The following is a 57,671-nucleotide window of genomic DNA, read 5'->3' as shown; positions in this document are numbered from 1 at the left end:
TGAGGCTGTTCAGCGGTGGCGTATCAAGACGCTCGACAAACACCCAGCCGGCACCGCCAAACCCGTGGCTGAAATCCAGAAACCTTCGGCGTTCGGTGTTTTCCACCAGGGTAGTGCTCATATCCGCACTGCCGTTTTCCAGGATTGCCAGGGTCTGCGCGGTGGAAAACACTTCCTCCATGACGAACTGCAAACCGGTCATGCGCGACAGGCGATTGAGCAGGTCGACATTCAGCCCGACCCAGCGCCCGTCCTTGTCTTTGAACACATAGGGCGAGTATTGCTGGGACGCCACCACCACATGGGGATGCTGCAGCACCCAGGCCTGCTCGGCGGCCGACAGGGGAATACGCTCACCGACGACGTCCACCCCCAGCCCGGTGGTCCAACGGGCCAGGATCTCACGGCGCACCGAGTCATCAATGCTCTGCAACGCCCGGTCCATCATCTTGCCCAGCAAGGGATCGGCCTGGCGCGTGGCGAAGGCAAAACCAATCGGCGCCAGGCGGCTTTGCTCCTTGATCTGCATGCTCAGGTAAGGACGCAGGGACTTGTAGGCGCGCACGATCACTTCATTGCCGATAAACGCATCCACATCACCCTGCTCCAGGGCTTCGAGGCCGCTATAGAGATTGGGCGCCAGCATGATGTGGCTTTGCGGGTAGGCGGCATGCACGTTCTTGACGTTGGCGTAGCCATCGAGCAACACCACCTTCTTGTCCTGGAGTGCGTCGTTTGGCGTGGCATCGGCACCGCGGGTCACCACCACCGAACGGTCGGGCATATAGTCCGCCGTAAAGGCCAGGCCGGGCACGTCACGTTCATAGCCGTTGGCGCTGGTGAGGATATCAATCGTCCCGGCGCGCAGGGCCTCCACGGCCTGGGCCCGCTCGGCGAAGCCCATCACCTGCATCGACACGCCGAGTCGCGCCCCCACCAGGCTCAAGTAGTCGGCACTGATGCCCTGGTAGCGATTGCGATCGCGGGTGATATCGATGGGTTGGTAGTCATCAATGGAAATCCCCACCCTCAGGGTTCGGTGTTGCGCCAGCCACTGGCGCTCGGCGGGTGCCAGGGGGATGGGCGCCAGGGTGATAAACGCCGGCACCAGATTGAACGGCAGGCTGACGGCGGCCAGGCTTGCAGGCAGGTGGCCGAGCAGCAGCGCGCTCAGTAGGCACAGGTGCCATCGGGTCGTGAACCGCACCGTGGGGGTTTCCTTTTTGGTTATTTTTTGTTCGGTGGACATATCCGTTGCAGGGGTAACGGGGCGCCCTGGATCAAAAACAGGGCGCGATACCCGCCAAGAAAAACGGCGCTTCCCCATCTCTGGACAAGCGCCGTTTGCCTTATTCGTGCAGCCTTTCAGAACTCAGAGCGGCTTACCACGATTGCCATGCTGGCTGACGAACGCCTGAATAGCCTTCAGGTCATTAGGCAATACCGTGCAACGCTCTTCCCGCTCAAACAGGTCAGCCAGGTGCGGCGGCAGTTCCAGAGCCTTGCCGACACCGGCCTTCTGCACCGCCTCAGGGAATTTCACCGGGTGGGCCGTGCCGAGGATCACCATCGGGATGTCCAGGCTGCGCCGGCATTCGCGCGCGGCCTTGACGCCAATGGCGGTGTGCGGGTCCAGCAGCTCGCCGGTCTGGGCATAGACTTCAGCGATGGTCTCGCAGGTCTGGGCATCGTCCACGGCCAGGGAGTCGAACAGCTTGCGGGTCTCGGTCCAGCGCTCCTGATCGACGCTGAAACCACCACCCTGCTTGAAGCTGTCCATCAGGCCGGCCAGGGCCGCGCCGTTACGACCGTGCATGTCGAACAGCAGGCGTTCGAAGTTCGACGAGACCATGATGTCCATCGACGGCGACAGGGTCGCGTGCAGGGTTTCCTTGACGTACTGGTTGCCGCTCATGAAGCGGTGCAGGATGTCGTTGCGGTTGGTGGCGACGATCAACTGGTTGATCGGCAGGCCCATGTTGCGTGCCAGGTAACCGGCGAAGATATCGCCAAAGTTGCCGGTCGGCACCGAGAACGACACCGAACGTGCCGGCCCGCCCAGCTGCAGCGAGGCGTGGAAGTAGTAGACGATCTGGGCCATGATCCGCGCCCAGTTGATCGAGTTCACCGCAACCAGACGCGTGCCTTTGAGGAAGCTCTGGTCAGCAAAGCTGGCCTTGACCATTTCCTGGCAGTCGTCGAAGTTGCCTTCGACCGCGATATTGTGGATGTTCTCGCCGAAGATGGTGGTCATCTGCCGGCGCTGCACATCCGATACGCGGTTGTGCGGGTGCAGGATGAAGATGTCGACGTTTTCGCAGTGCTTGCAGCCTTCGATGGCCGCCGAGCCGGTGTCACCGGAGGTGGCACCGATGATCACCACGCGCTCGCCGCGTTTCTCCAGCACGTAATCCAGCAGGCGACCGAGCAGTTGCAGGGCGAAATCCTTGAACGCCAGGGTCGGGCCGTGGAACAGCTCCAGCACCCATTCGTTGCCGTTCAACTGACGCAGCGGGGCGATGGCGTTGTGCGAGAACACGCCGTAGGTTTCTTCGAGGATCTTCTTGAAATCGGCATCGGGGATGCTGCCGGTAACGAACGGGCGCATGACCCGGAACGCCAGCTCGTGGTACGGCAGGCCAGCCCAGGAGGCGATTTCTTCCTGGGTGAAGCGTGGCAGGTTTTCCGGCACGTACAGGCCGCCGTCAGTGGCGAGGCCTGCGAGCAGGACGTCTTCGAAATTCAGGGCCGGTGCCTGGCCGCGGGTGCTGATGTAACGCATGACTGGCTCCTCTACAACATTCTTGAACAGAGGCCGCCGAACCTGCGGGGCCTCTGCAACCTATCGTTAGTTCAGGTGTTCGACGCGGATCCGCACCACCGGCCCGACCACGCCCTGCAGGGCTTCCAGCGCGGCAATGGCATCGTTCATATGCTGTTCCAGCACACGGTGGGTCAGCAGGATCATGGGCACCAGGCCGTCGTGTTCTTCGACTTCCTTCTGCATGATCGACTCAATGTTGATGCCGCGCTCCGAGAGGATGCTGGCCACCTGGGCCAACACGCCCGGGTGATCCTTGGCCTGGATCCGCAGGTAGTAGGAGCTTTCGCAGGCTTCGATCGGCAGGATCGGGTGGGCCGACAGCGAGTCCGGCTGGAAGGCCAGGTGCGGCACGCGGTTTTCCGGGTCGCTGGTCATGGCACGGACCACGTCCACCAGGTCGGCGATCACCGACGAAGCGGTCGGTTCCATGCCGGCACCGGCGCCGTAGAACAGAGTCGAACCGGCCGCATCACCATTGACCATCACCGCGTTCATCACGCCATTGACGTTGGCGATCAGGCGGTCGGCCGGAATCAGGGTTGGGTGCACGCGCAATTCGATACCGGCAGCGGTGCTGCGCGCCACGCCCAGGTGCTTGATGCGGTAGCCCAGGGCTTCGGCGTAGTTCACGTCGGCGGTGGTCAGCTTGGTGATGCCTTCGGTGTAGGCCTTGTCGAACTGCAGCGGGATACCAAAGGCGATGGACGCCAGGATGGTCAGCTTGTGCGCAGCGTCGATACCTTCTACGTCAAACGTCGGGTCGGCTTCGGCGTAACCCAGGGCCTGGGCTTCGGCCAGCACGTCTTCGAAGGTACGGCCCTTCTCGCGCATTTCGGTAAGGATGAAGTTACCGGTGCCGTTGATGATGCCCGCAACCCAGTTGATACGGTTGGCCGACAGGCCTTCGCGGATCGCCTTGATCACCGGGATACCGCCAGCGACTGCGGCTTCGAACGCCACGATCACGCCCTTCTCGCGGGCCTTGGCGAAGATTTCGTTGCCGTGCACGGCAATCAGCGCCTTGTTGGCGGTAACCACGTGCTTGCCGTTTTCGATGGCCTTGAGCACCAACTCACGGGCGACGGTGTAGCCGCCGACCAACTCGATGACGATGTCGATTTCAGGGTTCGTGGCCACATCGAAGACATCGTTGGTAATCGCAATACCGGTCGTTTGGTACTGAGGCTTTGGCGTACGCATGGCAATTTGTGCCACTTCAATCCCGCGCCCTGCACGGCGGGAAATCTCCTCAGCGTTACGCTGAAGTACGTTCAAGGTGCCGCCACCGACGGTCCCTAACCCACAGATGCCTACTTTGACCGGTTTCACTGAAGAACTCCCCATGAAACGGCCGACTCAAGGTCGGCCGTGAAAAACAGCCGCACAACTGCGGCTCTCTGTTAATGACCCGTCGACGTGTCGGCGGGCCCGATCGTCAAAGGCTCGACAATACTGTTTATTTGGCACCCAGTGCCAGTTTGGCGACTTGTGGCGCAGGCTGGTAGCCCGGAATCACCTGGCCGTCGGCCAAGACGATGGCCGGCGTACCGTTCACCCCGATGGACTGACCCAGAGCGTACTGCTTGGAAACCGGATTGGCACACTTGGCGGACTTGATTTCTTTGCCATCGACCATCTTGTCCATGGCTGCTTTCTTGTCGGTTGCGCACCATACCGCTTGCAGTTGCTCGTCGCCCGGCGAACCGAGGCCCTGGCGCGGGAACGCTACGTAACGCACTTCGACACCCATCTTGTTCAGCGCAGGTATCTCGGCGTGCAGCTTGTGGCAGTACGGGCAAGTGGTGTCGGTGAACACAGTGATGTGGGTCTTGGTTTCGCCAATCGCGGGGTAGACCACGGTCTCGGCCACCGGGATACCGTTGATCAGCTTGGAGATCCCAACGCGCTCGGCCTTCTCGGTGAGGTTGACCGGCTTGCCGTCTTTCAACTGGAACAGGTAGCCCTGAACGATGTACTGACCGTCGGCGCTGGCATACAGCACGCGGCTGCCCTTGAGCTTGACTTCATACAGGCCGGCCATCGGGCTGGCGCTGATGCTTTCGACCGGAGTTTCGAGCTGGAGGCTTTCCAGACTCTTACGGATTGTCTTCTCGGCGGCGTCATCGGCGACGGCAAAGGTTGAAACCAACGCAATGGCTGCGGCGGCAAAAATCTGGGTCAAGCGCATGGGAACTCCTGAAGGCAGATGCAGGGACGAAGGCCAGGACGCCGATCTGGAAACACGGCTCGGGACCGTCCCCTTTGCAAACCGGCAAAGCCTACCACAATTGGGCGCCAGGGCAGACGCTGGCGGCCAAATTGGGGCCTGTCAGCCCCTTGGGTGATGTTTGGCATGCAGGTCCTGCAACCTTGCCCGCGCCACATGGGTATAAATCTGCGTGGTGGACAGGTCGCTATGGCCCAGCAGCATCTGCACCACGCGCAAATCCGCGCCATGGTTGAGCAGATGGGTGGCAAATGCATGGCGCAGGGTGTGGGGGGACAGCGACTTACCGATCCCGGCGACCTTGGCCTGGTGCTTGATGCGATGCCAGAAGGTCTGGCGGGTCATCTGCTCGCCGCGCAGGCTGGGGAACAGCACGTCACTGGGGCGCCCGCCGAGCAGCTCGCTGCGGGCATCGCGCATATAGCGCTCGACCCACACGATTGCCTCTTCGCCCATGGGCACCAGGCGCTCCTTGCTGCCCTTGCCCATCACCCGCAACACACCCTGGCGCAGATTGACCTGCTCCAGGGTCAGGCTGATCAGCTCGGTGACGCGCAGGCCGCAGGCATACAAGACTTCCAGCATCGCGCGGTCGCGCTGACCGATGGCTTCGCTCAGGTTGGGCGCAGCCAGCAGGGCTTCGACGTCGGCTTCTGACAGGGACTTGGGCAAGGGCCTGCCGAGTTGCGGCATATCGACTTGCAGGGTCGGGTCAACAGCAATCAGCTTTTCCCGCAGCAAATAGCGATAAAACCCACGCACTCCCGAGAGGAATCGCGCAGTGGAGCGCGGCTTGTAGTTCTGCTCAAGGCGCCAGGCCAGGTGATCGAGGATCAACTCACGCCCGGCGTGGCTCAGCTCAAGGTTTCTCTCCAGCAACCAGCCATTGAACAGGGCCAGGTCGCTGCGGTAGGACTGGCGCGTGTTGTCCGACAGGCCTTTTTCCAGCCAGAGGGCGTCGAGGAAGCGGTCGATCAGGGGATGGTCAATGGCGGGCATGGGGGCTCAGGCTGAGTACTTTAGTGTCTGGTAGATCCTATCGCAGGCAAGCCCGCGCCCCCAGGGAAATGCATGGCTAATGTGGGAGATGGCTGGCCTGCGATAGCGGCGACGCGGTCTCGGATCAGTCTACAAACCCAGGCAGCACTGGCACCGGGCGCTTATCATCATCAATTGCGACAAAGCTGAACACACCCTGGATCGCCTTCTCGCGGCCATCGGCACTCATGCTTTCGACAAACACCTCCACTTCCACCTTGAGGCTGGTGTTACCGACTTTGATCACGCGGCCAATCAGCTCGACGATGGAACCGGCCGGGATCGCGTGATTGAAGTCGATACGGTCGGTAGACACCGTCACCAGCGGCAAACGGCAAAACCGTGTGGCGGTGATGAACGACACTTCATCCATCCAGGCCAATGCAGTACCGCCAAACAGCGTGTTGTGGTGGTTGGTGGTCGGCGGAAATACGGCTTTGGTTACATGGGTCACGGACAGGTCGGTGCGGCGCTGGATTTCTTCGAGGCGGGTGGTCATGAACGGGTTCCGGGCAAGGGGCAAATTTCAGGCACAAAAAAGCAGCCCGTAGGCTGCTTTTTTCTGCATCGGGAAGCTGGACTTAAGCCAGTTTTTCCTTGATGCGAGCTGCTTTACCGGACAGGTCACGCAGGTAGTACAGCTTGGCTTTACGTACGTCACCGCGACGCTTAACGGCCATGCTGTCGATTTGCGGGCTGTAGGTCTGGAAAGTACGCTCTACGCCAACACCGTTGGAGATTTTACGAACAGTGAAAGCACTGTTCACACCACGGTTACGCTTGGCGATTACGACGCCTTCGAACGCTTGCAGACGCGAACGGTCGCCTTCCTTCACTTTCACCTGAACGACAATAGTGTCGCCCGGGGCAAAGGTAGGGATCTCTTTGGTCATCTGCTCTGCTTCGAGTGCAAGGATGATTTTGTTAGTCATGCTGTGCTCCTAAGGTAGATCGTCGGATCTACCATCGATACGTTGTTAACTATCGTCCCGCGCGAGGATGTATTCCTCGAGCAGCTTCTTCTCTTCTCCAGAAAGCGAGCGGCTTTCCAGAAGATCGGCGCGTCGTTCATAGGTCCGACCAAGGGACTGCTGTAAACGCCAACGCCGGATGTGTGCGTGATTGCCACTTAGCAACACGTCGGGAACACGCTGATCCGCATACACCTCCGGTCGGGTGTAGTGCGGGCAATCCAGCAAACCATCCGTGAAGGAATCTTCCTCCGCGGAGTCCGCATGCCCTAAAGCTCCAGGCAGCAGTCGTGTAACCGCATCTATCAGGACCATCGCCGGCAGCTCACCGCCAGACAGGACATAGTCCCCAATCGACCACTCTTCATCGACATGAGCTTCAATAAAACGCTCGTCAATGCCTTCATAGCGACCGGCAATCAGGATCAGTGCTTCCTCATTCGCCAGTTCGCGTACCGCCGCCTGTTTCAGCTGACGGCCTTGAGGGGACAGGTAAATTACCTTCACCTTCTCCCCTGCTGCTGCCTTGGCCTGAACCAGGGCGTCTTCCAGGGGCTTGATCTTCATCACCATGCCCGGGCCACCGCCAAATGGGCGATCGTCCACAGTGTGATGTCGATCCGTCGTGTAGTCTCGCGGGTTCCAACAAGTGAGCTGCAAGAGCCCTTGTTTCACCGCCCGACTGGTGATGCCGTACTCGCTGATGGCAGAAAACATCTCGGGAAACAAACTGATCACTTCAATGCGCAAATTAGCCACGCTTAGAAGTCCGCGTCCCATTCCACCTTCATCTCGCCCGCTGCCAGGTCGACGGCCAACACGCATTGCTCGGTATAGGGCAACAGGCGTTCGCGATCATCCAGGCTGCCAGCGCAAGGCTTGACCACCATTACATCATTGGCGCCGGTTTCCAGAAGATGGTCGATTTTCCCGAGCAATTGCCCGAGTTGATCAATAACCTTCAGACCTTCCAGCTGGTACCAGTAGTACTCGCCGTCGGTCAATTCAGGGAACAGGTTGCGCGGCACGCAGATCTCATAACCGGCCAGAAGACGCGCTTCTTCACGATCATCGAGACCCTTGAGCTTTGCGACCAGGAACTTATCGTTCCCACGTCCACTGACCAACTCGACCTGTTTCACACTACCTTCGCGCTTGAGCGTCCAGGTCTTGTACTGCAACAGGTTTTCAGTCGGATCAGTAAAGGAATACACCTTCACTTCGCCGCGAACGCCATGAACAGAGTAAATCTTGCCGATAACGATCAAATCATCAGCAACAGCTGGCGTCGCGTTCATATTGCTCAGGCTGCGGCCTTAGCCGAGTCCTTCAACAACTTGGCAACACGCTCGGAAGGCTGTGCACCAACGCTCAGCCAGTAGGCTACGCGCTCTTGGTTCACGGACAGACGAACTTCTTGACCACGAGCAACAGGGTTGAAGAAACCAACCTGTTCCTTGTGCGAACCGTCGCGCGGGTTGCGGCTGTCGGTTACGGTCAAGTGGTAAAACGGGCGCTTTTTGGAGCCGCCAAGGGCAAGACGGATTGTTAGCATGTGAACATCGTTCCTGTAGTCGGTGCTGCAAATCTAAATGCACAGCGGGCATGGGTGCCCGAAAGGCCGCATATTCTAAGGAATATCCGGACTTTTGCAAATGTCTTTTTCCGGCGCCTGACCGCGGGCCATTCAGATCTGCTATAGAGCCGTCGGTTAAAACGGCGAGTCAGCTCCCGCCAACGGCGGGTTTGCTGGAGATCCCACATCCTTGTGGGTCTGCGCAAGAGCAAGCCCTTGCGCGAATTCTTTACATCTTCGGCATGCCACGGCCGGGCATCATACCGCCCATGCCGCGCATCATTTTGGCCATGCCGCCTTTGGCGGAGAACTTCTTCATCATCTTTTGCATCTGCTTGTGCTGCTTGATCAAGCGACCGATGTCCTGCACCTGGGTGCCGGAACCCATGGCGATCCGACGTTTGCGCGAACCGCTGATCAGCTCAGGGTCGCGGCGCTCGGCCGGGGTCATGGAGTTGATGATGGCTTCCATCTGCTTGAACTGCTTCTCTGCCGCACCCTGGGCATTGCCCATTTGCGCCAGGTTCACACCGCCGATGTTCGGCAGCTTGTCCATCAGGCCGCCGAGGCCGCCCATGTTCTTCATCTGTTGCAGCTGATCGCGGAAGTCTTCGAGGTCGAAGCCCTTGCCCTTTTTCAGCTTCTTGGCCAGCTTGTCGGCCTTGTCCTTGTCGAGGGTCTGCTCGGCCTGCTCGATCAGGCTGAGCACGTCGCCCATGCCGAGGATCCGCGAGGCGATCCGCTCAGGGTGGAACGGCTCGAGCGCTTCGGTCTTCTCGCCCATACCGATGAACTTGATCGGCTTGCCGGTGATTGCGCGCACCGACAGTGCGGCACCGCCACGGGCATCACCGTCGACCTTGGTCAGGATCACGCCGGTCAGCGGCAGGGCATCACCAAAGGCCTTGGCGGTGTTCGCCGCGTCCTGGCCGGTCATGGCATCGACCACGAACAGGGTTTCTACCGGGTTGATCGCGGCATGCAGCGCCTTGATCTCGCCCATCATCTCTTCGTCGATGTGCAGGCGACCGGCGGTATCGACGATCACCACGTCGATGAACTTGAGCTTGGCTTCTTTAATGGCAGCGTTGGCGATGTCGACCGGCTTCTGGCTCAGGTCGGACGGGAAAAAGGTCACGCCGATTTCACCGGCGAGCATTTCCAGCTGCTTGATCGCGGCCGGACGGTACACGTCCGCCGACACCACCATCACGGATTTTTTCCTGCGCTCTTTAAGGAAGCGCGCCAGCTTGGCAGCGGTGGTGGTCTTGCCCGCCCCCTGCAAACCGGCCATCAACACCACGGCCGGCGGCACGGCGCTGAGGTTCAGGTCTTCGTTGGCCGCACCCATCAGGCTTTCGAGCTCGGCCTGGACGACCTTCACAAAGGCCTGGCCCGGCGTCAGGCTGCGGGACACTTCAGTGCCGACCGCACGCTCCTTGACCGAGTTGACGAAATCCTTGACCACAGGCAAGGCAACGTCGGCTTCGAGCAACGCCATGCGCACTTCGCGCAGGGTGTCTTTAATATTGTCCTCGGTCAGCTTGGCCTTGCCGGTGACATGGCGCAGCGTCTGCGAGAGACGGTCAGTCAAGTTTTCAAACATGCGCGATCCTTTCAGGCCCTATTCATCGAAGTGCATCGGTAGACCGAGGTAATGGCGGCCCAGGCTGTGTAAATCGCTATTAAAAACAGCGCTTGGCGAGCCTGCGGCGTGGGCAGGTCGCGGATTATAGCGAAGACTGCCGTCATGCACACCCGCTGTCTGGCCCGCTGGTCTTTCGTGGAACGCAGGTGTGTGCCAAACTCATCGGCTTTCGGGCTTGCCTAACAGGATTTATGCTCCCTTTGTCACCCAGTTTGCTACCCAGTCTCGCCGCCGCACTCTTGTATGCCGCTGCGACCCTCTACCAGGGCACCCGTCTGGCCCAACGCGCCAGGGCGGACAAACGCCTGCTGGCCGGCCTCGGCGTGTTCGCCTTGCTGGCCCACGCTGCCAGCCTGTTCACCCACCTGATGACACCAGTGGGCCTGGGCCTGGATTTTTTCAGCGCCGCCAGCCTGATTGCCGCTGCGGTCATTGCCTTGACGCTGCTGGCCTGCGCGCGGATCCCGGTGGAGAACCTGCTGTTGCTGCTCTTCCCCCTGGGGATGCTGACAGTGCTGCTGGCGCAATTCGCCCCCACCGGCACGGTGCAGGTGATCGACGAGGAGCCGGGCATCCTCGCGCATATCCTGCTGTCGATCCTGGCCTACGGTATGTTCACCATCGCCGTGTTCCAGGCGTTGCTGCTGCTCTTGCAGGACCACCAGCTCAAGCACAAGCACCCTTCCGGGCTGATCAAGAACTTCCCGCCGCTGCAGACCATGGAAAGCCTGCTGTTCGGTTTCCTCTGGGCCGGCTGGACGCTGCTGTCGCTGTCGCTGATTTCCGGCTGGCTGTTCGTCGAGAACCTGTTCGCCCAGCACCTGGTGCACAAAACCCTGCTGGCGTGCCTGGCCTGGGTGGTGTTCAGCGTGCTGCTGTGGGGCCGCAATCGCCTGGGCTGGCGCGGGCACAAGGCGATCCGCTGGACCCTGGCCGGTTTCTGCCTGCTGATGCTGGCGTATTTCGGCAGCAAGCTGGTTCGCGAATTCATCCTGCATATCTGACGGGCGGCAATCATGCACAACTTGCCCCTTGAGCCGATGCTCGCGGTAGTCGCGCTGCTGGTCTTGTGGTCGGCGCTGTTTACCGCCATCGAGGCGGCCCAGCTCCATTTGCTGGCCCTGCGCCCCGGTACGCGCCAGGGCGACAAGGCCGCCGCCCGCCTCAACTTCCCGCGCAACAGCCTGATCCTGTGCAACACCCTGTGCCGCGCGGTGGTGGTGATTCTGTGCACCCTGCTGGCGATCTATGCCTGGGCCGAAAACGGTCCCTGGCTGGGTTGGCTGGTCTCCAGCGGGCTGTTGCTGGTGCTGGCCGACTACCTGCCGCGCACCCTCGCCACCCGCTATCCGCACGCGGTGCTGGGGTTTGGCAATACGCTGCTGGGTGTGCCGCTGAAAATCCTCTATCCCCTGGCCTGGCTGCTCAATGGCCTCAGCCTGCTGTTGCTGCGCCCTTTCGAACGCAAGTCGGGGATCGTCAAGAAAAGCGACGAGCCACAGAGCGACCCGTCCGACGAGCAAGCCTCTGACGCGAACGACGACCCTCGGCCGGGCATGCCGGGCATCCACGCCCTGGACAACATTACCGTCAATGACATCCTGGTGCCGCGCAGCGAAGTCGATGGCATCAACCTCGACGACCCTATCGAGGAGATCATCGAACAACTGCGCAGCTCCAAGCGCACGCGGCTGCCGGTGTTCCACAGCGATATCAACCAGGTCGAGGCGGTGCTCAACACCCGGCAGATCCAGCACCTGCTGCCCGATGCCAGCCTGACCAAGGAAGCCCTGCTCGCAGCCTGCCACGAGCCGTACTTCGTCCCGGAAAGCACGCCGCTGCAGCTGCAATTGCTCAACTTCCACAAGCAGCAACGCCGCCTGGGCATGGTGGTGGACGAATACGGCGAAGTGCTGGGCATCGTCACCCTGGAAGACATTCTGGAAGAGATCGTCGGCGAATTCGAAAGCGAGCAGAGCCTGGATAACCCGCTGATCCAGCCCCAGCCTGACGGCCGCTATGTGATCGACGGTGCCGTGTCGATCCGCGAGCTGAACAAGTGCATGGGCTGGCACCTGCCTAGCGACGGTCCCAAGACCCTCAACGGCCTGGTGACCGAAGCGCTGGAGACCATTCCCGATTGCTCGGTGTGCGTGAAGATCGGCCGTTATCGCCTGGAAATCCTCGAAACTGAAGACAATCGGGTGAGCAAGGTGTTGATCTGGCATATCGGCTCAGCGCCGATTGCCACCTGACTCACGGTGGACAAGCCCGTGTGGAAGCGGGCTTGCCCGCGATAGCCTCACCTCAGTGTCACTGATACACCGAGGCGCCCGCTTCTCCCACATTTGATCTTTTCAGCCGCTAAGACCGCGCTCCAGCCCTTGTTTGCAGCGCAACCCCCTTCCTATAATCAATCGCGCTTACCCAAGCCCCGCCCGACCGCGTGCTATCCGCACTGAGCGTGTCCAGGCACCGCAACCCCGTGTCTGACCGGTACCCGCTCCCATCCCGAGCCAACGCCGCGCACTGCCCTGATCCATGGGTGCAAGACCAATAATAATCCGCGCCAAGCGCGCAATGACCATCAGGGATACCTCAATGAGCACCACCTATAACGAGGCCGCTCCCGCCGCCCCGACCAACTCGACCAGCCGGGTCGCCACCGCGAGCATCATCGGCACCGCCATCGAGTTCTACGACTTCTATATCTACGCCACGGCCGCCGCGCTGGTGATCGGCCCGGTGTTCTTCCCGCAGAGTTCCGGCACCGCGCAGATGCTGGCGGCGTTCCTGACCTTCGGTATCGCCTTTATCGCGCGGCCACTAGGTTCGGCGCTGTTCGGCCACTTCGGTGACCGCATCGGGCGCAAGTCGACGCTGGTGGCCTCCTTGCTGTTGATGGGCGTGTGTACCACCCTGATCGGCCTGTTGCCGGGTTACGACACCATTGGTGCCTGGGCCCCGATCCTGTTGTGCGTGCTGCGTTTCGGCCAGGGCCTGGGGCTGGGTGGGGAATGGGGCGGCGCCGCGCTGCTGGCCACCGAAAACGCGCCCAAGGGCAAGCGTGCCTGGTTCGGCATGTTCCCGCAGTTGGGGCCTTCCATTGGCTTTTTGGCGGCCAATGGGCTGTTCCTGATCCTGGCGATGAACCTGGACGATGAACAATTCCGTAGTTGGGGCTGGCGCATTCCGTTCCTGCTCAGCGCCGCGCTGGTGATGGTGGGCCTGTATGCGCGCCTCAAACTGCATGAAACCCCGGTGTTCGCCAACGCCGTGGCCAAGGAAAAACCAGTAAAAGTGCCGCTGGTGGAGCTGTTCAGCCAGCATTGGTTGCAGGTGCTGCTGGGCGCGGCCGCGATGGTGGTGTGCTATGCGCTGTTCTATATCACCACGGCGTTTTCCCTGAGCTATGGCGTGAGCACCCTGGGCTACAGCCGCGAAACCTTCCTCGCCCTGCTGTGCTTTGCCGTGTTGTTCATGGGCGCGGCCACACCGCTGGCAGCCCTGGCCAGTGACCGCTATGGGCGCAAGCCGGTGTTGATCGTCGGTGCGGTGCTGGCGATTCTGTCGGGCTTCACCATGGAACCATTGCTGACCCACGGCTCGACCTGGGCAGTGGCGCTGTTCCTATGCCTGGAACTGTTCCTGATGGGCGTGACCTTTGCGCCGATGGGGGCGTTGTTGCCGGAACTGTTTCCGACACGCGTGCGTTATACCGGGGCGTCGGCGGCGTATAACCTGGGCGGGATTGTCGGGGCTTCGGCCGCACCGTTTTTCGCGACCAAACTGGTGGCGATGGGTGGGCTGAGTTATGTCGGCGGGTATGTGTCGGCGGCAGCGTTGCTCAGTTTGATTGCGGTGCTGTGCCTGAAAGAGACGCGGGATAACGATTTGAACAAGGTCGCCTGATAGAGCGCTATCGCGGGCAAGCCCGCTCCCACACTGGAACGCCTTCCACATGTGGGAGCGGGCTTGCCCGCGATGCTTTTACAGCTCTACAACCACCGCTTGAGAGGCACGGGTCGCCTTGGCCCGGGCAGCCTCGATCGACTCATCCCGCGCCAACGCCACGCCCATGCGACGCTGGCCATTCACTTCCGGTTTGCCGAACAGACGCAGTGCGGTATCCGGCTCGCTCAGGGCCGCGCCGAGGTTGGCGAACGCCGTCTGGGTCGATTGCCCTTCCACCAGAATCACCGCCGAAGCCGAAGGCCCGAACTGGCGGATCAATGGGATCGGCAGGCCAAGAATCGCCCGCGCGTGCAGGGCAAACTGCGACAAGTCCTGGGAAATCAGGGTCACCAGCCCGGTGTCGTGAGGGCGCGGCGAGACTTCGCTGAACCACACCTGGTCGCCCTTGATAAACAGCTCGACCCCAAACAGACCACGACCACCCAGGGCCTCGGTCACGGCTTTGGCGACGCGCTCGGATTCGGCCAGGGCCGCCGGGCTCATGGCCTGGGGCTGCCAGGATTCCTGGTAGTCGCCCTTCTCCTGACGATGACCCACAGGCGCGCAGAAGGTGGTGCCACCGACGTGACGCACGGTCAGCAGGGTGATTTCGTAGTCGAAGTCGATAAACCCTTCGATGATCACCCGACCTTTACCTGCACGCCCACCTTCCTGGGCGTAGTCCCAGGCTTTCTGCACGTCATCGGCGCTACGCAACAGGCTCTGGCCCTTGCCCGACGAACTCATCACCGGCTTGACCACGCAGGGGAAGCCGAGGTCTTCGACGGCCTTGCGGTAGTCTTCCACGGTGTCGGCAAAATGGTACGGCGAGGTCGGCAGGTCCAGCTCTTCAGCGGCCAGGCGGCGGATGCCTTCACGGTTCATGGTCAACAGCGCCGCACGGGCGGTGGGGATCACGGTAAAACCTTCAGCCTCCAGTTCCACCAGGGTGCCGGTGGCAATGGCTTCGATTTCCGGGACGATGAAGTGCGGCTTTTCCGCCTCGATCACCGCACGCAGGGCTGCGCCGTCGAGCATGTTGATCACGTGGCTGCGATGCGCCACCTGCATGGCCGGCGCGTTGGCGTAGCGATCCACGGCAATCACTTCAACGCCCAGGCGCTGCAGCTCAATTACCACTTCCTTGCCCAGCTCACCGCAGCCACACATCAATACGCGGGTCGCGGTTGGCGACAATGGAGTTCCGATTCGGGTCATCTCAGGTCCTCAGGGGAGCGGATCAGGGGGAGAAAGGCCGGCATTTTACATGAACGGCGGGCATTGGCCTCAGTTGGCGACACGCTGGCGCCGCAAACGCCAGGCCATGGCCAGCCACACCACGGTGACCCCGGCAAATTTCGAGGCCAGGGCGGTACCGACCACCGCCGGCGTCAACGCGCCGATCAGGCCAAAAAAGATAAAGGTATCCAGGGGAATGCTCAGCGCCGAGCTGATCCACAGCCGGTCATGCAACGGGCGCTTGGTGATGCTGAAGACCAGCCAGTCGATGCACTCGGAGACCGCGAACGCCGTGGCGCTGGCCAGGGCGATGGATGGATCGGAGGTGATGTAGGACAGCACCAGCGCCGCGAGCATGGCGATAATCGCCCCGTGGCCGAAGCGCGTTTGCACCATGTCCCGCAGGATAAACACCAGGCCACCCCAGGCGGACCAGATGACATCCAGGTGCGGGGCGGTGGAAAAGGCGAAGTTGATCAGCACGACGCTGCTGATATAGGCGATCAGGAAGAGCATGGGGCGAGGGACCTGTGGGTAATGCGCACAGGGTACACAATTAAAGGGATGTCGTCTGGAGGGGCCTCATCGCAGACAAGCCAGCCCCCACATTGGAATGCATTTCAAAAATGAGGGAGCTGGCTTGCCTGCGATAGCGCCCTGTCAGGCGCCAGATTTCCCAGGAATCATCCACAACACCCCACTGGCCTTCGCCCGCTCATGACATAACCCCAGCACCACCCGGCGCTCGGCGTTGTCCATGCGGCTCCAACGGGTGATTTCGTCGACATTGCGCTGGCAACCGGTGCAGATATCGTCGTCATCCAGCGCACAAATGCTCACGCAGGGCGAGGCGACGGGGCGTTCAACCGGGTTCATTCCGGCTGCTCGACCAGGTCACGGGCGTAGCGCTGAGAGTTATGCACATAGTGCGCAGCACTGGCCTCCAGCATGTTCTTCTGTTGCTCGGTCAATTCCCGCACCACCTTGCCGGGGGAGCCCATTACCAGCGAGCCATCAGGGATTTCCTTGCCTTCGCCGATCAACGAATTGGCGCCGATGATGCAGTGCCGGCCAATCTTGGCGCCGTTGAGGATCACCGCATTGATGCCAATCAGGCTGTAGTCGCCGACGGTACAGCCATGCAGCATGGCGTTATGCCCCACCGTCACACCGGTGCCCAGGGTCAGCGGGTAGCCCATGTCGGTGTGCATCACGCTACCGTCCTGCACGTTGCTGTTCTTGCCGATCAGGATCAGTTCGTTGTCGCCGCGCAACACCGCGTTGAACCAGACGTTGGCGCCCTCCTCCAGCTTGACCTTGCCCACCAGCGTGGCATTGGGGGCTACCCAGCTATCTGGATGTGTCTCGACGCGGGCATCGCCCAGGCGGTATTTCATGGTCTTCCCTCACGGCTTGCCATTCAAACGATGGCTTAAGTATTGATAAAGCTTTTCGGCGGACGGTGCAGGCTGATGTCGGCATCGTCATAGAGCAGGTTGATCAACTCGACGATCATGATCGCCGTCAGGCCCCAGATCTTGTATTCACCAAAGCGATAGCTGGGCACGTACCAACTGCGGCCCTGGTAGTCGATACGGTGGGTGTGCTCACGCGGGTCCTGGCGGAAAAACTCCAGGGGCACGCTGAATACGGCGGCAATCTCGGCATCGTTGGCCAGGTATTCGACATAGTCGGGGATCACGCCCACATACGGGGTCACGCGGATGCCGTGCAGGGAGATCAGCGGGCTCAAGGGCCCGATCACTTCCACCAGGCCCGGTGGCAGGCCGATTTCCTCTTCGGCCTCGCGCAGCGCGGTGAACACCAGGTCCGGGTCTTCGGGGTCGCGGCGCCCACCCGGAAACGCCACTTCGCCGCCATGGGTCGACAGGCCGCTGGCACGCAGGGTCAGGATCAGCTCGGGTTCGTCACTGCGGGTAATCGGCACCAGCACGGCGGCCTCGGGGAAACGGCTGTCAGTTTCCAGCGTGCGTGGCGTGTGATTGGTTACCCGGCGAAGTAGCTCGTCCAGCATGAGTCATCTCGATCTGTTGGCTACCTTGCATCATGCACCAAAGCGTACGGGTGCCCAACCCCAAAACCCCGGCGGTGTCGCTAAACGACAACTTGCAGGCCACTGCCCTGCAAGCCAAGATAGGCGCAGTCCCCAGGAACCCAAGCATGAATTTCTGCAGCCAGTGCGGTAAACCGGTCATCCAGCGCATTCCCGAAGGCGACGCGCGCCTGCGTTATGTATGTGACCACTGTCAGACCATTCACTATCAGAATCCCAATATCGTCGCCGGCACCCTGCCCGTCTGGGGCAACCAAGTGCTGCTGTGCCGGCGCGCCATCGAGCCGCGCCTGGGCTACTGGACCCTGCCGGCAGGTTTTATGGAAAACGGCGAGACCGTGGAACAGGGCGCAATGCGCGAAACCCTCGAAGAAGCCTGCGCCAGGGTGCGCAACCTGACGATCTACACGCTGATCGACGTACCGCACATCAGCCAGGTGCATATCTTCTACCGCGCCGAACTGATCGACCTGGACTTTGCCGCCGGCCCCGAGAGCCTGGAAGTCAAACTGTTCGATGAAGCGGACATCCCTTGGTCCGACCTGGCTTTCCGCACGGTACGGCGTACCCTAGAATGCTTTTTCGCCGACCGTCGGCAACAGGTGTTTCCCGTGCGCAGCGAATCGGTGCCACCCTTGACTCACCCTGCACAATAACAATCGAAGGTCACCGTCAAAGGGATACCGCTGCAATGCGTTGGTTGCTTGCTCTGCTCTGCCTGTCGTTCGTCACCCTGTCGTCAGCCACCACCCTGCAAACCCTGGGCGGTAAAACCGTCGATAAGATCCTGGTGCTCAAGTCCGCCCATCAGTTGCAACTGATCCACGACGGCAAACCGCTGAAGACCTACCGCATCTCCCTGGGCAAGAACCCCAAGGGCCACAAGCTGATCGAAGGCGACCGCCGCACCCCGGAAGGCTTCTACTGGATCGACTGGCGCAAGACCAGCGACCGTTTCAACCTGTCCATGCATATCTCCTACCCCAATATCAGCGATGCCGCCCGCGCCCGCCGCGAAGGGGTCAAGCCCGGCAGCATGATCATGATCCACGGCACGCCAGACAGTGAGGAGTATCCGGAACAGTGGTTCCACACCCTGGACTGGACCGACGGCTGCATCGGCATGCGCAATGTCGACATGCGCGAAGTGTGGAACCTGGTCAAGGACGGCACGATGATCGAGATCCGTCCGTAACTTCGACCGTTGGTAAAATAATTCAAAAAAAACCTGCCTCTGCCACAGCCCCTGCCGGTGAATACCATTTCATCGGCGGGGGCTGTGCGTTTCTGCGCGCGACAAAGACCTCTCTAATACCACTTGATACCACCCCCTGAAAAAGTGCCCTGCAAGCCGGTTTCGCACGCTTTGGGCGGCATTGACATGGTATTTAAGTGGTATTAATTTCCGGCCATTACCGGGCGACAACACTCCAATAACGCATCGGAAACCCTACAGATGAATCCCATCCAGACCCTGCGTCCAGACGACCGACAATCCACTCCGTTGTACCTGCAACTGGCCCGCAACCTCGAAGCGGCGATCCATGCTGGCCAGTGGAAATCCGAGCAGGCCTTGCCCTCGGAGCGTGTGCTCAGCGAGCAGTTGGGTATTTCCCGGGTCACCGCCCGTAAAGCGCTGGAAGTGTTGTTTGTCCAAGGCCTGATCCGCCGCAGCCAGGGCTCTGGCACGTTTATTACGCCACGCCTGGAACAGCCGCTGTCGCGCCTCTCGGGGTTCAGCGAAATGCTGCGGCTCAAGGGGTTTGCCCCCAGCTCCCAGTGGCTGGTGCGCGAGATCACCCCGCCGACCCACGAAGAGCTGATCCGCCTGTGCCTGTCGCCCACCGACAAAGTGGCGCGGCTCAAGCGCCTGCGCAAGGCGGATGACACCGTGATGGCCATTGAAATGAGCGCCCTGCCCGCCTCGATCGTGCCCACCCCCCAGGCCATCGGCAGCTCGCTCTACGAATACCTGGAAGGCATCGGCAAACCGGTGGTGCGGGCCCTGCAACACATCCAGGCCATCAACGCCTCGGATGAGTTCGCCGCCCTGGTGGGCATCGCCCCCGGCACCGCCATGCTGCTGATGACCCGAGTCGGCTACACCGCCGACAACACGCCGATCGAAATCACCGACACCTACTGCCGCAACGACTACTACGACTTTGTCGCTGAGCTGCGTAGGTACGACTTTTCCGCCGAACTGCGGCCTTAGAGAACTGCCATGTCCGAAGACAATATCCTCACGCCCCACGGCTGGATGCGCGGCCGCCTGGTGCACCACGAAGGCCGGGTCAGCGCCGTCGAAGGTGTGCCTTGCGACCCGGCCGACAACGACCTGCCCTACCTGCTGCCGGGTTTTATCGACCTGCATGTACACGGCGGCGGCGGCAAGGACATCATGGAAGGCCGCAGTGCCTTCGAGACCATCACCCGCACCCATGTGCGCTTCGGCACCACTTCGCTGCTGGCCACCACCATGACTGCGCCGGTCGAGGAAATCTCCCGCGTGCTCGGCGAACTCGGCCAGTTCTGCGAAAACCGTCCAAGCGGCAGCGCCCGGGTGCTGGGGGTGCATCTCGAAGGCCCCTACATCAACCCAGGAAAGCTCGGCGCACAGCCCAACTTTGCCCACACGGCATTGATGGCCGAGGTCGAGGAGTACCTGCGCCTGGCACCGATCCGGGTCATCACCATTGCCCCGGAAATCGCCGGGCATGACGGCCTGATCCGCACCCTCAGCCAACGCGGCGTGCGCATGCAGATCGGCCATACCCTGGGCAGCTATGAAGAAGGCGTCGCAGCGCTGGCCGCCGGCGCCACCAGCTTCACCCACCTGTACAACGCCATGAGCCCGCTGCATCACCGCGAGCCGGGCATCGTCGGTGCCGCACTGGCCCACGCGCAATACGCCGAGCTGATCCCGGACCTGTTGCACGTACACCCCGGGGCCATGCGCGTGGCCCTGCGTTCGATTCCCTGCCTGTACTGCGTCACCGACTCCACCGCCGCCGCCGGCATGCCCGACGGCGAATACAAGCTGGGCAGCCACACCGTGACCAAATGCCTGGGCGGCGTACGCCTGGCCGACGGCACCCTGGCCGGCAGCACCCTGACCATGGATCAGGCGCTGCGCAACCTGGTGAAGATCGGCCTGCCCATCAGCGAAGCCTCACAGCGCCTGTCGCAATTTCCTGCGGATTACCTGGGCCTGGAACAACGCGGCCGCCTGCAACCCGGCAGCTTTGCCGACTGCGTGCGCCTGGACCGCTCCCTGCACCTCACCGACGTAATGGTCGAAGGAGAAACCATTGACTTCAAAAATGCTTGAAGAGGCCCTGTCCTCCTGTGAGGCCGTCGCGGCCCAACTGCAATGCCTCGACCCGCTGCTGGCCGAGGTCGCCGGCCGCCTGCGCCGCCAGCCGCCACAAGTGGCGATGACCGTCGCCCGTGGCAGTTCGGACCACGCCGCCAGTTACTTCGCCTACCTGACCATGCAGCATGTGGGCGTTCCCGTGGCGTCGCTACCAATGTCGGTGGTGACCCTGGCGCAGGCGCCGCTGAAAGTCAGCGGCCAGGCGGCCTTCGGCTTCTCCCAGTCGGGGCAGAGCCCGGACCTGGTCAACAGCCTGCGCCTGCTGCGCAAGCGCGGGGCCTTGAGTGTGTCGATGGTCAATGCCGAAGACTCGCCCCTGGAAGCCGCCTGCGAATTCCATGTGCCGCTGTGCGCCGGCCCCGAGCGTAGCGTGGCCGCGACCAAGAGTTTTATCGCCACCTTGAGCGCCAGCGCCCAGCTGGTCGGGCACTGGAACCAGGAAGACGGCCTGCTCGAAGCCTGCCACGCCCTGCCTGCCGGCCTGCGCGAAGCGGCGACCCAGGATTGGAGCCTGGCCATCGACGCCCTGCGCGACTGCCAGCGCCTGATGGTCATCGGCCGTGGCGCCGGGTTTGCCATCGCCCAGGAAGCCGCGCTCAAGCTCAAGGAAACCTCGGCGATCCAGGCCGAAGCCTTCAGCAGCGCCGAAGTGCGCCACGGGCCGATGGCCTTGATCGACGATAACTACCCGTTGCTGGTGTTCGCCCCACGCGGCGCCGAACAGCCGGGCCTGCTGAGCCTGGCCACGGAAATGCGCCAGCGCGGGGCTCGGGTGCTGCTGGCCGCGCCCGACGATATCGCCGAACGCGACCTGACCCTCAGCCGCGCCGAACACCCGGCCCTGGACCCGATCCTGGCAATCCAGAGCTTCTACGTGATGGCCGCGGGCCTGGCGCAGGCCCGGGGCATGGACCCGGACCAGCCCCGCCACCTGAGCAAAGTCACTCGCACCCACTGAGTTGATTTCTGTCGTTTCCTGATGAGTACCGTGCCCATGCCCGACAATAATAATGACCTCACCCTCAGCGCCCCCCTCAGCGGGCCAGTGCTGACCCTGGGCAACGTGCCTGACGACGTGTTCGCCAGTGGCGCCATGGGCGACGGGATTGCCATCGACCCCCTCAACGATTGCCTGCATGCGCCGTGCGCCGGGGTCGTGATCCACGTTGCCCGTACCGGCCACGCCCTGACCATCCGCGCCGACAATGGCGCCGAGGTGCTGCTGCATGTGGGCATCGACACCGTCGAACTGCAAGGCGAAGGCTTTGCCTTGCTGGTCCAGCAAGGCGCACGGGTCAGCAATGGGCAGCCCCTGGTGCGCTTTGACCTGGATCGCATTGCGCGCCAATGCAAAAGCCTGGTCAGCCTGATCATCCTCACTAACGGTGAGCAGTTCGAACTGCGCCCGGTGGCCGTGAACGCCGTCAAGGTCGGCGAAGCCCTGCTGCGCATCGTTGCGCGTCAGGCTGGCGTCGTGCAGCCCGTGATGGCCGACACCGCCGAGGCGCACGCCTGTGCCAGCGTACGCATCACCCATCGCGGCGGCCTGCATGCGCGGCCCGCCGCGCTGATCCGCAAGACCGCCCAGGGTTTCAGCAGCCTGTCGCAGCTGCATTTCGCCGGCAAATCGGCGTCGTGCGCCAGCCTGATCGGCTTGATGGGGCTGGGCATTGGTGAACAGGATGAAGTGCAGGTCACGTGCCGTGGCCAGGATTGCGACGCGGCGCTGCAGGCACTGGTCGCCGCCCTTTCGCTCACCACTGCCGAAGCCGTACAGGCCCCGGTGATAGCCGCTGCGCGTCCAGTCAATCGTGAAGCAGGCGTACTGCAAGGGGTGTGCGCCGCGCCGGGCCTGGTCTGCGGGCCGTTGTTCCGGCTCAACAGCATCGAGTTGCCAGAAGACCCACGTAACCATGCGCGCCATGAGCAGTTGCAGCACCTGGACAGCGCCCTGGAACAGGTGCGCGGCGAAATCCGCAATACCCTGGAGCACGCCCGCCAGCGCCAGGCCGTCGAGGAAGAAGAGATCTTCGCCGCCCACCTGGCGCTGCTGGAAGACCCGACCCTGCTGGAGGCCGCCACCGCTGCCATCGAGCACGGCAGCGCCGCCACCCATGCCTGGCGCGATGCGATCCAGGCCCAATGCGCCGTGTTGCTGGGCTTGGGCAAGCCGTTGTTTGCCGAACGTGCCAACGACCTGCGGGACTTGCAGCAACGGGTGCTGCGCGCACTGCTGGGCGAAGCCTGGCAGTTCGAATTGCCCGCCGGCGCGATTGTTGTCGCCCATGAGCTGACGCCTTCGGACCTGCTGCAACTGAGCGCGCAAAACGCGGCCGGTATCTGCATGGCCGAAGGCGGCGCCACGTCCCATGTGGCGATCCTGGCCAGGGGCAAAGACTTGCCCTGCGTGGTGGCGCTGGGCAGTGAAGTATTGACAATAACCCAAGGGCAACGGGTGGTGCTGGACGCCGTCAATGGGCGCTTGGAACTCAACCCGGACGATGCCCGCCACGCCCAGGTCCACCAGATCCGCGATGCGCAGAAACAGCGGCGCCAGTTGCAACAGGCCCAGGCCCATGCTGCCGCCAGCACCCTGGATGGCGTGGGCATTGAAGTGGCCGCCAATGTCGCCTCCAGCAGCGAGGCGCAGATTGCCTATGACAACGGTGCCGATGGCGTGGGTCTGTTGCGCACCGAGTTTCTGTTTGTCGACCGCCGCACCGCGCCCGATGAACAGGAACAGCGCCAGGCCTATCAAGCGGTAATGGACGCCATGGGCGACAAATCGGTGATCATCCGCACCATTGATGTCGGCGGCGACAAGCAACTCGACTACCTGCCCTTGCCCGCCGAAGCCAATCCGGTACTGGGCCTGCGCGGTATTCGCATGGCCCAGGTACGCCCGGAACTGCTCGATCAGCAACTGCGTGCCCTGCTGCAGGTCAGCCCATTGCAACGTTGCCGGATCCTGTTGCCGATGGTCAGTGAAGTCGACGAGTTGCTGCACATTCGCCAGCGCCTCGATGAACTGTGCGCCGAACTGCAACTGACCCAGCGCCCGGAACTGGGGGTGATGATCGAAGTCCCGGCCGCCGCGCTGATGGCTGAGCAACTGGCCGAGCACGCGGACTTTTTGTCGATCGGCACCAATGACCTGTCCCAGTACACCCTGGCCATGGACCGCGACCATGCCGGCCTGGCCGCACGGGTCGACGCCCTGCACCCGGCGCTGCTGCGCCTGATCGCCCAGACCTGCAGCGGCGCCGCCAAACACGGGCGCTGGGTCGGCGTGTGCGGAGCCCTCGCTTCCGACCCGCTGGCTACGCCGGTGCTGGTCGGTCTGGGCGTCAGCGAGCTGTCCGTCAGCCCGCCGCAGATTGCCGCCATCAAAGACCGCGTGCGTCACCTCGACGCCGCGCAATGCCGGCAACTGAGCCAGGCCCTGCTCAACCTGAGCAGCGCCGGCGCCGTGCGCCAAGCCTGCCAACACCACTGGCCGTTGAGCTGACAACAACAAGAAAAAGGAGACTCGCCATGTACCAATTGTTTATCGAAGGCCTGCAACGCCTGGGCCGTGCGCTGATGCTACCCATCGCCATCCTGCCGATTGCCGGCCTGCTGCTGCGCCTGGGTGACACCGACCTGTTGAACATCGCGGTGATGCACGACGCCGGGCAAGCGATCTTTGCCAACCTGGCGCTGATCTTCGCCATCGGCATCGCCGTGGGCTTTGCCCGCGACAACAACGGCACCGCCGGACTGGCCGGGGCCATTGGCTACCTGGTGATGGTCTCCACCCTCAAGGTCATGGACAGCACCATCAACATGGGCATGCTCGCCGGGATCGTCAGCGGGCTGATGGCCGGGGCCCTGTACAACCGCTTCAAGGACATCAAGCTGCCGGAGTACCTGGCGTTCTTTGGCGGGCGACGCTTTGTGCCGATTGTCACCGGGTTTTCGGCGGTGGGCCTGGGGGTGATCTTCGGCCTGATCTGGCCGCCGGTGCAGCACGGCATCAACAGTTTTGGCGTGCTGCTGATGGAAAGCGGCAGCCTCGGCGCCTTTGTGTTCGGCGTGTTCAACCGCTTGCTGATCGTCACCGGGCTGCACCATATCCTCAACAACATGGCCTGGTTTGTGTTTGGCAGCTTCACTGATCCGGCCACCGGCGCAGTGGTCACCGGCGACCTGACCCGCTACTTTGCCGGCGACCCCAAAGGCGGCCAGTTCATGACCGGCATGTTCCCGGTGATGCTCTTCGGCCTGCCCGCCGCGTGCCTGGCGATGTACCGCAACGCCCTGCCGGAGCGGCGCAAGATCATGGGCGGGATCTTCCTGTCGATGGCCCTGACCTCATTCCTCACCGGGGTCACCGAGCCGATCGAATTCGCCTTTATGTTCCTCGCGCCGTTCCTGTACCTGCTGCATGCGCTGCTCACCGGCCTGTCGATGGCGGTCACCAACCTGCTGGATATTCACCTGGGCTTTACCTTCTCCGGTGGGTTCATCGACATGGTTTTGGGCTGGGGCAAGTCCACCAATGGCTGGCTGGTGATCCCGGTGGGCCTGGCCTACGCGGTGATCTACTACAGCGTGTTCAACTACTGCATCCGTCGCTTCAACCTGAAGACCCCTGGCCGTGAAGATATCCAGGTGGCACAGGCCGAAGCGATGAGTGATAACCAGCGGGCCAGTGCCTATATCCGCGCCCTGGGCGGTGCCGACAACCTGCTCAGCGTCGGCGCCTGCACCACCCGTCTGCGTCTGGACATGGTCGACCGTAACAAGGCCGTGGACGCCGAACTCAAGGCCCTGGGGGCGATGGCCGTGGTGCGCCCTGGCAATGGCGGCAGCTTGCAGGTGGTGGTGGGGCCGATGGCCGACAGCATTGCCGATGAGATTCGCTTGGCCATGCCGACAGCCGGCCAGCCCTCGCCCTCATCTCCCAGCCCTCAGCCCGCGGTGGCCAACGTTGCCCCGCCCCAGGCCGAACAATGGCTGAACGCACTGGGCGGCGGCGACAATGTGCTGCAACTCGATTGCGTGGCCATGACCCGTCTGCGCCTGCGCCTGGCCGATGATCGGGCGCTGTCGGAATCCCAGCTCAAAACCCTTGGTTGCCAGGGCATCAGCCGGCTCGACGGCGGTATCTGGCACCTGCTGGTGGGCGAGTCGGCCCAGGGCTTGAGCACTGCCCTCAAGGCCCTTGCCAGCCGCGACCCGGTGCGTACCGGGGCCTGAGCCCGCTACTTATCTACCGCCCTGCCCAGGGCACGGCTGCCCATGCTGAGGGTTCTTATCCTCAGCATGGAGAGCGTGCCTGTGAGCACCACATCCCCAACCTTTGAAGGCATCAAAGGCCACCTCAATCAGATCGGTCATCACCTGCTTCAAGTCGATGCGCCGCTAGTGCCCGAACACAAACCCTCTGCTGCACTGGCCTATCTGGAAAAACTCAACGGCATGCTGATGTCCTATCGGCAGCTGTATCTGAACAAGAGCCGGCCGCTCTACCGAGGGCTTACCCAGAGCAACCTGGCCAGCCGCGTGGCAACGCTCAAGACCACGCTCAACGCCCATCTGCAGCACCTCGACCGCTATGAGCAGATAGATGGCAAGCCACGCAAATCCTTTATGACCTTTGAAGCCGGGTACGTCGCCCTGGCCCATGCAACAACCCTCAGTGCCGAGGACCGCCTGTTGCACCCGCAACAGCAGGCCTTGCTTGGGCGTATAGCGCAGGGCATAACGCTGCGCCCGGGACTGTATGCGCTGACCTTGCGTTATCAGGAACAGAGCGTCGAGCTGGCGGGGGCCTTCGTGGTGACCGAGAAATCCAGCCCGGTGCCCAGCGATCTGAGCTCTGCCCTGCCCCTGGGTGAAGTGATGCTGTTTACCCCCACCCGCGGGATCGAGTGCCTGGGCTCCCTGGCGCACTTGAATACGCACTTGCGCCAAGGCATGGACGATGCCGAGCAACGGCGCGACTTCATGCAACTGCTGCCCGTGCGTTATCGCGATATAACACCGGCCGCGATCTGGCCGCTGGAATTGACGCCGATCGACAAGACCCCGCTGTTTGAACACACCGACGCCGCCCTGATCGCCAAGCGCACCCAGGACATCGAGCGGGCGCTGAGCCTGGTCGACAATCCGCAGCCGTCAGCCGCTCAACTGATCAGTGACCTGGACCAAGCCATCAGCGCCTCTGTGCCGGACATCAGCCCACGCCTGGCATGGCGCGCCCGCCGCTTGCTGGAGCGCTACCTGCGCCAGAGCGCACCGGACTGGTACCGCAGCGCCAGTGCAGACCGTCGGGCCACACTCGCCACCCACTTGGCGAGCTACAACGAGGCACGCCAGCACCTGCTCGACCTGCTGAGCCCGGTCACCAGCCCCGAGGCACTGGCCCGCTATCAACTGCTCGAACACCTGAGCGATGAGCTGGACATCCACGACCTGCTGCCCGAGCACCTGGTGATCAACACCCGGCGCTACGTGGACCCCATCGGCGAGTACGAACATGACCGCAACCTGATCGACCTGGCCCTGCGCGGCCTGCAAACCGGCGATGCACTGGCGGGCTCGGACTTTCTCAACAAAACCACACTCACCTACCGGGATGCCGTGTTGCCCAAGGCCTATCGGGACCTGACACCCGCCTGGCTGGCGCAGACGCTGAGCACCCTGCAGCCACGTATCGACTTTGCCGACGCCCAGCAGCAGATGCACGGCAAACCCGCCGTCAGCCGGGCAATCGAACAGATGCTCGACCAGCGGATCAACGCGCTGGCCTACACCGCCTTGCTTCAGGGGCACCTCACTGAAGAGGACTTCCAGTTGGTGCAGAGCCTGCGCCAAGGCACCGACCCGCGCCTGAGCGCCGCCACCCTGTCGCTGCACGAAGCCCAGTTGCAGGATATGTGGGTGCTGCGCCAGACCGATGCCAACGGCAGCGTGATCCGTGTGCTGCTATGCACCCCCGAGGCACCGCGCCAGCAGCAATTTCAGGCATTCGACAGTGAGATCGCGTGCCAGAACCATATCCTCGGCTGGAGCCAGGACAGCGGCGGCCTCACCGACTACCTGATCAAGCGAGTTGCCCTGCGTTTTCGCGATGCAATGAAACAGGTATTGACGGGCCTGAGCTTCAAGTTTCACGCCCGGGAATACACACAGATCCGCTTTGGCAATATCGGCAAGCATGCCGACTGCCTCCAGACCATGTCGGCCCATGTCCTGGCAACCCGGGTCGATGACTATGAATTCGGCACCCCGAACTGGTATCGCTCCACCAGCGTCGACAACCGCCAGAAACTGCTGAAACTGGCGCAAGACAGCGAAGGTGCACTGCAGGCCTACAACGACTTCCCGTTGTCCGATGCACACGTTCCCAGCTTCTCCACCTACGTGCACGAACGGGCCAGAAAACGCCTGAACGAACTGCTCGGACGCCGTCAGAACGACATCGACCCCGATACGGTCTGGGCCTTCTCGCCCCCGGCGCTGCTCGCCTCATGGACCCCTGCCCCCCTGACCTACACCCAGCTGTACCGCGATGGCTACGCCGACGGCGTAGGCTTTCTTGACGAGAAATTTTCGCGCGCCGCTCGCTTCAAAGGCCCGCCCGGTGTTGACCTGAGCCCGCTGACCGCTGAAAAGGTCGCCCGCTCGATCACCGGCACCTGGGTTGGCCAACACTACATCAACGAAGTCAAACGCCGGCAGCTCAACGCCGGCAGTGCCGACTATGCCTTACGGCGCAATGCCACCCTGAGCATTACCCAACGGCAGATGCAGAACGCCGCCCTGGAATGCCGCCTGCAAGGGCATATCGCCGGGGTCGATGGCGACTGGCTGGAACGCAGCATTGCCAGCATGGGCGATACCCGCACCGAGGTCCGTGGCACCTACGCCCTCCACCGCTTGCTGGTAGACGGCGAATGGGTGATCGATAACTTCCTCTTCAGCCACGCCGGTTTCCCGACGTTGCTTTACACCCCAAACGCACCCGACGGCATCAGCTTTCGTGAGGCGCGACAGTTCAACTATCTGCTGAAAAAGACTCCCGGCATGGTCGGCTATTTCACCCTGCGGGTCGGTGCTCAATCCCAGTCGCGCGTCCGCATCTTCCTGGAAGAGGCCAAGGCGCAATTACCCGAGGACTTGAACAAAACCTCCGTGAGTCCGCCGCGCTACGACTCGACCCACGGGCAAACCCCATTACTGGATCTGCGCCAGGCGCTGTACGACATGAAGCAGCAGCGCAAGATTGACGACGTTGAAGGCACCACGGCGAATCGCAGCCAGATGATCAGCAGTATTCTGTGGACCTGCGTGGAGTGGGTCAGCGGTATCGCTACCGCGCCGTTCCCCACCCTCAGCCTGAGCCTGGGCATGCTGTTGGCATTCAAGGACGGCATGCTGGCCCTGCACGCCTATCAGCAGGGCGATACGGGGGCGGCCGTGGAACACTTGATCGGTTACGTGCTCAACAGCGCCGGGGCGGCTTTTACCGATCTGCGCCCGGCCCTGGTGTCGCTCAAACAACTGGTAAAACCGGCCGTGCGCCCGGCCACCGACGCTGCGGCGGCGCTGAACGAGGTCTTGAAGCTGATCCAGCCACTAGAGCCCAAGCCGCTGGCGCTTGAGGACATGCAAGCCGTGCTGTTCGGTGGCGAAGGCCTGTGGGCAAAAAAGACCCCCGACCCGATCGGCCGTTATTTGCTGTACCGCCTGGACCCGGCGACCGGCAGACTGGTTTCCACTACCCGCCTCGCCGCCCCCGATGCGCAAGGCGTCTGGCGGCGTACCGGGGTGACTGGCGGCGCGCCGAAATATGAAAAGCTGCCCGACCCACCCGAGCCATTGAAGAACTATGAAATCCCGGCGAAGTACGCGGGCAAACTGGAGCTGGCCCTGAACCCGGATGTACGGGCCGGGATAGTACAGCGAACCGAATGGGAGTTCGGCTCCCGGGACGTCGCACTGGAGAATGCTGCCCGAGACTTGAAAGCGGTGCGCGCCGCCTACTTGCAACAGGCCGAGCAACTGACAGCCGACGCCCGCCACTTTTTCAAACATCTCGCCCCACTACCAGCCCGCACCGATGTGCCGGCCATCGGCGCCGACACGTCCTTCTCGCAATGGATCGCCAGCAATGCCTTTGCCGGGAACAAGCCCCTGGTCATCGGCGCGATACCCGGCTCCATTGCCGCTAAACAACTGCTGATCACGCAGATGGACAGCTTGCTCAACCAAGGCTTCAAACACCTGTACATCGAGCACCTGCCGGCCGATATATTCCGGGCGAAACTGGAGAAGCTGAACAGCGGGAAATCCTGGCAACATATCCAACGGCACCTGAAAACCACCGATACCGCCTTGGGTTTTGCCGAGAATGCCGAATACTCCTACGTGGCCCTGGTGCGCAAGGCCCAGGAAAAGGGCATGAAGATCAGGGCCCTAGACGCATCCACCTCCTATCTACTGGATGACGTCCTGCAAATGGCCGACACCCCAACCACCACGCCCCGGGACAACGGGATCAGGAACTTCTACTCCCACAAAGCCCTCGAGACCGACGCCATCGACACACCCGGTGAGCGCTGGGTGGCCCTGGTGGATTCATCGCGCCTGCGCACTTTCGATGACACCCCCGGCCTGGCCGACTTGCAAGGTGCCGTTGCCCTGCGGGCGGACGACGTGGCCCCGGGCCAACCCGTGGGGATCTGGCTCGACACCGCCGGTGCCATTGCGGGCGATCCCTTGGCCAAGGGCGATTACCGCCTGGCCCTGCAGACCGCGTACAAGGCACCCGAACCCGCAGCGTCGTCCAGTGCGGCGACTGCCGCGGTCGTGGCGCATTACAGCGACTACGACATTCCCCTACCGCTCAGGGACAACCTTGCGCAACAGATCGTCGCCCACCGCGGGTTGGACAGCCGCTACTTTGCGCTGAATCCGCACGAGCGCGAAGCATTCCTGGCCTTCCAGAACGCCAGGGATCGCCTGAGTAGCGATGCCCAGGCCTACCTGGCCAGCCAGGTACCGCCGGCAAGGCCAGACCCGGCCGAACTGGCCGCCCACACGACCCCGGAGGCATTTCTGGAAAAACTGCGTCAAAGCGAGTTCCCGGGGCTGATCCTTGGTGAAGGGCACCAGGAGCAATCCAGCAAGCGCTGGCTACGCGACCACATGAAAAAACTCAAGGAACTGGAGTTCAAGACGCTGTACGTCGAACACCTGCTGACCGATATGCATCAGGCGGACCTGGACATGTTCCTCAGCACGCAGCGGCTGCCGGACACACTCAAGCGCTACCTCACACGGCTGGATCGCGGCCATATGCCAGGCTACAACGGCAACGATACCTACACCGAAGTCATCCAGGTGGCGGCCAGGCATGGCCTGCGCATCCGGGCCCTGGACTGCACGGCCAGTTACCACGTCAAGGGGCTGCGGGACACGGTGCAGTCGCGCAACCAGATGTTCAGCTACTTCGCATCGCAGGTGATCAAGGCCGACCAGGCGGCCCACGGGCCGCATAAATGGCTGGCCTTCATCGGCAGCGCCCACACCAACATCAACCTGGGGGTGCCCGGCCTGGCGGAGCTGCAAGGCGCCGTCAGCCTGCAAATCCGGGACACGGCCCCGGCACTGGCGCAGAACATTCGCCCCGGCACCTGGGAGACGTTTGCCGAAGGCCTGACGCCTTACACCCGAGCCCTGCGCAGCGATTTCATCCTGGACGCCGGCGTAGAAGGCATCAAGGCCCCCTCCCCCTTTGTCCCAGCGGACAGGACACGCCTGAACCGTCCCGGCCTGTTCCTGATCGAACGCCCGTCGCCGGCGCAGAGCAACCTGCTGCATCGTTCCCGCAGCGGGGAAATCGTCTCGACACCGATCAATGTCGACCACAACGGCCTGTTTTATGTCGAGCGCTGGGAGCCGATGCAGGGCAAGCGGTTCAGCTACGAAAACCTGTTGATCAGCGCCTTGAAGGCTGAAGTGGGGCTGGTGCCCGCACCGTGAGTGATTGAGGCTTGCCCATGGCGGCATGATCGCCCACAAAAAAACCCGCTGGCCAAGTCGGCCCAGCGGGTTTTCTGTCTGCAGCCGGCCGATCAGAAATCCGCCAGCTGCCACACCTCATAAGCCGGTGTTTCATAGGGGTGGCTGAGCTTCAACGCAGCGACAACTGCCTTGATCAACTCATCAGCCACCACCAGCTCAACCTTCCATTCTTCAACCACTTCGACCTGGCCCACCTGCCCGATAAACGGCTGGCTGCCGTCCATCGGGCGGAATTGGCCCTGGCCCAGCACTTGCCAGGCACAGCTGTCGTAGTTGCCGATGCGCCCGCCACCGGCCGCGAAGACGGCGCTTTTCACCGCCTCCACATGGCTGTCGGGCACAAAGAAGCTGAGCTTGTACACGGCCTTAGTTCACCCACACACGAGCGTTACGGAACATGCGCATCCACGCACCGTCTTCGTTCCACTCTTCCGGGCGCCACGAGTTCTGCACCGCGCGGAACACACGCTCCGGGTGCGGCATCATGATGGTCACACGACCGTCGCGGCTGGTCAGCCCGGTGATCCCGCGCGGCGAGCCGTTCGGGTTGGCCGGGTAGTTTTCGGTGACCTTGCCGTGGTTGTCGACAAAGCGCAGGGCCACGGTGCCGGACAGGTCGGCTTCGAGCAGCGCTTCTTCGCTGGCGAACTCGGCATGGCCTTCACCGTGGGCGATGGCGATTGGCATGCGCGAACCGGCCATGCCTTGCAGGAAGATCGAGTTCGATTCCTGCACCTGCACCATGGCCACACGGGCCTCGAACTGCTCGGAACGGTTACGCACAAAGTGCGGCCAGAACTCGCTGCCCGGGATCAGTTCGTGAAGGTTGGACATCATCTGGCAACCGTTGCACACACCCAGGGTGAAGCTGTCGTTACGCTCGAAGAAACCCTGGAACGCATCGCGGGCACGGCTGTTGAACAGGGCCGACTTGGCCCAGCCTTCGCCGGCACCCAGCACGTCGCCGTAGGAGAAACCGCCGCAGGCCACCAGGCCCTTGAACTCATTGAGGTCAACACGACCGGCGAGGATATCGCTCATGTGCACGTCAATCGCATTGAAGCCGGCACGGTCGAACGCGGCCGCCATTTCCACCTGGCCGTTGACGCCCTGCTCACGCAGCACGGCAACCTGTGGGCGGATGCCTTTCTTGATGTACGGCGCGGCGATGTCCTGGTTGACGTCGAAGCTGAGCTTGGTGCTCAGGCCCGGGTTGTCTTCTTCCAGGATCACGTCGAATTCCTGCTCGGCACAGGCGACGTTATCGCGCAGGCGCTGGATCTGATAGCTGGTCTCGGCCCACTGGCGTTGCAGCAGGCGGCGCTGGCCTTCAAACACGGTGTCGCCGTTGAACACGATGTTGATCACACCGTTGTTGATCGGCTGGCCGACCACGGCCACGCAGTCGCCCAGGCCAGCGGCGCTGAACTGTGCAAGCACGTCCGGGGTGGCGTCCTGGCGCACCTGGATGACCGCGCCCAACTCTTCGTTGAACAGGATGGCAGCGATGTCAGCGGAAGTTTCCGCCAGGCCGTCGAGGTTCAGGCTCAGGCCGCAGTGACCGGCGAAGGCCATTTCCACGACGCTGGTCAGCAAACCACCGTCAGAACGGTCGTGGTAAGCCAGCAGGTGGCCATCGGCATTCAGGCCCTGGATCACGGCGAAGAAGGCTTTGAGGTCTTCGGCGTCATCGACGTCCGGCGCCTGCTTGCCGAGCTTGCCGTGGGTCTGGGCAAGGATCGAGGCGCCCATGCGGTTCTGGCCACGACCGAGGTCGATCAGGATCAGGTCGGTGGTGCCCTTGTCCATGCGCAGTTGCGGGGTCAGGGTCTGGCGGACATCGGTGACTGGCGCAAAGCCGGTGACGATCAGCGACAGCGGCGAGGTAACGCTCTTGTCGGTGCCTTCATCGTTCCAACGGGTGGCCATGGACATGGAGTCCTTGCCCACCGGAATGGTGATCCCCAGTTCCGGGCACAGCTCCATGCCGACTGCCTTGACGGTGTCGTACAGGCGCGCATCTTCGCCGGGGTGGCCGGCAGCAGACATCCAGTTGGCCGACAGCTTGATATCGGACAGCTTGCCAATACGCGATGCGGCGATGTTGGTGATGGTTTCACCAATGGCCATGCGGCCCGATGCCGGGGCGTCCAGCAGGGCCAGCGGGGTACGCTCGCCCATGGCCATGGCTTCACCGGTGTACACATCAAAGCTGGTGGCGGTCACGGCAACGTCAGCCACCGGTACCTGCCATGGGCCGACCATCTGGTCACGGGCAACCAGACCGGTGATGGTGCGGTCGCCGATGGTGATCAGGAAGCTTTTGCTCGCCACGGCCGGGTGGTGCAGCACGCGCTCGATGCTGTCGGTCAGGTCCAGGCTGCTTGGGTCGAAATCATCGCCCAGCTCGGCTTCACGTACCGCCGAACGGTGCATGCGCGGGGCCTTGCCCAGCAGCACTTCGAGGGGCATGTCCACCGGGCTGTTGCCGAAGTGGCTGTCGGTCACGGTCAGTTGCGGCTCGGCAGTGGCTTCGCCGACCACGGCAAACGGGCAACGCTCGCGTTCGCAGATGGCCTGGAAGCGCGCGAAGTCTTCAGGGCCGACCGCCAGTACGTAACGTTCCTGGGATTCGTTGCTCCAGATTTCGTGCGGGGCCATGCCCGGCTCGTCGTTTGGAATATTGCGCAGTTCGAAACGGCCACCACGGTCGCCGTCATTGACCAGTTCCGGGAAGGCGTTGGACAAACCGCCGGCGCCGACGTCGTGGATAAAGCTGATGGGGTTCTTGTCACCCAACTGCCAGCAACGGTCGATGACTTCCTGGCAACGGCGTTCCATCTCAGGGTTTTCGCGCTGAACAGAAGCGAAGTCCAGGTCCGCCGAGCTGGTGCCGGTGGCCATGGAGGAAGCCGCGCCGCCGCCCAGGCCGATCAACATGGCCGGGCCACCGAGCACGATCAGCTTCGAGCCGACGAGGATCTCGCCCTTCTGCACGTGGTCTTCACGGATGTTGCCCATACCGCCGGCCAACATGATCGGCTTGTGGTAACCGCGCACTTCATCGCCACGGGGGGTGGTGATGGACTGCTCGAAGGTACGGAAATAACCGGTCAGGGCCGGACGTCCGAATTCGTTGTTGAACGCGGCGCCGCCGAGCGGGCCTTCGATCATGATGTCGAGTGCGGTAACAATGCGCTCAGGCTTGCCGTATGGCACTTCCCACGGCTGTTCGAAGCCTGGGATCTGCAGGTTGGACACGGTGAAACCGGTCAGGCCCGCCTTGGGCTTGGCGCCACGGCCGGTGGCGCCCTCGTCGCGGATCTCGCCGCCCGAGCCGGTGGCTGCGCCCGGGAACGGGGCAATCGCGGTCGGGTGGTTGTGGGTTTCAACCTTCATCAGGATGTGCACCGGCTCTTGCACCGCGCCGTACTGGCGGGTTTCCGGGTCCGGGAAGAAACGGCCGGCGACAGAGCCGACGATCACCGAGGCGTTGTCTTTATAAGCCGACAGAACGCCTTCGCTGTGCATCACGTAGGTGTTCTTGATCATGCCGAACAGGCTTTTTTCCTGGCTCTGGCCGTCGATATCCCAACTGGCGTTGAAAATCTTGTGGCGGCAGTGCTCGGAGTTAGCCTGGGCGAACATCATCAGTTCGATGTCGTGGGGGTTGCGCTGCAAACCGTTGAAGGCGTTGACCAGGTAGTCGATCTCGTCTTCGGCCAGGGCCAGGCCCAGCTCGGTGTTGGCCTTCTCGAGGGCGGCGCGGCCACCGCCGAGCACGTCAATCGCGGTCAGCGGCTTGGGCTCGGCATGGCTGAACAGGCCGGCAGCCTGTTCCAGCTGGCTGACGATGATCTGGGTCATGCGGTCGTGCAGGCTGCTGGCAATCAGCTCGGCTTCGGCATCGCTGAACTGGCCAGCCACGTAGAAGGCGATCCCGCGTTCCAGGCGCTGGATTTTTTCCAGGCCACAGTTGCGGGCGATATCGCTGGCCTTGCTCGACCAGGGCGAGATGGTGCCGAACCGTGGCAGAACCAGGAACAAGCGGCCAGTCGGCTCTTGAACGGGAACGCTGGGGCCGTACTTCAGAAGGCGTGCCAGCACTTGCTGTTCGTCGGCGGTCAAAACGCCGTTAACGTCGGCGAAGTGAGCAAATTCAGCATACAAGCCAGTGACAGCTGGAACCTTCTGGCTCAGTTGCTCAAGGAGTTTGCTGTGGCGAAAGGCAGAAAGGGCAGGAGCGCCGCGCAGGATCAACATCTTCGGGACAGCCTCGGGAAGGGGGTGTGCTTTGAGGCCGTGCATTCTAGCGTAAACCTGCGCCAACGGCACCCGAAACGGTGCCGCTGGCCGCTGCCGAACGTCAGTTGGCACAGATTGCACGGTATCGGGGCGTTTTCCAGGGTGGCCGACGCAGTTATTTTCACCCTCACCATTGCGCCCCAGGCCACGTTTCTGCGGGCTGCAGCACAGTTTCGCAGGCGCTAGCAGACAACTCCCATGCTGTCGAGATATGGCGCCGTGGGCCGTTTGCGTATACTGCCCAGATGTTCTCCCCAACTGCTTTGCGCCCGCGATGTGCCAAATGGCTCCTCGCCACCGGACTCTTCCTGATGCTCAGCGCCTGTGTTGATAAGCCCAGCACGCTCGAGCGAATCAAGGAGGATGGCGTATTGCGGGTGGTCACCCGAAACAGCCCGGCCACCTATTTCCAGGACCGCAACGGCGAAACCGGTTTCGAATACGAACTGGTCAAGCGCTTTGCCGACGACCTGGGGGTCAAGCTTGAAATCGAGACCGCCGACAACCTCGATGACCTGTTCGACCAGTTGGGCAAACCCAACGGTCCGGTATTGGCCGCCGCTGGCCTGGTCAGCAGCGAGCAGCGTAAACAACAGGTGCGCTTTTCCCATGCGTACCTGGAAGTCACCCCGCAGATCATCTATCGCAACGGCCAATCCCGCCCCACCAATGCGGCCGACCTGGTGGGCAAAAAGATCATGGTGCTCAAGGGCAGCACCCATGCCGAGCAACTGGCCGAGCTGAAAAAGCAGAATCCTGCGATTGAGTACGAAGAGTCCGATGCCGTTGAAGTGGTCGACCTGCTGCGCATGGTCGATGAAGGGCAGATCGACCTGACCCTGGTCGACTCCAATGAAGTGGCGATGAACCAGGTGTACTTCCCCAACGTGCGGGTGGCCTTCGATCTGGGCAACGCCAGCAACCAGAGCTGGGCCGTGGCTGCCGGTGAAGACAACAGCCTGCTCAACGAGGTCAACAGCTACCTCGACAAGGTCGAGAAGAACGGCACCCTGCAACGCCTCAAGGATCGTTATTACGGGCATGTCGATGTACTGGGTTACGTCGGCGCCTACACCTTTGCCCAGCACTTGCAGCAGCGCCTGCCCAAGTACGAGAAGTTCTTCAAGACCTCGGCCAAGGAAGAAAAGGTCGATTGGCGGCTACTGGCAGCCATTGGTTACCAGGAATCGCTGTGGCAACCGACCGTCACTTCCAAGACCGGCGTGCGCGGCCTGATGATGCTGACCCAGAACACCGCCCAGGCCATGGGCGTGTCCAACCGCCTGGATGCGCGGCAGAGCATCAAGGGTGGCGCCAAGTACCTGGCGATGATCAAGAGCGAACTGGACGACAAGATTCTCGAACCTGACCGCACCTGGTTTGCCCTGGCAGCCTATAACGTCGGCGGCGGTCACCTGGATGACGCGCGCAAGCTGGCGCAAAAGGAAGGCCTGAACCCGAACAAGTGGCTGGACGTGAAGAAAATGCTGCCGCGCCTGTCGCAGAAGCAGTGGTACAGCAAGACCCGCTACGGCTACGCCCGGGGCGGCGAGCCGGTGCACTTCGTGGCCAACATCCGCCGTTATTACGACATCCTGACCTGGGTGACCCAGCCGCAGCTGGAGGGCAACCAGATGGTGGAAGGCAACCTGCATGTGCCGGGCGTGGACAAGACCAAGCCGCCGCAAGATACCCCCCAACTCTGACCCCCGGGTCCGATCAGACAGCACAAAACCCAATGTGGGAGCGGGCAAGCCCTCTCCCACATTTATTTTGTGGTGTTCTATAGGCCAGTGATCAGATGCACCACCCCGCCCGCCAGCACCATCACCGCCGTGATACCCGCCGCCTTCAGCGCCGCCTCGTCCACTAGTGCTGGGTTCTGTAGCTGCACGCGGGTCCGCGTCAACGCCACCCGCTGCTGTGTCTTGAGATTCGCCGCCCCACCCAATGCACTCAGCACCGCCGGCGCCAACATGCCGTCAGCCTTCGGCTCGGCAACCAGCGTTTCCGCCACCAGGTCCGGGGTCAGGGCTTTCCAGAACGCCTGCTGCAATTTCTCGAACATATTCAGTTCTCCACAACCAATGAGGTTTCGACGGTTGCTGCGTGGTACAGGCTCAGGGCCTCGCGCACCTGGGCGGCCTCTTCCAGATTCAACACCTGGTGGGCGATCAGTTGGCAGTCCGCCAGGTCCAGGTCACGCACGGTGGCCTTGATACTCGGGATCAACGGTACGCTGACGGACAACTCGTCCACCCCCAGCCCGATCAACATCGGCACCGCCAGTGTTTCGGACGCCAGCGCGCCACACACACCCACCCACTTGCCATGGGCATGGGCGGCCTTGACCGTGGTGGCGATCAGGCGCAGCACCGCCGGGTGAAAGCTGTCGGCCTGGCTGGCCAGGCGCGGGTGGTCGCGGTCCATGGCCAGGGTGTATTGGGTCAGGTCATTGGTGCCGATCGAGAAAAAGTCCACATGGGGCGCAAACACATCCGCCATCAATGCCGCCGACGGCACCTCAATCATGATCCCCAGCTTCGGCAGTTCGGTAAGCCCCAGGGCCAGCGCTTCCTCTTCGAGGATCTGCCGGGCCTGATGCAGCTCCGACAACAGGCTGACCATCGGCAACATGATATGCAGCCGCGCCAGGCCCGCGCTGGCAAGGATTGCGCGGAACTGCTCGCGCAACAGTTGCGGGCGCTCCAGGCACAGGCGAATGCCGCGCAGGCCAAGAAAGGGGTTGGTCTCGCTGTCCATCGGCACATAGGCCAAGGGTTTGTCACCGCCCACATCCAGCGTGCGTACCACCAGATTGCGCTCGGTGCCCAGGACACCGGCAATGGCGCTGTAGGTCTGGGCCTGTTCCTGCGGGCTCGGCGCGCGGTTGCGGTCCAGGTAGAGAAACTCCGAGCGCAACAGCCCGACCCCCTCGGCCCCCAGGACCAGGGCTTGCTGCACCTCCTGCAGCGAAGCGACGTTGGCGGTCACCTCAATATGATGACCATCGCGAGTGGTGGCGGCCAAGGCGGCCTGCTGCAGATCGCGCTGGTGGCGCACAACCTGCTGCTCGCGCGCAGCCCGCAGCGTCTCGATCACCGCCAGGTCCGGGTCGAGGTGCAGTTCGCCTTTGTCGGCGTCCAGCAACACGGGCTTGCCATCGGGCAACGCCAGGACCTGGGCCGACACACCGCACATCGCCGGCAAGCCCAGGGCGCGAGCAAGAATGGCGACGTGGCTGGTGGCCCCTCCGGCCACGGTGATAAACCCCAACACCTTGCCCGGATCGAGGCTGGCGGTTTGCGAGGGGGTCAATTGCTCGGCAATCAGGATGGCCTGCTCCGGCAACTCCCAGGCGCCGTCTTTAACCCCGAGGATCAGCTTGAGCACACGCTGGCCAACATCCGCCATGTCGGCGGCGCGTTCGGCCAGCAGGGGGCTGCCTGATTGCTCGAACAGCCCGGCGGTAGCGAGTGTGGCGCTGTTCCAGGCAAACGCGGCGCTCTTGCCTTCGGCGAGCAGGGCGTGGGCTTGTTCAAGCAGGGTCGGGTCTTCGAGCAATTCCTGATGGGCACGGAAAATCTCTACCTGGGCACTGCCGCCGGGCTTGTCCTGCAACGCCTGCAGCGCCTGGGTTGCAGCGCGCAAGCCACGTTCCAGGGCGGCCCGTTCCAGCGCCTCGCCAGCCCCTTCTTCAGGCATATTCAGCTGCGGCTCGGCCACCTGCACCACTTGGCCAAACGCCGAACCGGGCGACGCACAGACGCCGCGCAACACGCTCGCCGACGACAGCGGCGCGACCGGTTTAACCTCCTCGGCCAGCACCGCTAAGGTTTCGCCACAGCCCTCCAGCAACAGCGCGACCAGCGCCTGAATCGCCGCCTCGGCGTCCTGCCCCGCGGCGCTGACTTGCAAGGTATCGCCCTGCACCGTCTGCAACGCCATGATCGCCACCAGGGACTTGGCGTTGGCGCTCTGGGTTTGCTTGTGCAGGCAGATGCTCGCATTGAAGCCCTTCGCCGCCTGGGCCAGCACCGCCGCCGGGCGGGCATGCAAGCCGTTGGCATTGGGCAGCGTGAGGGGTTTGGAAAACAGTGCGTCGCCCTCCTCTTCCTCGTCGTTGGCCGCACGGATTGCCGGGGTCACCCGCAGCAACGGTTGCCCGGCGGTGACTAGCCCGGTGTCCGTCGCCAGCAGCACAAATGGCTCGCCGCTGACCACCAGCATCAGGGTCAGCAAGCTGCGGGCATTGAGCGCGATAAAGTCGGCATCAAACTCGATCAACGGCTGACCCGCCTCGACCCGCTGGCCTTCCTCGACCAGCCGGGTGAAACCCTTGCCCGCCAGGTTCACGGTATCCAGGCCGATATGCATCAGCACCTGCACGCCGTGGTCGTCGGTGACGCTGACCGCATGCCCACTGTCCTGGACATTGCTGATCACCCCGGCCAGCGGCGCGCAGAGGGTCTGCGAGGTGGGGTCGATACACACGCCATCGCCGATCAGGCGACTGGAGAACACCGGATCCGGCACCTGGTCCAGGGGCAACAGCACACCCGCCAGGGGCGCCAGCAGTTCCAGGGGTTGAGTTGTGGTCATGACATCACCTGCTGTTTGGTTCTGTAAAAATCATCGGCCGAGTACAAATCCCGGGGTGAAATGGGCCCCAGTGGGAGCTGGCTTGCCTGCGATTGCATCAATACGGTTGCACTGGAACACCGAGCCGCCGGTATCGCGGGCAAGCCCGGCTCCCACATAAAGCCGGTGTTTATTTCCACCAGTATTCGACCTGCACACCGAAGTTGGAGCCATGCCGCGCGGTGCCGTAGGAGCCGGTGTCGGACAACGCCGAACCCGCCGCCAGTTCATTGGCCGCGCGCTTGGCCGCTTCGTTCCAGGTGGCATAGGTGTAGTACAAACGCACCTCCGGCCGCGCCCAGAAATCCGGGCCTTTGGGCGACCAGGTCGGGGCGAAGGTGAATTTGCTGAGTTTGCGCGTGCCGCCGCTGGCGTCGACCTGATCATGCCCCAGTTCGGTGACCAGCTTGAACTGCTCGCTGATGGCATACGCCGGGCGCACACCGATGGACATCCAGGTCTGGTCCTGGCTGCCGGGGCGCACGTCTTTCTGGTACACCGCCTCGACCTGGCCGCCAAAACGCGGGGTCACTTGCCAGTCGAAAAACTCCACCGCGCGGTAGCTTTTGCTGCTGCGCTCCAGTGCCGTGTTGCCGGTGTAGCCAAGGCCAGTGCCCGGCCCTTCGCCGTACTGCAGGGCGAACTTGTTCTTGCCACCGAGGAACGCGGCCTGCACATGCTGCGCAGTGAGGGCCCAGCCACTGTGGGTGTCGCGCCCGCCCGCCTGTTCGATATAGCTCAGGCCCAGCTCCAGCTCGCCGCCGGGGTTGGTCTTGAAGCCTGCGACGTTGAAGTCGTGACGGGTGGCGTATTCCTTCTGGTACAGGTTGTCCTTGCGCGACAGGGCGTAGCTGTATTTCAGATCGCCGATCAGCACGTCCTCGATGCCACCGCCGGTGGCGCTCTGGTTCCAGTAGTAGAAGTCGGAAATATGGATGTCATTACGTTTGTAGTAGCGCCGGCCGGCCCACAATGAGCCGCCATTGAGGCTAGGCATATTCGACCACTGCGCATACATCTGCGGCATGCGCGCCGAGCCGTTGTTTTCGCCTTGGAACTTCAGCTCGCGGTCGTACTTGTTGTACAGCGAGGCCATGGCATCCACGCTCAGCACCGAGCCGTCATCCAGGGTGAACAGGTCCTGGCGCAACTCCAGCTCGGCATATTGTTCGCATTCGTTGCCCAGGCGGTATTTGGATTGGGCGCCGGGCAGTTGGAAACATTGCTGCGGGCCGCTGCCGGTCGAGGTGCCGGCGCCGCTGCGCAGGTAGCCGGCAAACTCCAGGGCATGCGCCGCCAGGGGCAGGGTCAGACAGGATGCAACGAGGCCCAGCTTTATTGTTGTTTTCATGAAGCGCTCCATTATTTTTTCTTATTTTTTCCCTGTCGGGGCCGGCAAGCCGGCGCCTGAAAAGGGGATGTTTCAGTCGGTCAGGTGCAGCACAAAAGACTCGTAAGGACGCAAGATGACCGTGTCCGTGGGTACCGGGCAGTCGGGGTAGTTGCTGATCAGCAGGCGTTGCTCACTCGCCGCGCTGATCAGGTTGTTGGGCAACTGGATTTCGCAGGGCTGGCCATAGAAGTTGTTCAGCACCAACAGGCGCTCGCCATGGCCTTCACGCAGGTACGCCCAGACCTTGTCGTGGTCCTGCAGCAGTTGGCGGTAGACGCCTTCTTGAATCAGCGGCTCAAGGCGCCGCAAGGCGATCAGCGCGCGGTAGTGATGCAGCACCGAATCCGGGTCATCCAGCTGGCTCTGGACATTGATCTGCGCCGCATTGGCCGGGATGCCGATCCACGGTTCAGCGCGGCTGAAACCGGCATTGGCCTGGCTGCTATCCCACTGCATCGGGGTGCGGCCGTTATCGCGGGATTTCTGCTTGATCGCGGCCATGCTCGAGGCCTCGGACTCACCGGCATCGCGCTTGAGGCGGTAGATGTTCAGGGTCTCGACATCACGGTACTGCTCGATGCTGTCGAAGCCCGGATTGGTCATGCCCAGCTCTTCGCCCTGGTACACAAACGGCGTGCCCTGGAGGAAGTGCAAGGCCGTGGCGAGCATCTTGGCCGAGACCACGCGGTATTCGCCGTCATCGCCAAAGCGCGAGACCACCCGCGGCTGATCATGGTTGCACCAGAACAACGCGTTCCAGCCGCCCCCGGCCTGCATGCCCAGTTGCCAGTCGGAGAAAATCCGTTTGAGTTGCTGGAAGTCGAAGTCGGCGCGCACCCACTTTTGCAGGTTGGGGTAGTCGACTTTCAGGTGATGAAAGTTGAAGGTCATCGACAGCTCTTTCGACTCTGGTCGCGAGTAGCGAATGCAGTGTTCGAGGCTGGTGGAGGACATCTCGCCGACGTTGATCAGTGCGTGGCCCTCGAACACTTCGCGGTGCATTTCCTGCAGGTAGGCATGTACGTTCGGCCCATCGGTGTAGAAGCGCCGGCCGTCGCTGTTGTCTTCGGGAAAATCCGCCGGTTTGGAGATCAGGTTGATCACGTCCAGACGGAAGCCGCCCACGCCCTTGTCACGCCAGAAGCGCATGAGTTTGTAGACTTCGGCGCGCACCTTGGGGTTGTCCCAATTGAGGTCGGCCTGGGTGTGGTCGAACAGGTGCAGGAAGTACTGGCCGGTCTGCGCCTCGTATTCCCAGGCCGAGCCGCCGAACTTGGATTCCCAGTTATTGGGCTGGTCGCGCCAGATGTAGAAGTCGCGGTACGGGTTGTCGAGGCTGCTGCGCGCCTGCTGGAACCACTCGTGCTCGATGGAGGTGTGGTTGACCACGATATCGAGCATCAGCTTGATGCCGCGCTTGGCCGCTTCGCTGATCAGCAGGTCGCAGTCGGCCATGGTCCCGTAGCTGGGGTCGATGGCGTAGTAGTCGCTGATGTCATAGCCATTGTCGCGCTGGGGCGAGCGCAGGAACGGGGTGATCCACAGGCAATCGACGCCCAGCCACTGGAGGTAGTCGAGTTTGTCCACGATGCCCAGCAGGTCACCGGTGGCGTTACCCGCATGGCTGTGGAAGCTTTTGGGGTAGATCTGGTAGATCACCGAGTGTTGCCAGTCTTGCATGGTGGGCTCCTTCAGTAGAGTGGTGTGCTGGTCTTGCGGGCCTCATCGCGGGCAAGCCCGGCTCCCACAGAGGAACGCATTCCAGATGTGGGAGCTGGCTTGCCTGCGATGGCGATCTATCAGGCGACGCGATAACCCGGCCGAACAATTTTCATGCTCAACCCACAGGTCAGAACAAACGGCACGACAATCGCGATGACCATGCCGATCACAAACATCGCGATGGATTGCGGCACGATCGAAATAAATCCGGGCAGGCCGCCCACGCCGATGGCCGAGGCCTGCACCTTGTTCAGCGAGAGGAAAATGCTGCCCAGGGCCGAGCCCAGCAGGGCGGCATAGAACGGGAACTTGAAGCGCAGGTTCACCCCAAACATCGCCGGTTCAGTGATGCCGAAGTAAGCGGAAATCGCCGAGGTCGAGGCCATGCTTTTGTCCCGCGCATTGCGGCTCATGTAGAACACCCCGAGGGCCGCGCTGCCCTGGGCCAGGTTGGACATGACAATCATCGGCCAGATAAACGTGCCGCCCTGGGTCGAGATCAGCTGCAGGTCCACGGCAAGGAACATGTGGTGCATGCCGGTAATCACCAGCGGCGCATACAGCAGGCCGAAAATCGCCCCGCCCACCATTGGCGCCAGGTCAAACAGAGTGACCACGCCTTCGGTGATCAGGATGCCGAGGTGCCGGGTCACCGGGCCGATGATTGCCAGGGCCAACACGCCGGTGACGACGATGGTGGTGATCGGCACGACGAGCAATTGAATGGCATTCGGCACCCGCGCCCGCAGCCATTTTTCAATCACGCTCATAACGTAGGCGGCCATCAGAATCGGCAGGATCTGGCCTTGATAGCCGACCTTCTCGATCTGGAACCAGCCCAGAATATCGAAGTACGGCAGGCTCTGGCCGTCGAGCCCGGCCACCGCCTTGCCGTAGTTCCAGGCGTTGAGCAAGTCCGGATGAACCAGCATCAGGCCAAGCACGATGCCGAGGATTTCACTGCCGCCAAAGCGCTTGGCCGCCGACCAGCCCACCAGCGCCGGGAGGAACACAAACGAGGTGTTGGCCATCAGGTTGATCAGGCTCCACAGGCCATCCAGGTTCGGATAAGCCTCGAGCAAGGTCTGGCCCTCGATGAACATGCCCTTGGCGCCCATCAGGTTGTTGATGCCCATCAGCAGGCCGGCAATGATCAGCGCCGGCAGGATCGGCATGAACACATCGGAGAACACCCGCACCAGGCGCTGCATGGCGTTGGTCTTGTCGGCGCCCTTCTTCTTCACATCGGCAATGGTGGCGGCGGCCAGGCCAGTCTGCTCGCGCAGGGCGGCGTAGACCTTTTCGACTTCGCCGGGGCCGATGACGATCTGGAACAGACCGCCGGTGAAGAACGAGCCCTTGACCAGGTCGACCTGGTTCAACGCACTGCCGTTGACCAGGCTCGGGTCCTTGAGGGCCAGGCGCAGGCGCGTCACGCAGTGGGCCGCCTGCTCAAGGTTATCGCTGCCCCCGAGGTTCTGGAGAATCTCGCGGGCGATGTTGGAATAGTCGTGGCTCATGCTTGTTCTTCCACTTTAGATTCTTGTTATTGGCAGCATGCCGAGGGCAAAAGTACTCGTACAGACGAGTTAAAGCAACAACTCGTCTGTACGAGTTACAAAAATAGTCGCCCACTGCTTTCCAAGGGGCCAATGGACAAAGCCCGCCTCTGCCACTAAGGTTCCTGCCTTGAACGCAAACGCGGCACAGAGCCCTCTCCATGAGTAAATACAACCAGATCTACACCGATCTGCTTGCCAGCATCACCACCGAACGCCTGCAACGCGGCACGCGCCTGCCCTCCGAAACCGAATTGATGGACACCTACCAGGCCAGCCGCGGCACCGTGCGTCGGGCCATCGAGCAATTGCAGGAGCGTGGGTTCGCGCAAAAAATCCATGGCAAGGGCACCTTCGTGCTGTCGCCCAACCCGATTGAGTTTCAACTGGGCGGCATCGTCAGCTTCCACGAAACCCACGCCGACCTGGGCGATGACGTACGCACCGAAGTGGTCGAGTTCACCCAACTCCCGCTGGAAGGCTCGCTGCTGCAACATATCGAGGCCGAGCCCGGCACCCTGATTACCCGCATCAAGCGGGTGCGGCGCATTGGCGGCAAACGGGTGATCCTCGACATCAACCACTTCGTCGCCGAACTGATCCCCGGATTGGACCAGGCGATTGCCGAGCAGTCGATCTACGCCTTCATCGAACAGACCCTGCATCTGCAGATCAGCTACGCCCAGCGCACCATCGAAGCCCTGCCCCGCAGCAAGGACGACCAGGCGCACCTGGACCTCGACGGCCAGAGCCATGTGATTGTGGTGAGCAACCAGACATTTTTGCAGGACGGGCGGCAGTTCGAATACACCGAGTCGCGGCATACGCTGGATAAGTTTTACTTCTCGGATATTGCACGGCGCTGAAGCAGGAAAGAGGAAAAGCCCTGTGAATATTCCAAACAAATGGCGTGAACAGTTCCCCCATGCGCTGATCGAGCAGCAGGCCATCGGCGAGTCGCGGGCTGACGTCTTCCGGCTACGCAGGGACAACGGCACGGACCTGTTCCTGAAGGCCGAGCCCCTCGTAGAACACGCCGAGCTTGCCGATGAAATCGAGCGCCTTCACTGGCTGCAACAGCAGGGCCTGCCGGCGCCGGTGGTGCTGGATGAGGTGCAGGAAAACCATCACCACTGGCTGCTGATGAGCGCCATCCCGGGACAGGACCTGGCCAGTAGCAGTGACCTTTCTGCCGCGCAGATCATCGACATCCTGGCCAACGCCCTGCGTACATTGCACCAGATCCCCGTGGCGCAATGCCCCTTCGATCACACCCTGGAACTGCGCATCACCGTCGCCCAGGCACATATCAACGCCGGGCTGATTGATGTAACGGACTTCGACGATGAGCGATTGGGACGTAGCGCCACCGATGTGTTCGCCGAACTCCTGTCGACACGGCCCACCATCCATGACTTGGTGGTAACCCACGGCGACGCCTGCCTGCCGAACTTCATGGCAGCGGGCGGTCACTTCAGTGGTTTTATCGACTGCGGCCGCCTGGGGGTCAGTGACCGTTATCAAGATCTGGCCCTGGCGGCCCGCAGTGTGGAGCGCAACTTGGGGCAGGAATGGGTCAGGCCGTTCTTTGAGAGGTATGGTGTGGAACCTGATGAGCAGCGAATGGCTTTTTACTGCCTGTTGGATGAGTTTTTCTAGTTACTCCTGAGCAGCCCTCGACACTACCTCGACAAGCTCGCTGATACGACGCATACGATATCCGAGCCAAACCATGAGGAAGAACGCCATGCTCACGAAGAGCCTGTTGCTGAGTTTTTGCGCTGTGTTATTGATTGGCTGCACAGGCAGGGGCTTTCAACCTCCGCCGCCGGAATTTACCAATTGGAAGAAGATCGGAGTGTCTGAAGAAGGCGTCAAGAGTGCTATGACCGCCTGCGGCTATACCAACCTGACAGGGACAGGGGACAGGACGCCGATTGACCAGGTACTCACGCAGTTTTATTGCATGAAAGACGCCGGTTTCAAGCGCACAGATAACATCGACCTGTGCAAGGAAGGCCGCATCGGCGAATCACCGGTGTGCGAAGGCCGCCGGTAACCCATTACCAAAAGCCCGCAATTAAGCGGGCTTCAGGGTACTTTTTGCTAGAGGGTGCCGGTCAGTGCCGGACGCCTGATCATTCCCACTCAATCGTCGCCGGCGGCTTGCTCGACACGTCATACGTCACGCGCGAGATACCTTCGATTTCATTGATGATACGGCCGCTGACAGTCTCCAGCAGTTCGTACGGCAGGTGTGCCCAGCGGGCGGTCATGAAGTCGATGGTTTCTACGGCACGCAGGGCCACGACCCAGGCGTAGCGACGGCCATCGCCGACCACCCCAACCGATTTCACCGGCTGGAACACGACGAAGGCCTGGCTGACTTTGTGGTACCAGTCGGCCTTGCGCAGTTCTTCGATGAAGATGTGGTCGGCACGACGCAGCAGGTCGGCGTATTCCTTTTTCACTTCACCGAGGATGCGCACGCCCAGGCCCGGGCCTGGGAATGGGTGGCGGTAGACCATGTCGTACGGCAGGCCCAGTTCCAGGCCCAGACGACGAACTTCGTCCTTGAACAGTTCGCGCAGCGGTTCTACCAGCTTGAGGTTCATTTCCTCAGGCAGGCCACCCACGTTGTGGTGGGACTTGATCACGTGGGCCTTGCCGCTCTTGGCGCCGGCCGACTCGATCACGTCGGGGTAGATGGTGCCCTGGGCGAGGTACTTGATGTTGTCCAGTTTGTTGGACTGGGCATCGAAGACGTCGATGAAGGTGCGACCGATGATCTTGCGCTTCTTCTCTGGGTCGGATTCGCCGGCCAGGTTGTTGAGGAACTGATCTTCGGCGTTGGCGCGGATCACCTTGACGCCCATGTTCTCGGCGAACATGGCCATCACTTGCTCGCCTTCGTGCAGGCGCAGCAGGCCGTTGTCGACGAATACGCAAGTCAGTTGGTCGCCGATGGCCTTGTGCAGCAGCGCAGCAACTACGGAGGAGTCAACGCCGCCGGACAGGCCGAGCAGGACGTTGTCAGTACCGACCTGGGCACGCACGTTGGCGATGGCGTCTTCAGCGATCTTCGACGGGGTCCACAGGGCTTCGCACTGGCAGATGTCGAGGATGAAGCGCGACAGGATGCGGCCGCCCTGCTTGGTGTGGGTCACTTCCGGGTGGAACTGCACGCCGTAGTAGCCGCGCTCGTCGTTGAACATGCCGGCAATCGGGCAGCTCGGCGTGCTGGCCAGGATGTGGAAGTCTTCCGGCATCTTGGTGACCTTGTCACCGTGGCTCATCCAGACGTCGAGGCCGAACAGGCCGTCGGCGTCGATGTGGTCTTCGATGCCGTCCAGCAGGCGGCTCTTGCCGACCACGTCGACACGGGCGTAACCGAATTCACGCAGTTCGGAACCTTCAACCTTGCCGCCCAGTTGCTCGGCCATGGTCTGCATGCCGTAGCAGATACCGAAGACCGGCACGCCCAGGTCAAACACCGCTTGCGGGCAACGCGGGCTGTTGGCTTCGTGCACGGACTCGGGGCCACCGGCCAGGATGACACCTTTAGGGGCGAATTCGCGGATCGCTTCGTCATCCATGTCGAACGGGTGCAGTTCGCAGTACACACCGATTTCACGCACGCGGCGGGCGATCAGTTGGGTGTACTGGGAACCGAAGTCGAGGATCAGGATGCGGTGGGCGTGAATGTCGAGGGCCATGAAGTCAGTCTCGTCTAATGAATCAGAAACAACTCGGGGCTGAAAGAACAGCCCCGGTTACTTAACGTTTTGCTGGAAGCCTCAACCTACGCGGTAGTTTGGCGCTTCCTTGGTGATCTGCACGTCGTGGACATGGGATTCAGCCATGCCGGCGCCGGTGATCCGTACGAACTCTGGCTTGGTGCGCATTTCTTCGATGTCGGCGCTGCCGGTGTAGCCCATCGAGGAACGCAGGCCGCCCATCAGTTGATGGATGATGGCGCTCAGGGTGCCCTTGTACGGCACACGGCCTTCGATGCCTTCCGGTACGAGCTTCTCGGCGCCTGCCGAGGAGTCCTGGAAGTAACGATCGGAGGAACCTTGCGCCTGGGACATGGCGCCCAGCGAACCCATGCCACGGTAAGCCTTGTAGGAGCGACCCTGGAACAGTTCGATCTCGCCTGGCGCTTCTTCGGTACCGGCGAACATCGAGCCCATCATCACGCAGGAGGCACCGGCTACGATGGCCTTGGACAGGTCACCGGAGAAACGGATGCCGCCGTCGGCGATCAACGGTACGCCAGTGCCTTCAAGGGCAGCGGCAACATTGGCGATGGCGCTGATTTGCGGCACGCCCACACCGGCGACGATCCGCGTGGTGCAGATCGAGCCAGGGCCGATACCGACCTTGACCGCGTCAGCGCCCGCTTCGGCCAGGGCCTTGGCCGCTGCGCCGGTGGCGATGTTGCCGCCGATCACCTGTACGTCAGGGAAGTTCTGCTTGACCCAGCGCACGCGGTCGATCACGCCTTTGGAGTGACCGTGGGCGGTGTCGACCACCACCACGTCAACCCCGGCAGCGACCAGGGCCGCAACGCGGTCGCCGGTGTCTTTACCAGTACCAACGGCGGCGCCAACGCGCAGACGACCTTGGTCATCCTTGCTGGCCAGCGGGTAAGCCTTGGCTTTTTCGATGTCGTTGACGGTCATCATGCCTTTGAGGGCGAACTTGTCGTCGACGATCAGCACGCGCTCGATGCGGTGCTTGTGCAGCAGTTCACGCACATCGTTCTTGTCGGCGCCTTCCTTGACCGTGACGAGGCGCTCTTTAGGCGTCATCACTTCACGGACGGTGACTTCAAGACGGTTTTCGAAGCGCACGTCACGGGAAGTGACGATGCCGACCAGGTCACCATCATGCAGCACGGGAACACCGGAGATGTTGTGCAGGCGGGTCAGGTCGAACAGGTCGCGTACGGTGGCGTCGGCTTCGATGGTGATTGGATCTTTCACCACACCGGCTTCGTAACGCTTGACCTTGCGCACTTCGGCAGCTTGCTGCTCGATGGTCATGTTCTTGTGGATGATGCCGATGCCGCCTTCCTGAGCCATGGCGATTGCCAAACGGGCTTCGGTGACGGTGTCCATGGCAGCGGAAACCAGGGGAATATTCAGCTCGATGCCACGGGTTAGGCGGGTCTTGAGACTGACTTCGTTAGGAAGCACCTCGGAATAACCGGGCACTAAGAGAATGTCGTCGAATGTCAGAGCTTCTTGGCTGATACGCAGCATCGCGGGGGCTCCCGAGCGGGAAAATGGAAGCGCGTCATTATACTCAGACACCCCTCGGGCCTCAACGTAAAACTCTGACAAACTTGGTAATACTGATAGATGGGGAATTTCCAGGCCCTGATCGTTCCCAGGCGGAGCGCGGGAATGATCGGGGCGCTCCTAGAGTTCGACTTTGACCCAGCTGATTTTCTGATCGAGCCAGTCGGCAAACCCGTCGATAAAGCTCTGCTTGAAACCCGCTTCCGCCCAGTTGTTGAAGATGAAGCCCAGGTTGGAGAAGCCGCATTCCTGCAGGAACAGAAACCCGTTGATGTCATCTTCATGCCCACACAACGGGCAGGTGAAGTTGTCGGTGTGGCCGGGCATCCAGTCTTCCAGGCTGTCGAACAGCGCCTCGCCGACTTCTTTAAGGCATTCCGGGCAGCCGGCTTCTTCGAGAAAGCCCTTGGCCGGGGTGTAGATGCAGCGTTTGTAGATGATTTCCAGGCCATTGACCGGCTCGTTGAACGGCAGCGCCTCGGGGTGCAGCACCACGGCGCGGGCACCGTCGGCCAGGGCGTAGCCCATGCGGTTGCCGGTGCGCCCGCAGGTGGTCAGTTCTTCCTTGATGATGTTCTTGCGCACCAGCCAGCGCACGATGGCCCGGGCGCGGGGTTCGTGGACGGGCAAGGTGGAGATTTTCGGGACAAGGATGCTTTGGGAATTCATGGGAGTCCTGCGGTGTGGCGTCTGACGCCATCGCGGGCAAGCCGCTCCCACATTCGATTGCATTTCAATGTGGGAGCGGGCTCGCCCGCGATGAGGCCCTAGAGCCCGGCAGCTTAATCCCTGAAACCCACAGGTCAAGTACTCAAATACCGCCCAATCAAGGCAATGCCACTGGCCAGCACCAACCATGTCACCAAGCGCACAAACGCCTCACGGGACATGCGCAGGGTCAATCGCCGCCCCGCCCACAGCCCCAGGGCCATCGCCGGCAACAGGCACACCGCCAACATCAGCAGCGGCAACTCGGCATACACCCCGGCGATCAAAAACAGACTCAGGCGCACCACCGTGCTCGCGCTGATCAGCGCGCTTTGGGTCGCCCGCGCGCCGTCCTTGGGCAGGCGGCTGTTCAGATAGATCGCATATAAAAAGCCGCCACTGCCAAACAACGCACCAAACAATCCGCCCACCACGCCCATGGGGACCGACCAGCCGGCAGCCAGGGCCGTGGGCTTGGCCCTTACCGCCAGGCTGTAGATGGCATAGGTGCTGATAAACAGGCCCATCAACAGCAGCAGCAGGTCCGAGTGCAGGTTGAGCAAGAAGATCACGCCGAGGGTGCAGCCAATCGCCATGCACGGCAGTAATCGCAACAGCTCCGGCTTGACCACATCCCGCCGCGATTGCAGCAGGTTGCCAAAGGCCGCGACGAAATCCAGCAGCACCAGCAGCGGGATGATCTTCGACAGCGGCATAAACATAATCAGGATCGGCCCGGCCACCAGCGCCGTGCCGAAGCCGGCGATGCCAAACACGATGTAGGCCAGGGCAATCCCCAGGCCGATTACCAACCAGTCCAGCGTCCCGAACGACCACTGCCCCATCAATTCAACCAGGCTCATGCAATATTCCTTGTCAGCGATGGCCCTCACTTTAGCCAAGCGGATGGGTTGCGACTAATATCTTCCAAGCCCTCCACCTATCTCGAAAAGGCATGACTCGTGATTTCCACCCGGCAACTGCGTTACTTCGTCGAAATCGCCGAGAGCGGCAGCTTCAGCGCCGCCGCCGAGCGCCTGTTTGTCGCGCAATCGGCCCTTAGCCGGCAGATCAAGGAGCTGGAAATTATCCTGCAAACCCCGCTGTTCGAGCGCACCGCCCGCCAACCCAGACTGACCGCCGCCGGCGAGGCGTTTTATCCACGGGCGCGCAACCTGCTGGGCGAGTTGCACAAGGCCAGTGAACTGGCGACCCAGGTCGGCCACGGCCAGCTCGGCACCCTGCGCCTGAGCCACTCCAGCACAGTGCCGATGAGTGGGCGGGTACTGCGCGGGATCAGCACCTGGCTGGAACAGTGCCCAGGGGTGTCGATGGATATCGTCAAACTGTCCTCCGAAGCGCAGTTGGAAGACATTGCCGATGGTCGCCTGGAGGTCGGCCTGCTGCGCCTGCCGGTACTGCGTCAGCGCGAAGGGGTGCGCATCGTGCCTTTATATAAGGAGCCACTGTTGCTGGCCGTGCCGCCAGCGCACCCTTTGGCCCGGCACACATCGGCCATTGAACTGGCACAGTTGAAGGACGAAGCGTTTATCTCGATCCCCCACCCGCAACGCGGGGGTCTGAGTTATCTGTCGGCCGAATTGTGCATGCGTGCCGGATTTTTCCCCAAGGCCGCACGGGTGATGTCGCGCAAGACCACCCAGTTGCAGCTGATCCAGGCGGGGTTTGGCATTGCCCTGCTGCCCGAGTCGATGCGCGATATTGCCCCAGCCAATATTCACTTCCTGCCCCTGGCCGACCCCGATTGCCACAGCACCGTGGCCCTGGCCTGCGCGCAGGCGCCGAGCGCGTTGGTGGCGCAGTTCTGTCAAACCTTGGGCGAATGCCTATAAACTGCCGCCCATGACTAAAGATCTCTTCCCATGATTAAAGACCCGTTTGCCCGCCTGGGCCTGGACCGCGAAGTCCTGACTGTCAGCCAGCTCAACGGCCGCGCGCGGGTGTTGCTGGAAGACGTGTTCACCAATATCTGGGTCGAAGGCGAGATCTCCAACCTCGCCCGCCCCGCCTCCGGCCATGTGTACTTCACACTCAAGGACAGCGGCGCACAGGTGCGTTGTGCACTGTTTCGCAACAATGCCGCACGGGTGCGTCAGGCACTGAAGGATGGCCTGGCGGTCAAGGTGCGGGGCAAGGTCTCGCTGTTCGAGGGCCGTGGCGACTATCAGTTGATCCTCGACACCGTGGAACCGGCCGGTGATGGCGCGTTGCGCCTGGCCTTCGACGCCTTGAAGGAAAAGCTCAGCGCCGAAGGCTTGTTCAGTGCCGAGCGCAAGGTGGCGCTACCGGCCCATCCACGCCGCATCGGGATTATCAGTTCGCCCACGGGCGCGGTGATTCGCGACATCATCAGTGTGTTCGGCCGCCGTGCGCCGAACGTGCAACTGACCCTGATCCCCACTGCCGTGCAAGGCCGCGAAGCCGTGGCGCAGATTGTCCGCGCCCTCAAGCTGGCGGATGCCCGTGGCTTCGACGCGCTGATCCTGGCCCGTGGCGGCGGCTCCCTGGAAGACCTCTGGTGCTTCAACGAAGAAGCCGTGGCGCGGGCCATTGATGCCTGTATCACGCCCATCGTCAGTGCGGTCGGCCATGAGACCGATGTGTCCATCAGTGACTTCGTGGCCGATGTGCGTGCGCCTACGCCGTCGGCGGCGGCTGAGTTGCTGGCGCCGGATGCGAGCAATCTGGTGCGCCAGGTCGAAAGCCTGCACCGGCGCCTGGTGATGCTGATGCGCAATCGCCTGACCCACGACCGCCTGCGCCTGGAAGGCATGGCCCGCCGCCTGCGTCACCCCGGTGAGCGCCTGCGCCAGCAGGCCCAGCGCCTGGATGACCTGGATATGCGCCTGCGCCGCGCGTTCGAGCGCAGCCTCAACACCCGCCGCGAACGCCTGATCCGCCTGGAAACGCGCCTGGCCGGGCAGCATCCGGGGCGGCAACTGGCTCTGCTGCGCCAGCGCCTGGACAGCCTCGCCGAGCGCCTGCCCCGGGCCATGCGCGAGGGCCTCAAGGCCCGTCGTCTGCAACTGCAAAGCCAGGTGCAGACGTTGCAGGTGGTCAGCCCGCTGGCGACCCTGGGCCGTGGCTACAGCATCCTGTTGGACGAGCGCGGCCAGGCGATTCGCAATGCCGCGCAAACCCACACCGGCCAACGCCTGACCGCGCGCCTCGGTGAAGGCCAATTGCAAGTGCGGGTGGAAGATAACCACCTGACACCCGTCACCCTTTCATTACTGGATTGATTGATGCCTCGTCTATTTAGCCTGCTGATGCTGCTGTGCCTCGCCTTCAATGCCCACGCCGACAGCTACATCACCCGCACCCTGAACAAGCCGGTACCCGGCGGTGTGGCCGTGGTCGACCTGGGCCCCGCCGCCGCCGCACCGAAAGCCACCTACCAGGGCAAACCGGTGCTGGTGGTCAAGGAACAGGACAACTGGCTGGCGATTGTCGGCATCCCATTGACGGTAAAGCCCGGTAACGAGCGCATCAGCAGCGGCGGGCGCACCCTGCCGTTTATCGTCGGTTTCAAGAAGTACCCGGAACAGCGCATCACCCTGAAGAACAAAAGCCAGGTCAACCCCGCTCCGGCGCAGCTCAAGCGCATCGAAGGCGAACTGGCCGTGCAACTCAAGGCTTACCGCAGCTTCAGCCCGAACCTGCCAAGCAACCTGGTGTTGGACAAACCAGTGAACGGCCCGCTGTCGAGCAAGTTCGGCGTGCGCCGCTTCTTCAACGGTGAAGAACGCAACCCGCACTCGGGCCTGGACTTCGCGGTGCCTGCCGGCACGCCGATCAAGACCCCGGCCAATGGCAAGGTGATTCTGGTGGGCAATTATTTCTTCAACGGCAATACGGTGTTTGTCGATCATGGCCAGGGCTTTATCAGCATGTTCTGCCATATGTCGAAGATTGACGTGAAGGTGGGCCAGCAATTGGTGCGTGGAACGGTGGTGGGCAAGGTCGGGGCGACGGGCCGGGCGACCGGGCCGCATATGCACTGGAATATCAGCTTGAATGATGCGCGGGTCGATCCGGCGATCTTTATTGGGGCGTTCCAGCCTTGATGTGATCGCTGGGCATACGGGCGTTATCGCGGTGCAACGATTCAACGTGCCCGCGATGACGCCAGCTCAATTCCACTGATTGCGCATCCCGAAACCCTCACGCAAACAAAACAAAGGCTTGAGCGTTTACCAACCATAAAATCTCGTTTCTTACAGAAATAGCAGAACTTCTCTCAATTTTTTTCGACTGCTTGCCATCTTTCACCCCGACGGTTAGGGTTGAGCTTATGAAAACCTCTCACACCCTCATTCAGCTCCGTCAGCACCGCAGCCTGTGCCTCGTCAGCGCACGACTGCCAGGCTGAATCGATCTGCCTCGTCCCCGGTTTGCATCCCTAATAAACGCTTTCTGGCAGGCCGCCTCTTCTCGGCCCTACAACAAGGATTCTTCTGATGAGCATGCTCAAAGACCCGTCTTCGAAATACCGCGCATTCCCGACCATTGATATCCCGGATCGCACCTGGCCGTCGAAGACCATCACCACCGCGCCGATCTGGTGCAGCTCCGACTTGCGCGACGGCAACCAGTCGCTGATCGAACCGATGGATGCGGTGAAAAAACTGCGCTTCTGGAAAACCCTGGTCGCGGTGGGCGTAAAGGAAATCGAAGCCTCGTTCCCGGCCGCTTCGCAGACCGACTTTGACTTCGTGCGCACCCTGATCGAAGACAACCACATCCCCGAGGACACCACCATCCAGGTGCTGACCCAGGGCCGTGAAGACTTGATCGCCCGCACCTTCGAATCCCTGCGCGGCGCCAAGAAAGCCATCGTGCACTTGTACAACGCCACCTCGCCGTCCTTCCGCCGTATTGTGTTCAACCAGGACAAGGACGGGATCAAGGCCATCGCGGTCGACGCGGCCAAGTTGTTCGTCAAGTACGCCGCCCAGCAGCCGGAAACCCAGTGGACCTTCGAATACTCCCCGGAGACCTTCAGCGCTACTGAACTGGAATTCGCCAAGGAAGTGTGTGACGCGGTGATCGAGGTGTGGAACCCGACGCCTGAGCACAAGATGATCCTCAACCTGCCGGCCACCGTGGAATGCGCCACGCCGAATATCTATGCCGACCAGATCGAGTGGTTCGGTCGCCATATCAACCGTCGTGACAGCGTGATCATCAGCCTGCACACCCACAACGACCGTGGCACCGGTGTCGCGGCTACCGAGTTGGGCCTGATGGCTGGCGCCGACCGTGTCGAAGGCTGCCTGTTCGGCAACGGCGAGCGTACCGGTAACGTTGACCTGGTCACTGTGGCGTTGAACCTCTACACCCAGGGTGTGGACCCTGAGCTGGACTTCTCCGACATCGACGGCGTGCGCAAAGTGGTCGAGGAATGCAACCAGATCCCGGTGCACCCACGTCACCCATATGTCGGCGACCTGGTCCACACCGCATTCTCCGGCTCCCACCAGGATGCGATCCGCAAGGGCTTCGCCCAGCAGAAACCGGATACCTTGTGGGAAGTGCCGTACCTGCCAATCGACCCGGCCGACATTGGCCGCAGCTACGAGGCGGTGATCCGCGTCAACAGCCAGTCGGGCAAGGGCGGCATCGCCTACCTGCTGGAGCAGGAATACGGCATCAGCTTGCCACGCCGCATGCAGATCGAGTTCAGCCAGGTGGTACAGGCCGAAACCGACCGCGTGGGCCTGGAAATGACCGCCGCGCAGATCCACGCGTTGTTGCAGCGTGAATACCTGCAAGCCAACACCCCGTACGCGTTGGTCAGCCATCGCCTGCAGGAAGAAAACGGCAACAGCTCGGTAGAAGTCGAAGTCTCCGGCAAGGGCCAGGGCGAAACCAACCTGCGCTGGCACGGCAAGGGCAATGGCGCACTGGAAGCACTGGTGGCCGGCCTGCCGATTGGGGTCGAGATCATGGACTACAACGAACATGCGATCGGCGCGGGGACCAACGCCAAGGCCGCGGCTTACATCGAGCT

General features: G+C 62.1%; 46 protein-coding genes (2 of these 46 cut by a window edge). 19 read left to right on the top strand and 27 right to left on the bottom strand.

The window, feature by feature from the left end:
- From HBO24_RS22670 to ffh, 11 genes are all read right to left on the bottom strand, one after another.
- Nucleotides 1–1,207, bottom strand: partial view of a transporter substrate-binding domain-containing protein gene (locus tag HBO24_RS22670; RefSeq protein WP_262153278.1) — the 5' end (the start) only. 2,375 nt of this gene lie to the left of the window's left edge; the window shows 1,207 of its 3,582 coding nt (coding positions 1–1,207); it begins with the start codon at nucleotides 1,205–1,207; its stop codon lies beyond the left edge, outside the window.
- A gap of 165 nt (nucleotides 1,208–1,372) precedes the next feature.
- Nucleotides 1,373–2,782: a threonine synthase gene (gene thrC, locus HBO24_RS22665; protein WP_029296283.1), complete on the bottom strand. Its 1,410-nt coding sequence runs from the start codon at nucleotides 2,780–2,782 to the stop codon at nucleotides 1,373–1,375.
- Nucleotides 2,783–2,848: 66 nt separating this feature from the next.
- On the bottom strand, nucleotides 2,849–4,153 hold the full coding sequence (locus HBO24_RS22660) for a homoserine dehydrogenase (RefSeq protein ID WP_029296281.1): 1,305 nt from the start codon (nucleotides 4,151–4,153) through the stop codon (nucleotides 2,849–2,851).
- 127 nt (nucleotides 4,154–4,280) lie between these two features.
- Nucleotides 4,281–5,012 carry a thioredoxin fold domain-containing protein gene (locus HBO24_RS22655; protein WP_057437999.1) on the bottom strand — a complete coding sequence of 244 codons (732 nt, stop codon included), beginning with the start codon at nucleotides 5,010–5,012 and terminating at the stop codon, nucleotides 4,281–4,283.
- 141 nt (nucleotides 5,013–5,153) lie between these two features.
- Entirely contained in the window at nucleotides 5,154–6,050 is an 897-nt protein-coding gene (gene xerD / locus HBO24_RS22650) for a site-specific tyrosine recombinase XerD (protein ID WP_170045485.1), read from the bottom strand.
- A gap of 124 nt (nucleotides 6,051–6,174) precedes the next feature.
- Entirely contained in the window at nucleotides 6,175–6,588 is a 414-nt protein-coding gene (locus HBO24_RS22645) for an acyl-CoA thioesterase (RefSeq protein ID WP_057437995.1), read from the bottom strand.
- Nucleotides 6,589–6,670: 82 nt separating this feature from the next.
- Complete coding sequence (rplS, locus tag HBO24_RS22640; protein WP_003175895.1) at nucleotides 6,671–7,021, bottom strand: 50S ribosomal protein L19; 351 nt, start codon at nucleotides 7,019–7,021, stop codon at nucleotides 6,671–6,673.
- Between the two features lie 45 nt (nucleotides 7,022–7,066).
- Nucleotides 7,067–7,840, bottom strand: a complete 774-nt coding sequence (gene trmD, locus HBO24_RS22635) for a tRNA (guanosine(37)-N1)-methyltransferase TrmD (protein ID WP_170060348.1) — start codon at nucleotides 7,838–7,840, stop codon at nucleotides 7,067–7,069.
- Nucleotides 7,822–8,358, bottom strand: a complete 537-nt coding sequence (rimM, locus tag HBO24_RS22630) for a ribosome maturation factor RimM (RefSeq protein WP_010565276.1) — start codon at nucleotides 8,356–8,358, stop codon at nucleotides 7,822–7,824. The genes trmD and rimM overlap by 19 nt, the downstream gene beginning before the upstream one ends.
- Before the next feature lie 5 nt (nucleotides 8,359–8,363).
- Nucleotides 8,364–8,615, bottom strand: a complete 252-nt coding sequence (gene rpsP / locus HBO24_RS22625) for a 30S ribosomal protein S16 (RefSeq protein ID WP_003175899.1) — start codon at nucleotides 8,613–8,615, stop codon at nucleotides 8,364–8,366.
- 250 nt (nucleotides 8,616–8,865) lie between these two features.
- Nucleotides 8,866–10,242, bottom strand: coding sequence for a signal recognition particle protein (gene ffh, locus HBO24_RS22620; protein WP_170060347.1), 1,377 nt, complete (start codon nucleotides 10,240–10,242; stop codon nucleotides 8,866–8,868).
- Nucleotides 10,243–10,484: 242 nt separating this feature from the next.
- On the opposite strand from ffh, the gene ccsA reads away from it, so the two are divergent.
- The 3 genes from ccsA (at nucleotide 10,485) to HBO24_RS22605 (ending at nucleotide 14,196) form a co-directional block, all read left to right on the top strand.
- On the top strand, nucleotides 10,485–11,288 hold the full coding sequence (ccsA, locus tag HBO24_RS22615) for a cytochrome c biogenesis protein CcsA (protein WP_169960791.1): 804 nt from the start codon (nucleotides 10,485–10,487) through the stop codon (nucleotides 11,286–11,288).
- A 12-nt stretch (nucleotides 11,289–11,300) separates the two neighbouring features.
- On the top strand, nucleotides 11,301–12,539 hold the full coding sequence (locus tag HBO24_RS22610; protein WP_057437991.1) for a transporter associated domain-containing protein: 1,239 nt from the start codon (nucleotides 11,301–11,303) through the stop codon (nucleotides 12,537–12,539).
- A 346-nt stretch (nucleotides 12,540–12,885) separates the two neighbouring features.
- On the top strand, nucleotides 12,886–14,196 hold the full coding sequence (locus HBO24_RS22605; RefSeq protein WP_029296174.1) for an MFS transporter: 1,311 nt from the start codon (nucleotides 12,886–12,888) through the stop codon (nucleotides 14,194–14,196).
- A 78-nt stretch (nucleotides 14,197–14,274) separates the two neighbouring features.
- On the opposite strand, the gene purT is transcribed toward HBO24_RS22605, so the two are convergent.
- The 5 genes from purT to HBO24_RS22580 all read right to left on the bottom strand — a co-directional run bounded on the left by purT (nucleotide 14,275) and on the right by HBO24_RS22580 (nucleotide 17,512).
- Complete coding sequence (gene purT, locus HBO24_RS22600; RefSeq protein WP_057437989.1) at nucleotides 14,275–15,456, bottom strand: formate-dependent phosphoribosylglycinamide formyltransferase; 1,182 nt, start codon at nucleotides 15,454–15,456, stop codon at nucleotides 14,275–14,277.
- Nucleotides 15,457–15,525: 69 nt separating this feature from the next.
- Nucleotides 15,526–15,993: a VUT family protein gene (locus tag HBO24_RS22595; RefSeq protein WP_029296170.1), complete on the bottom strand. Its 468-nt coding sequence runs from the start codon at nucleotides 15,991–15,993 to the stop codon at nucleotides 15,526–15,528.
- Between the two features lie 144 nt (nucleotides 15,994–16,137).
- On the bottom strand, nucleotides 16,138–16,353 hold the full coding sequence (locus HBO24_RS22590) for a DUF1289 domain-containing protein (RefSeq protein WP_057437987.1): 216 nt from the start codon (nucleotides 16,351–16,353) through the stop codon (nucleotides 16,138–16,140).
- The gene (locus HBO24_RS22585) at nucleotides 16,350–16,874 is read right to left on the bottom strand and encodes a gamma carbonic anhydrase family protein (RefSeq protein ID WP_057437985.1); all 525 of its coding nucleotides are present in this window, start codon (nucleotides 16,872–16,874) and stop codon (nucleotides 16,350–16,352) included. Before HBO24_RS22585 ends, HBO24_RS22590 begins: the two co-directional genes overlap by 4 nt.
- A gap of 35 nt (nucleotides 16,875–16,909) precedes the next feature.
- Nucleotides 16,910–17,512 (bottom strand): CoA pyrophosphatase, encoded by a 603-nt coding sequence (locus HBO24_RS22580; RefSeq protein ID WP_057959545.1) that lies wholly within the window; start codon nucleotides 17,510–17,512, stop codon nucleotides 16,910–16,912.
- Nucleotides 17,513–17,658: 146 nt separating this feature from the next.
- Here HBO24_RS22580 and HBO24_RS22575 point away from each other — a divergent pair, with 146 nt between their 5' ends.
- From HBO24_RS22575 to HBO24_RS22540, 8 genes are all read left to right on the top strand, one after another.
- Nucleotides 17,659–18,207, top strand: a complete 549-nt coding sequence (locus HBO24_RS22575; protein ID WP_057959544.1) for an NUDIX hydrolase — start codon at nucleotides 17,659–17,661, stop codon at nucleotides 18,205–18,207.
- A 35-nt stretch (nucleotides 18,208–18,242) separates the two neighbouring features.
- Nucleotides 18,243–18,746, top strand: coding sequence for a L,D-transpeptidase family protein (locus HBO24_RS22570; RefSeq protein ID WP_057437979.1), 504 nt, complete (start codon nucleotides 18,243–18,245; stop codon nucleotides 18,744–18,746).
- A gap of 261 nt (nucleotides 18,747–19,007) precedes the next feature.
- A complete protein-coding gene (locus HBO24_RS22565) occupies nucleotides 19,008–19,766 on the top strand; it encodes a GntR family transcriptional regulator (protein WP_170060346.1) in 759 nt (252 codons plus the stop codon).
- A 9-nt stretch (nucleotides 19,767–19,775) separates the two neighbouring features.
- On the top strand, nucleotides 19,776–20,882 hold the full coding sequence (gene nagA / locus HBO24_RS22560; RefSeq protein ID WP_115127494.1) for an N-acetylglucosamine-6-phosphate deacetylase: 1,107 nt from the start codon (nucleotides 19,776–19,778) through the stop codon (nucleotides 20,880–20,882).
- Complete coding sequence (locus HBO24_RS22555; protein ID WP_115127493.1) at nucleotides 20,863–21,885, top strand: SIS domain-containing protein; 1,023 nt, start codon at nucleotides 20,863–20,865, stop codon at nucleotides 21,883–21,885. Before nagA ends, HBO24_RS22555 begins: the two co-directional genes overlap by 20 nt.
- Before the next feature lie 36 nt (nucleotides 21,886–21,921).
- The gene (gene ptsP, locus HBO24_RS22550; RefSeq protein WP_170060345.1) at nucleotides 21,922–24,435 is read left to right on the top strand and encodes a phosphoenolpyruvate--protein phosphotransferase; all 2,514 of its coding nucleotides are present in this window, start codon (nucleotides 21,922–21,924) and stop codon (nucleotides 24,433–24,435) included.
- Nucleotides 24,436–24,461: 26 nt separating this feature from the next.
- Nucleotides 24,462–26,168, top strand: a complete 1,707-nt coding sequence (gene nagE, locus HBO24_RS22545) for an N-acetylglucosamine-specific PTS transporter subunit IIBC (RefSeq protein WP_170060344.1) — start codon at nucleotides 24,462–24,464, stop codon at nucleotides 26,166–26,168.
- An 81-nt stretch (nucleotides 26,169–26,249) separates the two neighbouring features.
- The gene (locus tag HBO24_RS22540) at nucleotides 26,250–31,961 is read left to right on the top strand and encodes a membrane-targeted effector domain-containing toxin (RefSeq protein WP_170060343.1); all 5,712 of its coding nucleotides are present in this window, start codon (nucleotides 26,250–26,252) and stop codon (nucleotides 31,959–31,961) included.
- Between the two features lie 92 nt (nucleotides 31,962–32,053).
- Here HBO24_RS22540 and HBO24_RS22535 read toward each other — a convergent pair whose 3' ends face one another.
- Both HBO24_RS22535 and purL read right to left on the bottom strand, forming a co-directional pair.
- Nucleotides 32,054–32,365 carry an NGG1p interacting factor NIF3 gene (locus HBO24_RS22535; RefSeq protein WP_170060342.1) on the bottom strand — a complete coding sequence of 104 codons (312 nt, stop codon included), beginning with the start codon at nucleotides 32,363–32,365 and terminating at the stop codon, nucleotides 32,054–32,056.
- A 4-nt stretch (nucleotides 32,366–32,369) separates the two neighbouring features.
- On the bottom strand, nucleotides 32,370–36,266 hold the full coding sequence (gene purL, locus HBO24_RS22530) for a phosphoribosylformylglycinamidine synthase (protein ID WP_115127489.1): 3,897 nt from the start codon (nucleotides 36,264–36,266) through the stop codon (nucleotides 32,370–32,372).
- Nucleotides 36,267–36,553: 287 nt separating this feature from the next.
- Here purL and mltF point away from each other — a divergent pair, with 287 nt between their 5' ends.
- Nucleotides 36,554–38,014, top strand: coding sequence for a membrane-bound lytic murein transglycosylase MltF (mltF, locus tag HBO24_RS22525; RefSeq protein WP_115127488.1), 1,461 nt, complete (start codon nucleotides 36,554–36,556; stop codon nucleotides 38,012–38,014).
- A 77-nt stretch (nucleotides 38,015–38,091) separates the two neighbouring features.
- Here the strand turns inward: mltF and HBO24_RS22520 are convergent, their stop codons facing one another.
- The 5 genes from HBO24_RS22520 to treP all read right to left on the bottom strand — a co-directional run bounded on the left by HBO24_RS22520 (nucleotide 38,092) and on the right by treP (nucleotide 45,584).
- A complete protein-coding gene (locus tag HBO24_RS22520; RefSeq protein WP_115127487.1) occupies nucleotides 38,092–38,376 on the bottom strand; it encodes a PTS transporter subunit EIIB in 285 nt (94 codons plus the stop codon).
- 2 nt (nucleotides 38,377–38,378) lie between these two features.
- On the bottom strand, nucleotides 38,379–40,910 hold the full coding sequence (gene ptsP / locus HBO24_RS22515; RefSeq protein WP_170060341.1) for a phosphoenolpyruvate--protein phosphotransferase: 2,532 nt from the start codon (nucleotides 40,908–40,910) through the stop codon (nucleotides 38,379–38,381).
- A 169-nt stretch (nucleotides 40,911–41,079) separates the two neighbouring features.
- The gene (locus HBO24_RS22510) at nucleotides 41,080–42,300 is read right to left on the bottom strand and encodes a carbohydrate porin (protein WP_057444517.1); all 1,221 of its coding nucleotides are present in this window, start codon (nucleotides 42,298–42,300) and stop codon (nucleotides 41,080–41,082) included.
- A gap of 72 nt (nucleotides 42,301–42,372) precedes the next feature.
- Complete coding sequence (gene treC, locus HBO24_RS22505) at nucleotides 42,373–44,022, bottom strand: alpha,alpha-phosphotrehalase (RefSeq protein WP_057437973.1); 1,650 nt, start codon at nucleotides 44,020–44,022, stop codon at nucleotides 42,373–42,375.
- 119 nt (nucleotides 44,023–44,141) lie between these two features.
- The gene (treP, locus tag HBO24_RS22500; protein WP_057437971.1) at nucleotides 44,142–45,584 is read right to left on the bottom strand and encodes a PTS system trehalose-specific EIIBC component; all 1,443 of its coding nucleotides are present in this window, start codon (nucleotides 45,582–45,584) and stop codon (nucleotides 44,142–44,144) included.
- 200 nt (nucleotides 45,585–45,784) lie between these two features.
- On the opposite strand from treP, the gene treR reads away from it, so the two are divergent.
- The 3 genes from treR to HBO24_RS22485 all read left to right on the top strand — a co-directional run bounded on the left by treR (nucleotide 45,785) and on the right by HBO24_RS22485 (nucleotide 47,682).
- Nucleotides 45,785–46,489: a trehalose operon repressor gene (gene treR / locus HBO24_RS22495; RefSeq protein ID WP_057960558.1), complete on the top strand. Its 705-nt coding sequence runs from the start codon at nucleotides 45,785–45,787 to the stop codon at nucleotides 46,487–46,489.
- A gap of 22 nt (nucleotides 46,490–46,511) precedes the next feature.
- Nucleotides 46,512–47,282: an APH(3')-II family aminoglycoside O-phosphotransferase gene (locus tag HBO24_RS22490; RefSeq protein WP_170060340.1), complete on the top strand. Its 771-nt coding sequence runs from the start codon at nucleotides 46,512–46,514 to the stop codon at nucleotides 47,280–47,282.
- Nucleotides 47,283–47,370: 88 nt separating this feature from the next.
- Nucleotides 47,371–47,682 carry a hypothetical protein gene (locus tag HBO24_RS22485; protein WP_170060339.1) on the top strand — a complete coding sequence of 104 codons (312 nt, stop codon included), beginning with the start codon at nucleotides 47,371–47,373 and terminating at the stop codon, nucleotides 47,680–47,682.
- A gap of 79 nt (nucleotides 47,683–47,761) precedes the next feature.
- Here HBO24_RS22485 and guaA read toward each other — a convergent pair whose 3' ends face one another.
- The 4 genes from guaA to HBO24_RS22465 form a co-directional block, all read right to left on the bottom strand.
- On the bottom strand, nucleotides 47,762–49,339 hold the full coding sequence (guaA, locus tag HBO24_RS22480) for a glutamine-hydrolyzing GMP synthase (RefSeq protein WP_017134673.1): 1,578 nt from the start codon (nucleotides 49,337–49,339) through the stop codon (nucleotides 47,762–47,764).
- 81 nt (nucleotides 49,340–49,420) lie between these two features.
- On the bottom strand, nucleotides 49,421–50,890 hold the full coding sequence (guaB, locus tag HBO24_RS22475; RefSeq protein ID WP_003209646.1) for an IMP dehydrogenase: 1,470 nt from the start codon (nucleotides 50,888–50,890) through the stop codon (nucleotides 49,421–49,423).
- Between the two features lie 159 nt (nucleotides 50,891–51,049).
- Nucleotides 51,050–51,598 (bottom strand): sugar ABC transporter ATPase, encoded by a 549-nt coding sequence (locus HBO24_RS22470; RefSeq protein ID WP_170060338.1) that lies wholly within the window; start codon nucleotides 51,596–51,598, stop codon nucleotides 51,050–51,052.
- A 134-nt stretch (nucleotides 51,599–51,732) separates the two neighbouring features.
- A complete protein-coding gene (locus HBO24_RS22465) occupies nucleotides 51,733–52,500 on the bottom strand; it encodes a sulfite exporter TauE/SafE family protein (protein ID WP_170060337.1) in 768 nt (255 codons plus the stop codon).
- Nucleotides 52,501–52,599: 99 nt separating this feature from the next.
- Here HBO24_RS22465 and HBO24_RS22460 point away from each other — a divergent pair, with 99 nt between their 5' ends.
- From HBO24_RS22460 to leuA, 4 genes are all read left to right on the top strand, one after another.
- Nucleotides 52,600–53,490 carry a LysR family transcriptional regulator gene (locus HBO24_RS22460; RefSeq protein WP_057960562.1) on the top strand — a complete coding sequence of 297 codons (891 nt, stop codon included), beginning with the start codon at nucleotides 52,600–52,602 and terminating at the stop codon, nucleotides 53,488–53,490.
- A 30-nt stretch (nucleotides 53,491–53,520) separates the two neighbouring features.
- On the top strand, nucleotides 53,521–54,900 hold the full coding sequence (gene xseA / locus HBO24_RS22455) for an exodeoxyribonuclease VII large subunit (protein WP_057960563.1): 1,380 nt from the start codon (nucleotides 53,521–53,523) through the stop codon (nucleotides 54,898–54,900).
- A 3-nt stretch (nucleotides 54,901–54,903) separates the two neighbouring features.
- Nucleotides 54,904–55,725, top strand: coding sequence for a M23 family metallopeptidase (locus tag HBO24_RS22450; RefSeq protein ID WP_128593883.1), 822 nt, complete (start codon nucleotides 54,904–54,906; stop codon nucleotides 55,723–55,725).
- Nucleotides 55,726–56,118: 393 nt separating this feature from the next.
- Nucleotides 56,119–57,671: the 5' portion of a 2-isopropylmalate synthase gene (leuA, locus tag HBO24_RS22445; protein ID WP_057960565.1), read on the top strand. 127 nt of this gene lie beyond the right edge of the window; the window shows 1,553 of its 1,680 coding nt (coding positions 1–1,553); its start codon is at nucleotides 56,119–56,121; its stop codon lies off the right edge, out of view.

Origin of the sequence: Pseudomonas sp. WS 5410 (assembly GCF_012985645.1) — a bacterium.
Lineage (GTDB): Bacteria > Pseudomonadota > Gammaproteobacteria > Pseudomonadales > Pseudomonadaceae > Aquipseudomonas > Aquipseudomonas shahriarae.
This window is presented reverse-complemented; position numbering and strand designations above follow the sequence as displayed.

Excerpts from the sequence above, each read along its gene's own strand:
- thrC (WP_029296283.1), bottom strand. The coding sequence starts at position 2,782 with ATGCGTTACATCAGCACCCGCGGCCAGGCACCGGCCCTGAATTTCGAA.
- HBO24_RS22655 (WP_057437999.1), bottom strand. The coding sequence starts at position 5,012 with ATGCGCTTGACCCAGATTTTTGCCGCCGCAGCCATTGCGTTGGTTTCA.
- xerD (WP_170045485.1), bottom strand. The coding sequence starts at position 6,050 with ATGCCCGCCATTGACCATCCCCTGATCGACCGCTTCCTCGACGCCCTC.
- HBO24_RS22645 (WP_057437995.1), bottom strand. The coding sequence starts at position 6,588 with ATGACCACCCGCCTCGAAGAAATCCAGCGCCGCACCGACCTGTCCGTG.
- rplS (WP_003175895.1), bottom strand. The coding sequence starts at position 7,021 with ATGACTAACAAAATCATCCTTGCACTCGAAGCAGAGCAGATGACCAAA.
- trmD (WP_170060348.1), bottom strand. The coding sequence starts at position 7,840 with ATGGGACGCGGACTTCTAAGCGTGGCTAATTTGCGCATTGAAGTGATC.
- rimM (WP_010565276.1), bottom strand. The coding sequence starts at position 8,358 with ATGAACGCGACGCCAGCTGTTGCTGATGATTTGATCGTTATCGGCAAG.
- rpsP (WP_003175899.1), bottom strand. The coding sequence starts at position 8,615 with ATGCTAACAATCCGTCTTGCCCTTGGCGGCTCCAAAAAGCGCCCGTTT.
- ffh (WP_170060347.1), bottom strand. The coding sequence starts at position 10,242 with ATGTTTGAAAACTTGACTGACCGTCTCTCGCAGACGCTGCGCCATGTC.
- HBO24_RS22610 (WP_057437991.1), top strand. The coding sequence starts at position 11,301 with ATGCACAACTTGCCCCTTGAGCCGATGCTCGCGGTAGTCGCGCTGCTG.
- HBO24_RS22605 (WP_029296174.1), top strand. The coding sequence starts at position 12,886 with ATGAGCACCACCTATAACGAGGCCGCTCCCGCCGCCCCGACCAACTCG.
- purT (WP_057437989.1), bottom strand. The coding sequence starts at position 15,456 with ATGACCCGAATCGGAACTCCATTGTCGCCAACCGCGACCCGCGTATTG.
- HBO24_RS22595 (WP_029296170.1), bottom strand. The coding sequence starts at position 15,993 with ATGCTCTTCCTGATCGCCTATATCAGCAGCGTCGTGCTGATCAACTTC.
- HBO24_RS22590 (WP_057437987.1), bottom strand. The coding sequence starts at position 16,353 with ATGAACCCGGTTGAACGCCCCGTCGCCTCGCCCTGCGTGAGCATTTGT.
- HBO24_RS22585 (WP_057437985.1), bottom strand. The coding sequence starts at position 16,874 with ATGAAATACCGCCTGGGCGATGCCCGCGTCGAGACACATCCAGATAGC.
- HBO24_RS22580 (WP_057959545.1), bottom strand. The coding sequence starts at position 17,512 with ATGCTGGACGAGCTACTTCGCCGGGTAACCAATCACACGCCACGCACG.
- HBO24_RS22575 (WP_057959544.1), top strand. The coding sequence starts at position 17,659 with ATGAATTTCTGCAGCCAGTGCGGTAAACCGGTCATCCAGCGCATTCCC.
- HBO24_RS22570 (WP_057437979.1), top strand. The coding sequence starts at position 18,243 with ATGCGTTGGTTGCTTGCTCTGCTCTGCCTGTCGTTCGTCACCCTGTCG.
- HBO24_RS22565 (WP_170060346.1), top strand. The coding sequence starts at position 19,008 with ATGAATCCCATCCAGACCCTGCGTCCAGACGACCGACAATCCACTCCG.
- nagA (WP_115127494.1), top strand. The coding sequence starts at position 19,776 with ATGTCCGAAGACAATATCCTCACGCCCCACGGCTGGATGCGCGGCCGC.
- ptsP (WP_170060345.1), top strand. The coding sequence starts at position 21,922 with ATGCCCGACAATAATAATGACCTCACCCTCAGCGCCCCCCTCAGCGGG.
- nagE (WP_170060344.1), top strand. The coding sequence starts at position 24,462 with ATGTACCAATTGTTTATCGAAGGCCTGCAACGCCTGGGCCGTGCGCTG.
- purL (WP_115127489.1), bottom strand. The coding sequence starts at position 36,266 with ATGTTGATCCTGCGCGGCGCTCCTGCCCTTTCTGCCTTTCGCCACAGC.
- mltF (WP_115127488.1), top strand. The coding sequence starts at position 36,554 with ATGTTCTCCCCAACTGCTTTGCGCCCGCGATGTGCCAAATGGCTCCTC.
- HBO24_RS22520 (WP_115127487.1), bottom strand. The coding sequence starts at position 38,376 with ATGTTCGAGAAATTGCAGCAGGCGTTCTGGAAAGCCCTGACCCCGGAC.
- ptsP (WP_170060341.1), bottom strand. The coding sequence starts at position 40,910 with ATGACCACAACTCAACCCCTGGAACTGCTGGCGCCCCTGGCGGGTGTG.
- HBO24_RS22510 (WP_057444517.1), bottom strand. The coding sequence starts at position 42,300 with ATGAAAACAACAATAAAGCTGGGCCTCGTTGCATCCTGTCTGACCCTG.
- treC (WP_057437973.1), bottom strand. The coding sequence starts at position 44,022 with ATGCAAGACTGGCAACACTCGGTGATCTACCAGATCTACCCCAAAAGC.
- treP (WP_057437971.1), bottom strand. The coding sequence starts at position 45,584 with ATGAGCCACGACTATTCCAACATCGCCCGCGAGATTCTCCAGAACCTC.
- treR (WP_057960558.1), top strand. The coding sequence starts at position 45,785 with ATGAGTAAATACAACCAGATCTACACCGATCTGCTTGCCAGCATCACC.
- HBO24_RS22485 (WP_170060339.1), top strand. The coding sequence starts at position 47,371 with ATGCTCACGAAGAGCCTGTTGCTGAGTTTTTGCGCTGTGTTATTGATT.
- guaA (WP_017134673.1), bottom strand. The coding sequence starts at position 49,339 with ATGGCCCTCGACATTCACGCCCACCGCATCCTGATCCTCGACTTCGGT.
- guaB (WP_003209646.1), bottom strand. The coding sequence starts at position 50,890 with ATGCTGCGTATCAGCCAAGAAGCTCTGACATTCGACGACATTCTCTTA.
- HBO24_RS22470 (WP_170060338.1), bottom strand. The coding sequence starts at position 51,598 with ATGAATTCCCAAAGCATCCTTGTCCCGAAAATCTCCACCTTGCCCGTC.
- HBO24_RS22465 (WP_170060337.1), bottom strand. The coding sequence starts at position 52,500 with ATGAGCCTGGTTGAATTGATGGGGCAGTGGTCGTTCGGGACGCTGGAC.
- xseA (WP_057960563.1), top strand. The coding sequence starts at position 53,521 with ATGATTAAAGACCCGTTTGCCCGCCTGGGCCTGGACCGCGAAGTCCTG.
- HBO24_RS22450 (WP_128593883.1), top strand. The coding sequence starts at position 54,904 with ATGCCTCGTCTATTTAGCCTGCTGATGCTGCTGTGCCTCGCCTTCAAT.